At 43.3% G+C, this 46,851-nt stretch carries 38 protein-coding genes and 2 pseudogenes; 12 read left to right on the top strand and 28 right to left on the bottom strand.

Features of this window, described 5'->3' with window-relative positions; genetic code table 11:
* Positions 1-97 precede the first annotated feature (97 nt).
* From ACR65F_RS16650 to ACR65F_RS16640, 3 genes are all read right to left on the bottom strand, one after another.
* Positions 98-259 carry a hypothetical protein gene (locus tag ACR65F_RS16650; RefSeq protein WP_440505101.1) on the bottom strand — a complete coding sequence of 54 codons (162 nt, stop codon included), beginning with the start codon at positions 257-259 and terminating at the stop codon, positions 98-100.
* Positions 260-450: 191 nt separating this feature from the next.
* A complete protein-coding gene (locus ACR65F_RS16645) occupies positions 451-846 on the bottom strand; it encodes a hypothetical protein (RefSeq protein WP_440505100.1) in 396 nt (131 codons plus the stop codon).
* A 93-nt stretch (positions 847-939) separates the two neighbouring features.
* The gene (locus ACR65F_RS16640; RefSeq protein WP_440505099.1) at positions 940-2,094 is read right to left on the bottom strand and encodes a substrate-binding domain-containing protein; all 1,155 of its coding nucleotides are present in this window, start codon (positions 2,092-2,094) and stop codon (positions 940-942) included.
* 624 nt (positions 2,095-2,718) lie between these two features.
* Between ACR65F_RS16640 and ACR65F_RS16635 the strand changes: the two genes are divergently transcribed.
* Both ACR65F_RS16635 and ACR65F_RS16630 read left to right on the top strand, forming a co-directional pair.
* Entirely contained in the window at positions 2,719-2,922 is a 204-nt protein-coding gene (locus ACR65F_RS16635; protein ID WP_440505098.1) for a hypothetical protein, read from the top strand.
* On the top strand, positions 2,915-3,118 hold the full coding sequence (locus tag ACR65F_RS16630) for a hypothetical protein (protein ID WP_440505097.1): 204 nt from the start codon (positions 2,915-2,917) through the stop codon (positions 3,116-3,118). Before ACR65F_RS16635 ends, ACR65F_RS16630 begins: the two co-directional genes overlap by 8 nt.
* A 71-nt stretch (positions 3,119-3,189) precedes the next feature.
* Here the strand turns inward: ACR65F_RS16630 and ACR65F_RS16625 are convergent, their stop codons facing one another.
* Positions 3,190-4,419: a NupC/NupG family nucleoside CNT transporter gene (locus ACR65F_RS16625; RefSeq protein ID WP_440505096.1), complete on the bottom strand. Its 1,230-nt coding sequence runs from the start codon at positions 4,417-4,419 to the stop codon at positions 3,190-3,192.
* Positions 4,420-4,511: 92 nt separating this feature from the next.
* On the opposite strand from ACR65F_RS16625, the gene ACR65F_RS16620 reads away from it, so the two are divergent.
* Complete coding sequence (locus tag ACR65F_RS16620) at positions 4,512-5,585, top strand: LacI family DNA-binding transcriptional regulator (protein ID WP_495160522.1); 1,074 nt, start codon at positions 4,512-4,514, stop codon at positions 5,583-5,585.
* Between the two features lie 20 nt (positions 5,586-5,605).
* On the opposite strand, the gene ACR65F_RS16615 is transcribed toward ACR65F_RS16620, so the two are convergent.
* The 4 genes from ACR65F_RS16615 to rbsK form a co-directional block, all read right to left on the bottom strand.
* Complete coding sequence (locus ACR65F_RS16615; protein ID WP_440505094.1) at positions 5,606-6,895, bottom strand: uracil/xanthine transporter; 1,290 nt, start codon at positions 6,893-6,895, stop codon at positions 5,606-5,608.
* 73 nt (positions 6,896-6,968) lie between these two features.
* The gene (locus ACR65F_RS16610; protein WP_440505093.1) at positions 6,969-7,889 is read right to left on the bottom strand and encodes a nucleoside hydrolase; all 921 of its coding nucleotides are present in this window, start codon (positions 7,887-7,889) and stop codon (positions 6,969-6,971) included.
* Positions 7,886-9,085, bottom strand: a complete 1,200-nt coding sequence (locus ACR65F_RS16605) for a M20 metallopeptidase family protein (protein WP_440505092.1) — start codon at positions 9,083-9,085, stop codon at positions 7,886-7,888. Before ACR65F_RS16605 ends, ACR65F_RS16610 begins: the two co-directional genes overlap by 4 nt.
* Positions 9,086-9,109: 24 nt before the next feature.
* Positions 9,110-10,012, bottom strand: a complete 903-nt coding sequence (rbsK, locus tag ACR65F_RS16600; protein ID WP_440505091.1) for a ribokinase — start codon at positions 10,010-10,012, stop codon at positions 9,110-9,112.
* A 574-nt stretch (positions 10,013-10,586) separates the two neighbouring features.
* Between rbsK and ACR65F_RS16595 the strand changes: the two genes are divergently transcribed.
* On the top strand, positions 10,587-10,730 hold the full coding sequence (locus ACR65F_RS16595) for a hypothetical protein (RefSeq protein WP_440505090.1): 144 nt from the start codon (positions 10,587-10,589) through the stop codon (positions 10,728-10,730).
* 60 nt (positions 10,731-10,790) lie between these two features.
* Positions 10,791-11,366, top strand: a pseudogene (locus ACR65F_RS16590) (manganese efflux pump); the annotation flags it as partial.
* A 70-nt stretch (positions 11,367-11,436) separates the two neighbouring features.
* On the opposite strand, the gene ACR65F_RS16585 reads toward ACR65F_RS16590, so the two are convergent.
* The 4 genes from ACR65F_RS16585 to ACR65F_RS16570 all read right to left on the bottom strand — a co-directional run bounded on the left by ACR65F_RS16585 (position 11,437) and on the right by ACR65F_RS16570 (position 16,886).
* Entirely contained in the window at positions 11,437-12,621 is a 1,185-nt protein-coding gene (locus tag ACR65F_RS16585) for an amidohydrolase (protein WP_440505089.1), read from the bottom strand.
* A 19-nt stretch (positions 12,622-12,640) separates the two neighbouring features.
* Complete coding sequence (locus ACR65F_RS16580) at positions 12,641-14,053, bottom strand: YfcC family protein (protein WP_440505088.1); 1,413 nt, start codon at positions 14,051-14,053, stop codon at positions 12,641-12,643.
* 368 nt (positions 14,054-14,421) lie between these two features.
* Positions 14,422-15,921 carry a BCCT family transporter gene (locus tag ACR65F_RS16575; RefSeq protein ID WP_440505087.1) on the bottom strand — a complete coding sequence of 500 codons (1,500 nt, stop codon included), beginning with the start codon at positions 15,919-15,921 and terminating at the stop codon, positions 14,422-14,424.
* A 170-nt stretch (positions 15,922-16,091) separates the two neighbouring features.
* Positions 16,092-16,886 carry a MurR/RpiR family transcriptional regulator gene (locus tag ACR65F_RS16570; RefSeq protein ID WP_440505086.1) on the bottom strand — a complete coding sequence of 265 codons (795 nt, stop codon included), beginning with the start codon at positions 16,884-16,886 and terminating at the stop codon, positions 16,092-16,094.
* A gap of 149 nt (positions 16,887-17,035) precedes the next feature.
* Here ACR65F_RS16570 and ACR65F_RS16565 point away from each other — a divergent pair, with 149 nt between their 5' ends.
* Both ACR65F_RS16565 and ACR65F_RS16560 read left to right on the top strand, forming a co-directional pair.
* Positions 17,036-18,586 (top strand): maltose/glucose-specific PTS transporter subunit IIC, encoded by a 1,551-nt coding sequence (locus ACR65F_RS16565; protein ID WP_440505085.1) that lies wholly within the window; start codon positions 17,036-17,038, stop codon positions 18,584-18,586.
* 12 nt (positions 18,587-18,598) lie between these two features.
* Positions 18,599-19,285, top strand: a complete 687-nt coding sequence (locus ACR65F_RS16560) for an N-acetylmannosamine-6-phosphate 2-epimerase (RefSeq protein WP_440505084.1) — start codon at positions 18,599-18,601, stop codon at positions 19,283-19,285.
* Between the two features lie 101 nt (positions 19,286-19,386).
* On the opposite strand, the gene ACR65F_RS16555 is transcribed toward ACR65F_RS16560, so the two are convergent.
* A complete protein-coding gene (locus ACR65F_RS16555; RefSeq protein WP_440505083.1) occupies positions 19,387-20,700 on the bottom strand; it encodes an S-layer homology domain-containing protein in 1,314 nt (437 codons plus the stop codon).
* Between the two features lie 555 nt (positions 20,701-21,255).
* On the opposite strand from ACR65F_RS16555, the gene ACR65F_RS16550 reads away from it, so the two are divergent.
* The gene (locus tag ACR65F_RS16550) at positions 21,256-21,564 is read left to right on the top strand and encodes an SHOCT domain-containing protein (protein ID WP_440505082.1); all 309 of its coding nucleotides are present in this window, start codon (positions 21,256-21,258) and stop codon (positions 21,562-21,564) included.
* Positions 21,565-21,926: 362 nt separating this feature from the next.
* A pseudogene (locus ACR65F_RS16545) lies at positions 21,927-22,128 on the top strand (transposase); the annotation flags it as partial.
* A gap of 482 nt (positions 22,129-22,610) precedes the next feature.
* On the opposite strand, the gene ACR65F_RS16540 reads toward ACR65F_RS16545, so the two are convergent.
* The 12 genes from ACR65F_RS16540 to helD form a co-directional block, all read right to left on the bottom strand.
* Positions 22,611-23,426 (bottom strand): STAS domain-containing protein, encoded by an 816-nt coding sequence (locus ACR65F_RS16540; protein ID WP_440505081.1) that lies wholly within the window; start codon positions 23,424-23,426, stop codon positions 22,611-22,613.
* A 157-nt stretch (positions 23,427-23,583) separates the two neighbouring features.
* Positions 23,584-25,179: an ABC transporter permease gene (locus ACR65F_RS16535; protein WP_440505080.1), complete on the bottom strand. Its 1,596-nt coding sequence runs from the start codon at positions 25,177-25,179 to the stop codon at positions 23,584-23,586.
* Entirely contained in the window at positions 25,179-26,087 is a 909-nt protein-coding gene (locus ACR65F_RS16530) for an ABC transporter ATP-binding protein (RefSeq protein ID WP_440505079.1), read from the bottom strand. Before ACR65F_RS16530 ends, ACR65F_RS16535 begins: the two co-directional genes overlap by 1 nt.
* A 10-nt stretch (positions 26,088-26,097) precedes the next feature.
* The gene (locus ACR65F_RS16525) at positions 26,098-26,721 is read right to left on the bottom strand and encodes a TetR/AcrR family transcriptional regulator (RefSeq protein ID WP_440505078.1); all 624 of its coding nucleotides are present in this window, start codon (positions 26,719-26,721) and stop codon (positions 26,098-26,100) included.
* Between the two features lie 150 nt (positions 26,722-26,871).
* The gene (locus tag ACR65F_RS16520) at positions 26,872-27,699 is read right to left on the bottom strand and encodes a TspO-related membrane protein (RefSeq protein ID WP_440505077.1); all 828 of its coding nucleotides are present in this window, start codon (positions 27,697-27,699) and stop codon (positions 26,872-26,874) included.
* A 70-nt stretch (positions 27,700-27,769) separates the two neighbouring features.
* On the bottom strand, positions 27,770-29,245 hold the full coding sequence (locus ACR65F_RS16515) for a PH domain-containing protein (RefSeq protein ID WP_440505076.1): 1,476 nt from the start codon (positions 29,243-29,245) through the stop codon (positions 27,770-27,772).
* Positions 29,242-29,739, bottom strand: coding sequence for a PH domain-containing protein (locus ACR65F_RS16510; protein ID WP_440505075.1), 498 nt, complete (start codon positions 29,737-29,739; stop codon positions 29,242-29,244). Before ACR65F_RS16510 ends, ACR65F_RS16515 begins: the two co-directional genes overlap by 4 nt.
* A gap of 385 nt (positions 29,740-30,124) precedes the next feature.
* Complete coding sequence (locus tag ACR65F_RS16505; protein ID WP_440505074.1) at positions 30,125-32,881, bottom strand: phosphodiester glycosidase family protein; 2,757 nt, start codon at positions 32,879-32,881, stop codon at positions 30,125-30,127.
* 136 nt (positions 32,882-33,017) lie between these two features.
* Positions 33,018-34,475 carry an O-antigen ligase family protein gene (locus ACR65F_RS16500; RefSeq protein ID WP_440505073.1) on the bottom strand — a complete coding sequence of 486 codons (1,458 nt, stop codon included), beginning with the start codon at positions 34,473-34,475 and terminating at the stop codon, positions 33,018-33,020.
* 152 nt (positions 34,476-34,627) lie between these two features.
* A complete protein-coding gene (locus ACR65F_RS16495; RefSeq protein ID WP_440505072.1) occupies positions 34,628-36,331 on the bottom strand; it encodes a DUF4855 domain-containing protein in 1,704 nt (567 codons plus the stop codon).
* A 116-nt stretch (positions 36,332-36,447) separates the two neighbouring features.
* Positions 36,448-38,106: a DUF4855 domain-containing protein gene (locus ACR65F_RS16490; protein WP_440505071.1), complete on the bottom strand. Its 1,659-nt coding sequence runs from the start codon at positions 38,104-38,106 to the stop codon at positions 36,448-36,450.
* Between the two features lie 230 nt (positions 38,107-38,336).
* Entirely contained in the window at positions 38,337-40,562 is a 2,226-nt protein-coding gene (gene helD / locus ACR65F_RS16485) for an RNA polymerase recycling motor HelD (protein ID WP_440505070.1), read from the bottom strand.
* A gap of 460 nt (positions 40,563-41,022) precedes the next feature.
* Between helD and ACR65F_RS16480 the strand changes: the two genes are divergently transcribed.
* Positions 41,023-42,003 (top strand): nuclease-related domain-containing protein, encoded by a 981-nt coding sequence (locus tag ACR65F_RS16480; RefSeq protein ID WP_440505069.1) that lies wholly within the window; start codon positions 41,023-41,025, stop codon positions 42,001-42,003.
* A gap of 63 nt (positions 42,004-42,066) precedes the next feature.
* A complete protein-coding gene (locus tag ACR65F_RS16475) occupies positions 42,067-42,270 on the top strand; it encodes a hypothetical protein (protein WP_440505068.1) in 204 nt (67 codons plus the stop codon).
* 250 nt (positions 42,271-42,520) lie between these two features.
* On the opposite strand, the gene ACR65F_RS16470 is transcribed toward ACR65F_RS16475, so the two are convergent.
* The 3 genes from ACR65F_RS16470 to ACR65F_RS16460 are packed head-to-tail and all read right to left on the bottom strand — an operon-like array spanning position 42,521 to position 45,526.
* Positions 42,521-43,423, bottom strand: coding sequence for a glycine betaine ABC transporter substrate-binding protein (locus tag ACR65F_RS16470; protein WP_440505067.1), 903 nt, complete (start codon positions 43,421-43,423; stop codon positions 42,521-42,523).
* Positions 43,420-44,271 carry an ABC transporter permease gene (locus tag ACR65F_RS16465; RefSeq protein ID WP_039042469.1) on the bottom strand — a complete coding sequence of 284 codons (852 nt, stop codon included), beginning with the start codon at positions 44,269-44,271 and terminating at the stop codon, positions 43,420-43,422. The genes ACR65F_RS16470 and ACR65F_RS16465 overlap by 4 nt, the downstream gene beginning before the upstream one ends.
* Positions 44,264-45,526, bottom strand: a complete 1,263-nt coding sequence (locus ACR65F_RS16460; RefSeq protein ID WP_440505066.1) for a quaternary amine ABC transporter ATP-binding protein — start codon at positions 45,524-45,526, stop codon at positions 44,264-44,266. The genes ACR65F_RS16465 and ACR65F_RS16460 overlap by 8 nt, the downstream gene beginning before the upstream one ends.
* Positions 45,527-45,723: 197 nt before the next feature.
* On the opposite strand from ACR65F_RS16460, the gene ACR65F_RS16455 reads away from it, so the two are divergent.
* Positions 45,724-46,266 carry a GbsR/MarR family transcriptional regulator gene (locus ACR65F_RS16455; RefSeq protein WP_440505065.1) on the top strand — a complete coding sequence of 181 codons (543 nt, stop codon included), beginning with the start codon at positions 45,724-45,726 and terminating at the stop codon, positions 46,264-46,266.
* Positions 46,267-46,851 lie beyond the last annotated feature (585 nt).

Below are 46,851 nucleotides of genomic sequence, written 5' to 3'. Positions count from 1 at the left end.
AACACCTTTAAATTACAGTGTTAAAGCAGCCTAATCAAGGTGTTTTATAGTTGTCTCAAATCACTATGTCAGTCTAGGCGTAGACAGGGTTTTTAGATTAAGCCTTTACTGGCTCTTCATCCGCCACGTTCGGACGGTTGCTTTCATCCAAGAAGAAGCTAGCTATGAATCCGACGACTAGCAGAATCGCAGCAAGATAGAATCCAGACGCGAGACTGCCTGTATTGTCTGCAAGAAAGCCTGTGATATAGGGTGCCAAAATGGAGGCTGACATCCTAAAAGAAATAGACCGTCTCTCCCCATTACTAGAGGAAAGACGGTCTTTTATGAGTTTAATGGCTTATTGAAAAGTAAGGAACGTGTAGATTTTCCCCAGTTATGGCAAGATGATTTCTAGTTCAGACAATGAAAAACGAAACGTTTCGATGAAATAGTTTTGTTTTTTCTACATCATTCATCTATGTCTAATGGCAATACTGAATCATTCTCTATGTATCTGGAATAATTCCAACTTTTATTGGATACATCCGTACAAGCTCGATCCACACATTTAAATATATAGGATTGCTTTTTGGTTACGACAATCACTTCATAGTTATCCATGGATGTCGGGTCCACTCCATTAAATCGGTTTACCCCCTGTTTGATGGCGTAGACAGTTTCCTTGGATGCAATGTCCTGATACTGTTTGTTCCCCAGCACCATCATGGTCATTTCCCCTAAAATCACTTGGTCCTCAAAGTTAGGCGATTGCGCGCGGGTAGTATAGCGGTCGACGGCCAAATACAAGACAGATACGGTGCTTGCAAATAATAGAAGGGAGAGTATGAGCGTTGACTTTTTCATTGGATAGCAACTCCTTTTTTGACAGGTTCATAATCGTTTTTCAAGATACTCAAAAGGCACATTGACATTGTGCGGGCCATCGGGTTTCGTTCCTTAGTTCCCTTTTCGTAGCGAAACATAGCCGGATTTCTCTATTAACTGTTGCCCTTCTTCTGATACGATCCAGTCGATGAACTGCTGTACTTTTGGATTATCCGTGCCTGCTGTAACGACATAAAACTCACGTACTAGCGGATATTCACCTGAGCGGATCGAGTCGTTTGTGGGTGCCACACCATCTATATTCAGCAGCTTGATTTTATGCTTTTCCACTAATTCTAACGTTGTGAATCGATGTGAAAATCCAATTGCATTTTTATAATTTCGGTACTCTGCACGCTGCTGAACGTTTCCGTACCCATCTCTAAACTCGTCCTCGGTCGCGGGCTTCGTGAGCGGTGTGCCATCCATAAATTGTTCTAACGCCTTCTGTCCCCTACTGCTCTCTTTCCGCTGATATGCGATGATCGGCATGTCCTTTCCACCTACTTCATCCCAGTTTTCGGTAGTCCCTGCATAGATTTCTCGGATTTGCTGAGTCGTCAAGTTCTGCACCGGATTTTTCTCATTCACAAAAAATACGAATGCTTCTTTGCCAATAGGCGTCACTGTCAGTTCAAGCCCTGCTTTTTTTGCTTTGTTAAAGTGCCATTTCGTAGGTGCAGTAGTAAAAATCATATCCGCCTTACCTTCGATCAAATGCGTAAACGAATAGCCTCCACCATCCCCCATTACGAGACCATCTTTCATATACGAAGGATAGTCCCCTTCAGGATAAACAGCTTCGACAAAAGCTGCATACATGGGATATAGCCAAGTCTCCCCATCCAGTTTCGGCAAAGACTCTTGAAGTTTCAACGATGCAGCTGTTCCAAGTTGAGCAAGTTTAGAATCCTCTCTAAATGGCTGGTAAAACGTCGAATTTACTTCTTCGTTCACTGTCGGAATGCTTTCAGTGTATGCTTCCCGAAGTGGAACGTATCCTGTAATCGCCAGCGCAATACTGGCAATTCCGATGAAGGTGAAGATCCTCTTTCGCGTCGTGAAGTATTTGTATAAGGATAAGGAGACAGCCAAATATACAACTGTCGGGAATACAATAATAAAAGGAATGGGATAGGCCGTTCCATTCATCATCGCAATGATGAAGGCAATAAAAGTTAGAACTACGAGTACAACAAGAAGCATTGCTGATAATAAAGCCGCCACTGAATTTTCTCCTTTAAAATGAAATTTTTATCGTTGTTGGAGTTTTTTATTGCATCATTACTTTTCCACTATTGGAATGGATTAATTGAACGCTTTAAATATTGGAAAAATCGCGGACACAATGAGGGACGCACCTGTCAAAATACTAAATATGACAATTCTCCGTTTTGTTTTAAAAAAATTGTAAATTAGTAGCGTCGCTAACAAAAACAATATTGTCGGTATGACGATGATCAGTGGGATATAATGAAAATCTCCTTGCAGCATAGCAATTACTACGGCAAAAAACGTAATGATCCCCAATGGGACTAATATAATTAACGATCTCACCAAATTCATTGAATGCTCACCTTCCAAGTCGGATCATTAAGTGTATTATTACACCTTTCGTTACTTGCGTCAATAGGCTGATATTCATTTATGCAGAGTAGTTACATTTTTCATCATAAGGCATAGTTCAAGTGAGTTAAGTAATTGATTGGTGCCGCTTCGCGCGTTGAGGGATGAGCTTGTGCACGCTGACTTTACGGAATCGGCAATATGGAGTGGATTATCGGCATTATCGAGCCAAGTATCGGCAGAGTCATGGCTTGAATCGGCACTTACGAGGAAAGAATCGGCAAGATGGATGAATTAATCGGCATCGAGGCACAATTCAACTGCTTTAAGAGACTAATTGGTAGTGCTTCGCTTCTTTTAGTAGGGCTATGCACGCTGGCTTTACCGAATCGGCAAGATGTAGTGGATTATCGGCATTATCGAGCGAAGTATCGGCAAGTTCACGGCTTGAATCGGCACTTACGAGCAAAGTATCGGCAAGATGGGTGAATTAATCGGCATCGAGGCACAATTCAACTGCTTTAAGGGACTAATTGGTAGTGCTTCGCTTCTTTTAGTAGGGCTATGCACGCTGCCTTTACCGAATCGGCAATATGGAGTGGATTATCGGCATTATCGAGCGAAGTATCGGCAAGTTCATGGCTTGAATCGGCACTTACGAGGAAAGAATCGGCAAGATGGATGAATTAATCGGCATCGAGGCACAATTCAACACAAAAAAGCACTCGCGGCTGCGAGTGCTTTTTCATAATTCATTTACATAAACATACCAGCGATTGTACCGCTCATAAGGTTTGCGAGCGTACCTGCGATTACTGCTTTGAAGCCGAGTTTCGCAACAACTGCACGTTGGTTTTCAGCAAATGCTGTCATGCTAGCGATCAGAATTCCGAGCGATCCGATGTTGGCAAAACCACATAAAGAGAACGTGAGAATTGCGACGGTTTTATCCGACAACGCTTCAATCATTGGTTGGAATGATGTGAACGCAACCATCTCGTTCAAGATCACTTTTTGACCGAGCAAGTTACCTGCAGTCAACGCTTCTGACCAAGGAACACCCATTGCGAACGCAAGTGGTGAGAATATGTAACCGAAGATTTGCTGAAGTGAAATGTTCGGATATCCGAACCAGCCACCGATGCCTCCAAGAATTCCGTTAGCCATTGCAAGAAGTGAGATGAACGCGATGAGCATAGCGATAATAAGTCCCGCCATTTTCAAACCTTCAGCTGCACCCTTTGTGACTGCGTCGATTGCGCCCGGCTTCACTCCGCCTTCGCCGATCAACTCTTTCGGCTCGTCGTCAACTACGTTTTTAGGAACTTCCGTTTCAGGAATTAAAATTTTCGCGAACACGAGTCCTGCTGGAGCTGCCATGAAACTTGCAGATAGCAAGTAGTTAATCGGGATTCCAAGTGCTGCATATGCAAGCATTGTTCCTCCCGCAACCGAAGCTAGTCCACCAACCATAACTGCGAACAATTCTGAACGTGTTAGTGTTTTAATGTATGGCTTAATAATAACCGGAGCTTCTTGAAGTCCCAAGAAGATATTAGAGGCTGCGGTAAGCGATTCCGGCTTACTTGTGCCTAGAATTTTCGCCAATCCTCCACCTACGATTCGGACGAAGAATTGCATGATGCCGAAGTGGTACAAAAGAGAGATAAGCGCAGTGACGAAAATCGCCATAACTGCAACCCGGATCCCGAAGATGAACCCCGTAGGAGCTGATGAATCCGCTAGACTTCCAAATACGAAAGCGAGTCCTTCGTTTCCATAATGGATAACATTTTGGATACCGCCAGAAAACTTTTCAATTACTGCTCGTCCTCCGGAAGATTTCAGAACGAGATAACCAAAGAAGATTTGCATGGCAACCCCAATTACTACAACGCGGTAATTGATTTTGCGTTTGTTGTCTGAGAGCAAAAAAGCAACGAAAAGGATGACGAGGCATCCAAGTAAGCCAGTTAGGATATTCATTAGTGTCTCCTCTTATAAATGGATTGTGATACGGTGTGTAATCGGTTTCATATAATTTACCACAGGTTCATTAGGAGCGTCAATAACAAATTGTGACATACTATTTAACGCACCTTGAACTGTTTCGCAATTATTGGTATATTTATGTAAACGTTCACATAATAGGAGAGAATCAGATGCCCACAATTAAAGATGTCAGCAAATTAGCAGGTGTTTCTGTAGCAACCGTTTCTCGCTATTTAAACAAGAATGGTTATGTCAGCAAAGAAGCAGCAGAGACTATCGCTGAAGTTATTGAAAAGCTTAACTACCGTCCGAATAATATCGCGAGAAGTCTCGCAGGCATGAAAACCGCTACGATTGGGTTGATGGTTCCTGATATTCTAAATCCTTTCTTCCCTGAACTTGCCCGTTCAATTGAAGATGCGGCAAACGAATATGGTTACACCGTCATGTTATGTAATACGGATAACGACTCCGCTAAAGAACAAAAATACATTGATACCCTCATCCAGAAGCAAGTCGATGGGATCATCATTTCTTCCTATACGATCAAGCCCGAGCACTTAACAGGCTTGCAGAAACAATCCATCCCTGTAGTCCTCATGGATAACGTTTTCTCCAGCGATTCCATCGTCTCGCTCACCGTTGAAAATCGACAAGGTGGCGAACTGGCAGTCCAGCATTTATTGGAACGGGGATGCTCAAAGATCGCCCACATTTGCGGCCCATTATCGATCACTTCTTCGCGTGATCGGACCGCAGGCTTTGAGCATGCTTGCAGAGGAACAGATTGGTTCACACCTAGCTTAATCGGCTATAGCGATTTCACGGTAAAAGGCGGCTACACAGCCATGATGGACTTACTTGCGCTACATCCGAATTTAGATGGAGTGTTTGCCAGTAATGATTTAATGGCGGCTGGAGCGCTGAAAGCGTTGCAAGAAACTGACCATAAGGTACCTCAAGACGTGAAAGTGATCGGATTTGACGGAATTGGACTGGAGATGTTGAATCCAGAGCTTTCGACAATTGCACAGCCTATTTACAAACTAGGTAAAACAGCAATGGACTCCTTGATTGGATTGATCAGAAAAGAAAGTGACATCATGACCGATCAGGTTTTTCCAGTTACTCTCCATGCCAAACAATCAACAATGAACTGACATGAAAAAGGAGCTCCCCATTAAACGGAGAGCTCCTTTTTCTTGTTCCGGGCTATGAATTCCATGATGACGGACAGTAATACACCGACTAGCAAGCCGTTACTGATCAGCGGTTGCAGCATGACCGGAAACGAACTGAACGTTTCAGGCGGCGCATTTAATAGACTAAGGCCAACTAACATTGGAATTGTAAGCCTATATAGCGAGACCGTTTCGATCTGGAGCTTACGGATATTCCTTATTGCCGTACTGAATAGCTGTAGGTATGCGACAAACAATACCGCGTCCCCTATTGGTGCAGGCATCGTAGAGAAAAAGCCACCGAGTGCAGGCACGAGTCCGAGAACGACAAACAGGATACTTCCGAGGATGAATGGCCCTTTCTGCAGAATCTTTGTACTTTGCAAAAATCCGATAGAGGACGAATAAGGACCTAGTGGAATTAATCCAAACAAACCAGCAACAATCGTACCCGCTCCTGTCACATAATAAGAAGCTTTGTAACGACCAGTTGACGTTTTGTTGTCATACAGTTCCTCCACTGTCGAAATCGCGACAAGGGAGTTTGCCATGTTAATGAGCCCTGCGATGAAAGCAGTGACGACAATTCCGACATGCAGTTTTAATCCACCAAGTGGTAGCAGTTGAAAAATCACACCGCCACTAGTCGATGGGGATTCACTCCCAAAGAGCAACACGTACGCGATCCATCCGCCTAGCATTCCGAAAAGTATCGAAAAATTGGCGATGCTTCCCTTTCCTTTCAGCGACATGACAAGCACCACCATGACGATTACACCCGACAGAGCGGCGACAGGTAAATTGATGGCACCACCCTCTCCAATTCCCATCATCCCTTTAAAGAAGTACAAGATGAGCTGGACAGACAGCAGGAACAAGTAAATCACTAGAACTACGGGATTAAATATTTTCTGTAATATTTCTATAAATCCAATTGCTCCAAGAAGGATTGTCACTACGCCTGCAAGTAGCATCCCGACTGCCAAACTTCCGCCTAGTTCTACGTAGCTGAGTCCCATTGCAGGAGCAGACGCACACAAGCTTAAGACAAGTCCCCACCAAATTCCACCATGACCTTCGAGTAGCGGATAACGGTGACCAATCATCGCTTGTAATAGACTCATCACACCTATCGTGACGAATGAGGTACGGATTAGTCCAGCTGTTTCCGCTTCTGTCAGACCAAATGCGGTACCGATTGAAAGCGGGACGACCACTGTATTGACAACCATAAAAAAGAGCCACTGAACGCCAGCAACTGAAAAGGCGGGTGCGGATAAACGCGACATAGAACCTCCTGCTTTCTGTTGAAAAATTGAATGAAAAAAGTCTGACAAACCAATGTCAGACTCCAATAAGCTGTTACTTACTCAATGTATCGACAAGTGTTTGGATGAATCGCGCTTCATCCACCTCTAAACAAACGTCCACATTCGGTTCCTTTTTGTAATAATTTTTGAAGTCACAAACCGTTTGTCCATCACATAGTTCACTCTTCGTTTCAACATCCACGAAGTATTTCTCAGTTTTCACTAATGTACGATCAAGCGCAACGCCAACCGCTAATGGGTCATGCATCGAGCACGCTTCCTTACCGTTTCTCTTAAGGTAGTGATTCATGTAATGAACTGTAGACTCCTCAACGAAGTCACGTGCAGGCCCTGGTTGAATCGCTTCGACGTCTTTTTTCGTCAGCAATGTCCCCGCTGTCACATCAAGTCCAACTAACGTAATCGGAATTCCAGAGTGGAAGACGATTTTCGCAGCTTCTGGATCGATGTAAATGTTGTACTCTGCAGTTGCTGTGATATTACCTGGATGGTCGACAGCTCCGCCCATGAGGACAAGTTCTTTCAACCATTCTTTTAGACGTGGCTCTTTACGAAGTGCCAGGGCCATGTTTGTCAGTGGTGCAAGCAAAATCACAGTGATTTCACCTGGATATTTCTTGGCTTGTTCGATGATGAAATCCGGTGCAAAACCTTCATCGCGGATTTCCACTTCCATGTCTTTTAACGCGCCACCGATTCCGTCGTTTCCGTGTACACTCACTTCAAAGAACGGTTCGCGCAATAGTGGACGATTTGCACCTTGGACCACTTTCAAGTCATCGCGGCCTAGGAGTGTCGTCACTTTACGTGTGTTAATAGTCGCTTGCTGTAGAGAGGTATTCCCGTTCACCGTCGTAATGCCGAGGATGTCCGCCATTCCACTTTTTTCTGCAAGCAAAATCCCGATTGCGTCGTCAATTCCAGTATCTACGTCAATGATCACTTTTTTCATGCTTGTCCCACCTTTTCCGATTCTAGTAATTCTGTAATGCAATGTAAGCCTGTCGCCACGCCATATTTCAACGCATCTAAATTCACATGATACTTTGCGTTATGCCAAGGGAAGTTCTCTTTTTCGGATGAACCCGTTCCCCAATACATGAAGACGGACGGTACTTCACTTGCGACAACCGAGAAATCGTCGCCACTCATATATGGGTGTTCGTTAACAACGACAGACTGTTCTCCAAATGTTGAAGTGACCGATTTCGTTAATACATCCGTCAGTTCAGTATCATTCCAGCTCGCTGGATAACCTTTGCTGTAGTTGTATTCATACGATCCACCCCAGAATTCTGTGATAGAACGGAGCAACACTTCAAGTTGGGATGCGATTTTATCTTGAGTTTCGGTTTTAATGGTACGAACTGTTCCCGAGATTTCTACGCGACCGCAAAGTACATTCGAAGTCGTACCCCCGTTAATTGTTCCGAACGTGATGACCCCGTTATCGAGCGGAGATGTTTGACGTGACACGATATTTTGCACACCTGTAACAAATTGACCTGCCATCGCAATTGCGTCAATTCCTTGTTGTGGTGCTGCAGCGTGCCCGCCTTTACCAATTAGCGTAATGTACACGCGATCCGTGTTCGCAAGCATGTATCCTGGTTTCATCTCGAAGACGCCCGGCTCAAGGAATGGATTCGTATGTAAACAAATCGCCGCGTCGACTTTAGGATTCTCGAGAATTCCCTCATCGATCATCGGTTGCGCCCCACCCGGTTGCGCTTCTTCCGTTGGTTGGAACATGATTTTAACCGTTCCGTTCCACTCGTCTTTGCGCTCTTTGAGGATTGTTAAAATGGCAAGACCGATTGTTGTGTGGGCATCGTGTCCACACGCATGCATGACACCTTTATTTTTCGAGCTATAGTCAAGTGCTGTATCTTCTTCAATTGGTAATGCATCGATGTCACAACGCATTAAAATTGTCTTTCCAGGTTTCGCTCCAGTAATTTCCGCACATACGCCTGTTTTCGCCATCGCTCTGTGTGTAATACCGATGCGATCCAATTCTTGTTGAATGAAGATTTGAGTATTCGTTTCTTCTTTACTCAATTCTGGGTGCATGTGTAGGTGTTTATAAGTGTCTCGGAGATACCCGTCGAGGCGTTCTTCGATCCATTGGACAGAAATCGTTTCCATCGTATCGTCTCCTTTTAGTGTGAATTAATCCAAGTCAGCGACGTGTGGCATACCGTCTTGCGCACCGAATTTTGTTACGGCACGAGCAGCCACTTTTGTTGCAAATGCGATCATTTCAGGAAGCGACTTTTCTTCCGCAATACCTAATGCAAGAGCTCCGTTGAATGAATCACCAGCACCTGTCGTATCGACGACTTCCACTTTTTCAGCGGGTGTGATGACAAGTTTGCCTTCTTTTAGATACGCACTTCCCTGATCGCCGAGTGTGACGATTAGAGTTTGGTTATACGTAGCTTCCCACTCTTCCATGAGTTTTGCGAGTTCGTCATTTGTTGTGAAAGTATGCTCAGCAAGTAACGCAAATTCCGTTTCATTCGGTGTCAAATAATCGACGAGTTGCAGCAATTCTGCTGGTAGTGTTTGTGCAGGTGCTGGGTTCAGGATTGTTTTGACATTATGTTTATTGGCGATTTCTAAAACTTTCTGAACCGTTTCAAGGGGGATTTCGAGTTGCGTTAACAACACGTCCGATTGAGCGATTAGTTGCTCCATTTCTGGAGTGATTTTCTCTGGAGTCAATGTGAAGTTGGCACCAGGGACAACAACGATACAGTTATCATGATTGACGTGAAAAATGTCCGCGATGCCAGTTTTGACGTCTTCGACTTGGTCGATGAACGCGGTGTTCACTTGGTTTTGATCCATTTGTTCTAATAGGCTTTTGCCGAATTCGTCTTGGCCAACTGCCCCAATCATCGTCACATCGCCACCTAGGCGTGCAATGCTGACGGCTTGATTGGCTCCTTTGCCACCGGGAAGGTAGTTAACTTCATTGCCTAAAATTGTTTCTCCAATTTCGGGTAAACGATCTGTTGAAATAATAATATCCATATTTAAACTGCCGACAACGACAATACGTTTCTTCAATTCATCACCTGTTTTCAAGTAGTAGTAGACAGGAATTTCATTTCCATGTGTAACCGATTACACATTTATAGAATAGCATAGTAGGTTTGGTTGGGGCAATGGTTTTCCGTAACTAGTGCGCAGATTTTTTGAGTAATCAATTAAATTGGGCCGTTTGTGAGTTCTCCGACACATCTTGGCGGTTGTCCGACATTGCGAGGGATTTCTCCTTCACTCAACTGAGTTTCTCAATCACTCACAAACATTTCTCCGACACTTAGCGGAATTTCTCGATAAACGCACACAATTCAAGTGCATTAAGGGACTAATTGGTAGCGCTTCGCTTGTTGAGGGATGGGCTATCCCGCTGGGAGAAGTAGCTCTAGCTTTGTCCGACACATCTCGGCGGTTGTCCGACATTGCGAGGGATTTCTCCTTCACTCAAGTGAGTTTCTCGTTCACTCACGAGCATTTCTCCGACACTTAGCAGAATTTCTCGATAACCGCACACAACTCACCCTGTTTTAAGGGATTAATTGGCATCGCTTCGCTTATTGAGAGATGGACTATCCCGCTGGGAAGTTGAATCGGAAAGATGTCGACACTTATCGGAACTTTGACGGGGAGAATCGGCAACATGGAGACTGGAATCGGCATTATCATGCGAACAATCGGCATCATGAGCAAATTTATCGGCAACGAGACACAATTCAACCATAAGAATTGCCCCGCCATCTAATGCAGACGCCCCTTCCTCGCAAGCCAAGCTGCATATACTGCAGGGTACACCGAGGAGGCAAGGACTATGCAGTGGATTATGATACTTTTCCTTGGCATCGCTGCCAACTTAGATAATTTAGGGATTGGATTGGCTTATGGGATTCAAAAAACGAAGATCCCCCTTCGATCGAATGTCACCATTGCGCTCGTGTCGATGATTATTACGTATTTTGCAATGGTCACGGGTGACAGGTTGTCGACCTATATTTCAGTCTGGACTGCTGATCTCATAGGTGGGTTGTTGCTAAGTAGTATCGGTATTTGGATGTTGCTCCAGCCAAAACCTGTACAACCGAATCCATTTGAAAATCCCACTGTCGCGGATATTGACGGTGACCGGATTATTTCCATTCGCGAAGCGCTCCCACTTGGCTTTTTGTTGTCGGCAAATTGTTTGGCGGCGGGATTCGGAATGGGCGTTAGTGGCAGCTCCATGCTTGGCACGATTTCCTCGGTTGGTTTCTTTTCATTCATCACAATTGGCGCAAGCCATCGATTCGGATCACTTCTTGCGCGTACGTGGATTGGCAAGTATCCAGCTGGCATTGCAGGTGGATTGCTCATCGCGATTGGTTTAGTCGAAATCCTTTTTTAACGCTGCACCCCGCAGACAAAAAGCTCGTACCCCTTTCATTGACAAGGGTACGAGCTTTTATGGCGTTCACTTATGATTGTTCATTCAACACGTCTTCAAATACTAGACCAATGAACGTCTTACCGATATATTCCATTGAACGTTCATCTACATCGAACATAGGGTGATGATGTGGATAGACAGCTTGAATTTCAGGATTTCTTCCACCAGCAATGAAGAATGACCCTTTCACTGCTTTCTGATAGTAGGCAAAGTCTTCGCTGCCCATCATCGGTGGACCGTAACTCACTTTTTCATCACCAAAAATCTTCGTTGCGACGTCTTTCACTAGTGCGGTCTCTTCAGGATCGTTCCAAATCGAAGGGCAGTCACTAATATATTCTAACTTATACTCTGCACCAGCAGCTTCACACGTCGATTTCACGATTTGCTTCAACGCGCCTTCAATCATTTCACGGACTTCTTCGTTATACGTTCGGACGGTTCCTTTAATGATTGCTTGGTTCGGAATAACATTATGGCCTTCGCCACTATGCAACGAACCGACTGTCACGGCAGCTGCTTGTTGCGGACTAACTCGACGACTTACAATTTGCTGCAAATTGACGACGAGCTGACTTGCTGTAACAAGTGCGTCAACTGTTTCATGGGGAGACGCACCATGACCGCCTTTTCCGATCACTTCAATGGTGAAATCATCTTGCGCTGAAGACGAATATCCTTCCATCACTTGCACCGTGCCAACAGGTTCAGTCGACATGACATGTGCGCCGTAAATGACGTCAACGCCATCCAAACAGCCATCTTTGACCATTAAATCCGCTCCACCTGGTGTCGTTTCTTCTGCGAACTGATGAACAAAAATCACTGTACCCGGGATTTGTTCCCGTACTTCAGACAGCACCTTCGCAACACCGAGTAACGACGCCGTATGTAAATCATGTCCACACGCATGCATCACGCCAGGAACCTTCGATTTGTACGCCACTTCTTTTTCATCTTGGATTGGCAATGCATCAAAATCAGCACGTAACGCTATCGTTCTACCTGGTTTTCCGCCAACTAACGTTCCAACCACACCACGACCGCCGACTCCTTCGCGCACATCGATACCGAGTTTCCGAAGGTATTCTGCGATCATTTTCGGTGTTTCCACCTCTTCGTTCGAAAGTTCCGGATGTTGATGTAACTCGCGGCGAATCGAGACTTGTTCAGGATATAATTCATCTAAACGTTCGAATAATTGAGTTAACAAAATAATTCCTCCTTAGTTGTTACGCAGTCCAGACAAACACGTGCGCAATCGTTACAAATATAGCTCCAAGTACCAATTGGATTAAAATTAATGGCCAAACCCACTTAAACCATTTAGCAAATGAAATCTTGGCCATTGCAAGCGCCGCAAGCAGTAAACCACTTGTCGGAGTAATAATGTTCGTCAAACCGTCACCCATTTGGAAAGCGAGTACAGCCGTTTGTCGACTCACACCTAATAGGTCGGATAGTGGCGTCATGATTGGCATACTGAGTGCAGCTTGACCGCTACCTGATGTCACAACAATATTGAGTAAGCATTGCATAACGTACATGCCAATCGCACCTAAACTTGATGGCAAATGTGAAACTAGCGTCGTGATACCATATAGAATCGTATCAATCGTGTTGCTATCTTGCAAAATGACCAATGCTCCGTAGGCAAATCCAACGACCAATGCTCCGACCACCAATTCCTCGCATCCTTTGACAAACGAAACCGCCGTGCCATTGATGCCCTTGCCATTCACGAGGCCGATGATAATCGCCATAATTAGAAACAGTGCAGAAATTTCGGTAATGTACCACTCGAACTTGATAACCCCGAATCCAAGACCAATCAGCGTTGCGACCAAAATAATAAGTGTCGTAATCTGCTTCCCTGTCAACGTATGTTCTTTGACCAAGTCAATTCGGATGTTACGCTTTTTATCCTCTTCATACACGAGGCTCGCTTCAGGATTTTTACGTACTTTACGTGCATAACGAACGACATAGAGAATCGCAACCAGCATATAAATCAGCCAAAAAACAACGCGCAGTCCCATTCCTGAGAAAATTGGAACTTCAGCAATCCCTTGAGCCACACCAACCGTAAAAGGATTCATAAAGGCGGCCGTAAAACCTGACGCAACCCCTACTAATACCATACCCGTTCCCACGATTGAGTCAAATCCCATCATAATCGCAAGTGGAATCATAATGAGGATGAACGGCAACGATTCTTCAAACATCCCGATTGTCGCTCCAGCTAGTCCGAAGAATAGCATCACAATTGGGATCAGATACATCTCTTTCCCTTCCAGTTTAGACGATATGCTTCCAAATGCCCCTTCAATTGCATTCGATTCCCGGAAGACGTTAAACGCGCCACCTACTATGAAAATGAAAAAAATGATTGGCGCACTTTGCACCATACCCTTATGTACTGCTTCAAACACAGGCAAAATCCCTGCTGGCTCTGCGTCAATTCGATGATAGGACCCATCCACTACATACGAGGTGCCATCATCACTTTCCGCACGATCATATTCCCCCGCAGGGATTAGATACGTCGCGATTGCCATGATGATGATAACTGTAAATAAAATAACGAATGGATGTGGTGCTTCCATTTTCCACTTCTTCTTCGTACTCACTGACTTCTCGGACATCCATTCTTCCCCCCGACGCATTCTATTTAATTGCTAAGCAGGCACTTGTGTAACAACACGCATATGACTATTCTCCTAACATATGTATACTTATGCATAAATAGTTATCGGAATATACTTTTCAATCAAGCTAGCAATTGATTTTATTTACGTTACTACAGTATCTAAAGGCAGTCAATCCTTAATTTTTATCAATTTAAACGAATCTAACAATACTTGTTCTTGAATGAAAATTCATTATATCGAGTTTCGCATCACTATAGGAGTTTAAATGGCCTCTCGTGCTCTCCTTGAGAACGAACTCCGTTACAACGAAAAAACCCCACTTGCCAACTCTCGGCAAATGGGGAATGGATACTTCCTCTTTCCTACTTTACAGTCGATTCTTTTTTCCTGACTTCTTCACTGGCTGACTTATAGAACGACACTGCCATTAAAATGATGATGAACGAAAATGGCAATGCTGAAATAATGACTGTATTTTGCAGTCCTTGGGTGCCGCCAAAGTACACGACGATCGCTGCCACCGCTGCTTGGATAAGTCCCCAAGACATTTTGACAGACTGAGCAGGGTTGGACAGCCCATTTGTCGTAAACATGCCGAGCACAAATGTCGCAGAATCTGCTGATGTAATGAAGAAAATGGCAATGACAACAATCATCAGTATGGACATGATGAACCCGAGCGGATACTGCTCGAGCATGCCAAATGTCATCGTTTCAATCGGCATATCAGATAACGTCGCCAATCCTAAGTTTTCTACATTGAGGGCAGACGCCCCGAAAATGGAGAAGAAGATGAAACAGACGAAAGATGGAACTAGAAGGACACCCAGCAAGAACTCTTTCACAGTACGGCCTTTTGAAATTCGTGCAATGAATGCTCCGACAAATGGGGACCACGAAATCCAGAAAGCCCAATAGAATAATGTCCAGTTGTTGATCCATTCACGGCTACTGGCGTTTTGAGGTGCAGATCGGAAGCTCATTTCCACGATATCTGTCACGTAACCGCCAAACGCATTTGTAAACATGTTGAGAATATAGAGGGTTGGACCTGTGACGAAGAGTAGTAAAAAGAGGGTAAGAGCAAGTCCCATATTAATGTTACTCAAGTATTTGATTCCTCTTCCGATCCCCGACCATGCGGAAATCATGAACAGCACTGTCGTCACAGCGAGGATTAATAGCTGCATCCAAAACTCGTCTGGTGTATTGAAAAGATAGTGGAATCCTCCATTGATTTGAGCGGATCCAAATCCGAGTGAAGCCGCTACACCGATGACCGTTGCTAGTACGGCCAAAACGTCAATAATCTTTCCAAAGACGCCAGTCATTATTTTTTCTCCAAATAGTGGAATCAAAGTGGAACTGATCAATCCTGGATAGTTCTTGTGGAATTTAAAGTAAGCGAGGGTGAGTCCGACGATCGCGTATATCCCCCACGCACTGACTCCCCAATGTAAAAATGTGTATTTTAACGAATCTTTAATCGCCACATCTGTTCCAATCTCTGCGACAGGAGCAGATTTGAAAGCGTATGTTACCGGTTCAGCAGCCGACCAAAAGACGACGCCGATCCCCATTCCTGCACTGAACAGCATCGCAAACCAAGAAAGAAGACTGAATTCAGGCTTCGAATCCGGACTTCCAAGTTTGATATGCCCCAACTTGGAAAATATTAAGTAGAGACAAAATAATACGATTGCTGCGACAAGCCATAAATAATACCATCCGAAGAGGGTGGAAATGCCTGAAGTTATAGTAGTCGTACTGTTTTCTAATGTTTCCGGTGAAATCACACCCCACGCTACGAGTGCCAAGCACCCCGCAAGTGCATACCAGAAAACTGATGTTACTTGTTTCAAAAATACCATCCTCACTGTATTGCTCAATTTTATATGCTTAACGTTTTTACCCCTTATGAATAATTTCAAACCCCTGCACACTAGAAAAGGTATTATGCAGATTATTCCCCCAAGTAAAAACCCAAGTTCCTAATTATAAGGACTTGGGTTTGACAGCATTATCGGTTCATTTATCCAAAACGTTTTAGCGCTTCCAGCGTCTTATTACGTTGCTCCATTAACTGTGCGTCTCCGAGCAGCCGATAGGTCAGGACATCCAAGTAAAACAAACTGGAGATTTGTGTATTGATGAACTTTTCATCATCAACATATACATGATTCGAAACTAGCACAACTTCATCAGCAAGCGCTGTCAACTCTTCGGCATGATTTGTTGTAATCACAATGACCCGTGCTCCACTTCTTTTTGCCTGCCGCGTAGCGTCCAACACGCTTTTGGTTTTACCCGTATAGGAAAAACACATAAAAACGTCCTCTTCATGTAATAACGTACTTTTCATAACCATTCCATGTGCATCGGTGATTGCTGTCGAGTCAATCCCCATCCGCTCAATTCGGCTATTGAATTCTTGGGCAATTAACCCTGAGTTCCCAATACCACAAAACAGGACCCGCTTTGCACTGATTAGATCATTCGCAATTCGCTCCGTTTGTTCTGTGTCCATGAATTGTTGAGTAGACGCAATAATGGACATATAATAATTTGCTACGCGTTCCACTTCTTCGTCCTTAGCATGTTTTTCGGTGCGTGTTGCAAGCAACGCGTACTTCATTTGCTGGAAGCTCGAAAACCGAATTTTTTTGCAAAAACGGGTGATACTAGAAGGCGACACATCGATTTCTTCAGCCAGATCAGTAATCGATTTTTGTGCGATATTTTTTTCACCTAGCAAATGTTCTGCGATTTTACGATCGTTCTCGGTGAACTCTGCATTGTGCTTTTGCAGTCGATTTTTAAAATCCATGGTCCAAATCCTTTCACATCTTGGTCTTTCTATCATCATAGCATATCCTAAAATTGCCAACACCACTTTGAAAATGCAGAATAAGACATTGACAATAGTGAAAGCGTTTGCTATTCTATTAAAAAATATTTCCAGGAGGTATGTTTTTAATGAAAAACTTTTTCGGTAAAGCGCAACAGTTCGGTAAATCCTTCATGTTGCCAATCGCGATCTTACCTGCTGCTGGTTTGCTGCTCGGAATCGGAGGCGCATTATCCAATCCAAATACAATCAGTTCTTATCCGATTTTAGATCAGAACTTCTTACAAGCACTATTTACTATAATGAGCAGTGCGGGAAGTATTGTATTCGCCAATCTCCCTATCATCTTTGCGGTCGGGATTGCAATTGGTCTTGCCCGATCCGATAAAGGGACAGCAGCACTCGCAGCACTTGTCGGTTACTTAGTCATGAACGCGACCATTAACGCAATCTTGATCATTACCGATTCACTCGCTGTCGACAATCTATCTGCTGTCGGACAAGGAACGGCGCTAGGCATTCAAACGCTCGAGATGGGCGTATTCGGTGGTATTGTTGTCGGAATCATGGCCGGCATGTTGCATAATCGATTCAACAAAATCGAGTTGCCTCAGTATTTAGGATTTTTTGGAGGCTCCCGCTTCATACCTATTGTAACGGCATTTTCAGCTATCATACTCGGAGCAATCCTGTATCTCGTATGGCCACTGTTCCAAAACCTGATTGCAGAAGCTGGTAATTTGGTCAATGCGACAGGCGTCATCGGAACATTCTTGTATGGATTCATCCTACGCATGCTCGGACCTTTCGGATTGCACCACATTTTCTACTTACCATTTTGGCAAACAGGCCTGGGCGGTTCACTAGAAATCGGAGGTCAACTTGTTCAAGGAACGCAAAACATTTTCTTTGCACAACTAAGCGATCCGACTACGGAACGATTCTTTGAAGGTACATCCCGCTTCATGTCCGGTCGTTTCATTACGATGATGTTCGGTCTTCTCGGTGCAGCTCTTGCGATTTATCACACAGCTAAGCCAGAACACAAAAAGGTTGTCGGCGGTCTCATGCTATCTGCAGCATTAACGTCGTTCTTGACAGGAATTACAGAACCACTCGAGTTCTCGTTCCTATTCATTGCACCTGCCCTATACGTGGTCCACGCTGTATTTGACGGCTTGGCATTCATGTTGGCAGATATCTTCAATATTACAATCGGCCAGACATTCTCTGGTGGCTTTATCGACTTCATGCTATTTGGAGTCTTGCAGGGTGAGGCCAAGACAAATTGGATGTATGTCATTCCAATCGGAATCGTTTGGTTCTTCCTGTACTACTTCACATTCAAGTTCATGATTCGCAAGTTCAACTTCAAAACACCTGGTCGTGAAGATGAAAAAGCCATTGAACCAGCTGATGGCCAATCGTCTATCGATCCTCAAGCAAGCCGCTCACATACAATCATCGATGCGCTCGGAGGAAAAGATAACATTCTCGACCTCGATAATTGCGCGACGCGGCTACGGGTTACGGTGAAAGATCCTGATCTCGTGAAGAAAGAGGTTTTCCCAGCGACAGGCAGCAAAGGCATTATCATGAACGGTACTGGCGTCCAAGTCGTATATGGTCCTCAAGTTTCTGTCGTGAAGAACGAAGTGGAAGAAATTTTAGAGCAATAAGGAGGAAATCTCATGCATTTACCATCGGACTTGATCGTTTCCTGCCAGGCACTTGAAGATGAGCCGTTACACTCGTCTTTCATCATGAGTAAACTCGCACTCGCTGCGTTTCAAGGTGGAGCAAAAGGGATTCGCGCCAATTCGAAAGAAGATATTTTAGCGATTAAGCAAGAAGTCTCACTGCCTGTAATCGGCATTGTGAAACGGAACTATCCAAAATCGGATGTCTACATTACAGCAACACGTGTTGAGGTTGATGAATTGCTTGCGAGCGGTTGCGAAGTCATTGCGATGGATGCCACTCTTGCAACGCGTCCTGCAGAGTCTCTCCAGGAATTAGTTAACTATGTTCGCGCAACTGCCCCAAATGTCGAACTAATGGCAGACATTGCAACCGTGGAAGAAGCGGTTAATGCGGATCAGCTCGGCTTTGAATATATCGGGACGACGTTACATGGTTACACCGTCAATACTACGGGGCAGAAAGTGTACAACAATGACTTCGCGTTTTTGAAGGATGTGTTGAACGCTGTGTCTGCACCAGTGATTGCAGAAGGCAATATCGCGACACCCGACATGCTGAAGCGTGTGTTTGAACTTGGTGTATACGCTGCGGTTGTCGGCGGTGCGATTACACGCCCCCGTGACATCACCCGAACGTTTGTCAATGAATTGCAAAACGTTCGTACAGATTCTTGATATGCAAAAAAGTCACCCTTTTAGAGGGTGGCTTTTTAAGTTACTGTTGAATTAAGCACAAGGAACCCCCTTCAAGAAATCTCGAAGGGGGTTCCTTTTCTTCATTTCAATTGTAATTTCTCTTGTATTGCTTCCCACATCACGGCATACCCGGCGCTCGTCGGATGTGGACTATCGGTTTCCATCAAATCTTCATATGTTTTGTCAGGATGCTGAGCTAGATATGCATTCAAAGCATCGTAATGCGACACAAACAGATACCCATTTTCACTACTAATCCGTTTCAATAAGTTATTGATACTGTCGGGTGAGAACTGATAATTTGCGATTTCGTTTGTTGAAGGTGGTGGCGCCATGACAACCATGAGCTCCGATCGCTTCTCCACCTCGCTTAGCAACTTACGGATCGTTTGCTCATACTGATCGAGGTCTCCAATAAGACGGTCGTTCGTACCAAGCATGACGAACACAACATCTTCTTTGGATGAAACAAGCTTGTCAATCCGCTCCAACGACCATTTCGCCGTTTTCCCACTAATTCCTGCATTGAAGAAATCCACCGATCCAAATTCCTGCTTTGTAGCATAAGTCCGGAACCCATTTGCCCACGTATCCGCTTTATGCGACGATTCCCGATACGTCGATTTCCCATCTTGTAAAATCACGCGTCCATCTGAAGGAATCATATACCCATCTCCTCCAGCACCAGCGGTAATACTATCGCCGATCAATTTGATGGACTTCACGTTTCCGCTTTTCAACTTACTCGCAAGTTGACTGTAAGACCCAGGCATGGACTTTGTAATTTTGTCCATCTCAGCACGATACACGAATACCGCAAACTCGCCACGCTTCAGCAAATCGTCTGTTCCAAACTGCGTTTCAGACTTTCCTCTAGTTATCCCGTTGGAAACCAATCCCGCAACCGCGTTTATATAGCGACTGTTGACATCACGAAACGAAACGCTTGAAGCATCTCCTTGCAATGCATAAGCCTGCGCATGACTTAGCATAAGCGCCATCTCGCCACGCTTAATAGGCTCGGTGAATCCAAAATAATTATCGCTCTTCCCTCGGATAATCCCTGCGTGTTGCAAAGCACTCACCGCCTGATTAGCACGTGCAGGAACGTCAGAAAATTCCCGAATTGCAGATGGTTTCATCGGCAACCCTAATGCGTTTGCCAATATAACGGCTGCGCTTCCTCGAGTAATCGGTTCCCCCGTACCAAAAAGTGTCGGCGAAATTCCATTTGTATAATTCTTACTCGTTAAGTAATTCACGGATTCTTCGTAAGCAGGCGAGACATCCCGAAAGCCGTCCGCCACCGCCTTCACTGGCGATATGGATGATATAGTTATTATCAGAACGATCAATAACGCCCACTTCTGATAGATTTTCTTTTCTCTCTTCAATTCGTTTCCCCCTGTAGTAATCAGCTTTGCAAATGTTATTGTTTATATCGACTAAAATAATACAATTTGAATAATTATTTGACATGATTATCTTAATAACATTTTTAGAATTCCACTAACTCATCATTCATATACTGCCTGATATCGATGAATTAAAAACTGCCTATATCTAATATGCAGGATCTCGTTTTACATCAACTGGGATATTCAACGATAGACATGTAATTTCCGTCATCATGGGAGTAGATGAGAGTGAAGGCAGTCAAAAAGCTGGGCAGTTCACTCTCATTCGAGAGCTTATTGAGCGACTTGGTGAATAAGTTTATGATTAGTAATCAACTTCGACAATCCAGGTAGATTTAAGCAATCAGGTTTTCCCGCTAGAAAGCAACCTTTTATAGCTCCAGCTTCTTTCATCGCACATTTTCTAATACTATGATGCCTTTTAAAGACGAATAAAACCTTCAGAACAAACAGATATGATTCTTTAGTACTGTATACTTTTTTTCGTTTTCTAGATAAGATAGTCTTATCATGCAGTGGAGGTTGAACTAGATGAGCTGGTCTGTTTTCGGTATCTTTGTCCTGCTAGTCACTTGGGGATTTACAAAGTCTATAAGTATAGGAATCGTATTGCTTCTTACCTGCTTCGCTCTTTATTCAGGTTTTGTCTTTATAAAAAAACATACGAAACAATTTGCACAACCGAACAGTATCCAACAGCCCTCTCGCCAAGAGTTTTTAGCTAGCGAACTGAAGCGGCTCAAGGACTTACGGGAATCTGGTCTACTTACTGAAGAAGAGCTCACTGTTCAAAACAGACTTCTATCTTGCAGCAAACAAAACACCTACATACAATCCTGAATCGGATCTCTATAAAGCAAACCAGCCGTTATTATCCGGCTGGTTTTTCTATATCTTTTAACCCCCTACGAGAGTGACGCAATTTCACATATAAAAAACGGACTCTAAAACGATAGAGTCCTCCAGGCTGTAGACAAAATTCAGAAATCACGGGGTTATCCTATAGTCTTTTCTCTTTTACAACAGGATTCACTATGAAAAGTCGATTTTCGCTGCGAGCGGACGCTTTCCGAGGGGCTTGCTCTCAGCCGCTTCCCTCGCTTTGCTCAGTCCAGGGTCTTCAAGCTTCGCTGATCCCTCAGGAGTCGCCGCTCTCCGCTACAATCAACAATGTCTCTCAATTATCAAATCAGGTGATGGAAATGATGACGAAGAATCAAGTTATGAACGGGAACAGATGGAAATACTTACGATCGAACAATTAGTTCCGCAAGACCAGATCTGGTCTGCAAATTAGAGGCAACAATTGATTTCTCCTTCATTTACCCATTGGTTGCAGATCTATATTCCCTATTCAGGAGATCTATCATAGATCCTGTTGTACTCAATAAAATGTCAATCATTTAATACCCTAATCCCTCTTAGGGTTTTCCTTCGCATACCATTCTTCTCCTTGGCATCGACAAAGACACGTTCAACTGCCTCTTTACATTTCCATAGACTTCTTTGATTTCATATCGGTGTCTCAAGTATTCTGTTTCATTTAATTAGTCTTGCCACTGGACATGGAGCCCCCAATTGCATTCTTTGCCTGAATGATGTGAATGTGTCCTAGGACATTCAGTTGATTGAAGTGCAGGACGGCGACTCCTGGGGATCAGCGCAGCGCGAAGACCCCGCAGTAGCGAAGCGACGAGGAGGCTGAGGGCAAGCCCCCGGAAAGCGCCCGTCCGGAACGGAGATCAACGGCCTGTTATCCTTCATTTTCAGAGTCAACGATGCCAAAAGACAAAAGGGATGGAAATCAAATTGATTCCCATCCCTTTTGTCTAAAGTCTAACGAACTCTAAAAACGATAGAGTCCGCATTTTCATAAATCTATAAAGTCACAGCAAGCTTTCCAATGCCTGTTTAACCGTCGCATAATACTTCGTTCCTGCAAAACTCATACCTGAATTGACAATCTTCTGTGCAAGTTCAGGTCGAAGTCCCGTCGTAATGACATCAATACCCATCAAGCTCAAGGCATCTTCAATTTGCTGAAGTGATCGAACGACCTGATCATCCACTGTAACCAGACCCGAGAAATCGGCAATCGTACACTCTACATCCATTTGTGCAACTTTAGGCAAGACATTATTCATAATAGCAAACGCTCGATCATCAGTGATCTCTCCGATAAACGGTATAATGACAATGCCATCCTGCACTGGGACTATGGGCGCTGATAATCTAGCAAGTTCCTTTTGAGTACTTGTTCGATAGAGTTCAGAAAGCCTCTCAAATGCATAATAGGTTTCATTAAGACTGATATCCAACATTGTATTTACTTGTTTATTAACAAGGGCAAACTCTTTTAAAGAGAGCTCCAGCTTTTCACTCATTTCAACAAGTACGTCTCCGAATACGATTCGTGTAGGAGGATATCGATCGACAATGACAGAGATTTTACCACCGTTTTTTGTCTGCATGGCAGCATTGCTACGACTCCATGTCATAAGTGCTTCGGGAATTTCAAGATGCTCACTTCGTAGCGATTCTCCGAGTGACTGCCAAAGTTCCTTGTACATAAGCAATGCCTGTTGCTGTTCAACTTGTGGAACCTCAACTGGCAGCTTTTCGCAAACCCGCTCAACGATTGTCGCCGCTAGTTCATCTGTATGATCCGTTATATAGTGAATGAATTTGTCAAATGGTTTCATGTCTAATCACACCCCATTAATTTCCTACTGTCAGTATACAGGATTTAGTGAAACGTGACCATCAATGACACAATGGGTTTTATTAAAATTATAATTTCTCTATGATTCCATCCTTAAATTCTACTCGCCTTTCTTTAAGTCTCATTAGAACGCGCCTCTATAAGATATCCCTTCTTCGATAACCAAACAATCCAATGACAACTAACACTGCAGCTATAGCTAACAAACCACCTTCCGCCATCCAATTCACTGATTCACTCGGCCACTCTGACACCCAACCGAATGGGGAGAGTCTTGCTGCCCAATCCGGCACTTGAAACAAGCTCCCGAGATACAACGTGACAAACGAATAGACGATATATAGCCAGACAAGTGAGCTCCATCGAGGTGCGATACCGATTAGTAAGGAACTCACCCCGATCATCACTGCGATCGCGGGCAGTTGGACAGCGCTCGCCCCGAATACCGTTGCAATCGTTAGCGGTTCAGCCATAACACTCCTGCCCGCTAGCCACAACCCAGTCGCTGCAAGAGAATTCATCACAACTCCATTCATGACTGCTACGAATACATATCCCCCCATTAGTTGTGTCCTCGATACGCGACGACCTAGCACACTATCGACTCGGCCTTTCTTCTCTTCACCGACTAATTTGTGCAGCGCTAGAATTCCAGGAATGGTGGCAATGAATGCCATGACGAGCATCAGCATAGGTAAAAACTGTTCAGCGACAGGTCTATCTGAGTTACCAGTAAGCATATTCGCTAGTAATTCGTTTCCATCGAAAAACGATTCCAAATCACCGAGGACGGAACCGTATGAGAGTCCAAGGATGAGCATTCCGATTGCCCAAATGCTAATTCCCGTCCGTTGCAACCGCAACACGAGCGCAAGTGGAGTTTTGAGGAAAGCAGAAGCATGTGCCCTACCAGGCTTCTGGTGGATGAATCCTGAGCCCAGGTCTCGTTTACCTTGCAAAATACCAGCTATACTCCCTAACACCACACCACTAACAACCAGAAACACGATCGGCCATCCATTGTCCTCACTAAATGGTTGAACAGAAGTTACCCAACCGAATGGAGACAACCAAATCATTACTGATTCTGTAACATTCCCTGATGATTGGATCACATACGAACCTACAAGAACGATCATCGCAAGACTCGTCGCCCCTCGTGCACTTTCAGCCAACTGCGCACAAACTACAGCAACTCCAGCAAAAAAGAGCCCAGTTCCACCAAGAGTCACCCCATATAATAACGCTCCGGAACTCCCCATACCCTCTATTCCCAAACTCGTTAGACCTATCCAAAGAACAATTGCGAGGACTGCATTTACGCCCAACAACACAGTCATTGCGGCACTAAGTGGAGAGCTTCTTCCTATGGAAAGGGATCGAATCATTTCCGTCATCCCGGCTTCCTCTTCAGCCCTCGTAAACCGGACGGCAAGCAAGATATTCATCAATGCAACGGCAACAGCCGTCAGCAACAGCATCTGATGCGTCGTCATAGCACCGAGTGTATAATGCTCCAGATTCCCTGGTCCGACCATCGCCGTCATCGCAGGATTCCGCATCGTTTCAGCCATCACATCCCGCTGCTCCTGCGTCGGATACAACTCCTGAAACGCAAGCGGAACAGCATGCGTCACAACGGAAATGCTCACAACCCAAATAAATAATCGGACGAAATCACGTCTTATGATGAACCTGGTCAGTCGACCGTTTCCTGCCATCGAACGTCCCATTAAGAGTCACCTGCTTCGGCTCTTCCAGTAACGTCTCCGTAATGCTGCATGAACAAATCCTCGAGTGTAGGTGGTGCACTCTCCAATCTCCGGATTCCGTGCTTACTCAAATACGTCATAACAGCATCGAGTTTATCCCCATCCACTTGAAACTTCCAACCATCTCCAGCCTTCACCAGCTCATGGACTCCTGGTATCTGACCAATATCGGTAACAGGTGAATTCAACTCCACATAAAGGTTCGAACGCGTCAAATGACGCAATTCTGCTAGCGTTCCTGTTTCCACCATCACCCCTGAACGAATAATCCCGACTCGATCACACAATCTCTCCACTTCAGAAAGAATGTGACTTGAAAGCAGAACACTTTTGCCGGCTGCCTTCACTTCTTCCACACACTGTTGAAAAACGCGTTCCATCAAAGGATCCAATCCCGACGTCGGCTCATCGAGGATGAACAGCTCCGCATCCGATGCAAATGCAGCAACAAGCGCAACCTTCTGCCGATTCCCCTTCGAATACGTCCGACACTTTTTAGATGTGTCCAAGTCAAATTTCACGATCAGTTCTTCACGGCGTTTTGCATTCACTTCGCCTTGTAGACTAGCAAACAAGTCAATGACTTCGCCGCCCGTCAAATTCGGCCACAAATTCACATCCCCCGGGACATAAGCAATTTTCCGATGAATCTCTACTGCATCTGACCAAACATCCTGCCCGAAAATCGTCGCTGTCCCTGCATCCCGTTTCAACAGCCCCAGCAATACCCGAATCGTCGTAGACTTCCCGGCTCCATTCGGTCCGATGAATCCAAACACTTCGCCCTTTTTCACTTCAAAATCCACACCATCAAGCGCCTTAAACTTTCCAAACGTCTTCGTCAACCCTTTAACATCTAAAATTGGCATCCCCACACCCCTATTTATAATAGATTCTCTTCAGCACATCTAAAAATGCGTAAAACTCATGCCAATACGAATCCACTTCCAATTCCACAAATGTCTGCCCATCCAACTTTGCAAGTAGCTCCTTACCATATCCTTCAATCGACCAACTAATGAGTTTCATCACATCATCTGCAGGTATATCATCTCGAAACTTAGACAAGTCAATTCCGCTGAACAAACTCGTCAGCCCGTCCTGTTGCATCTTTTCCAATCGTTCGCCAAGCGCCTTCGGAATTCTCGACTCTTTCTCTAAAACCACTTGACCGACGAAATGAAACAAATCCGGATGCAATCGATATACATCCATCTTCAGCTTGGCAGAACCTTTCATCCGTTCAATGAAATCCGGTTCTGACACATCAATATATTGAACATACAATTCTTCCATCACATTAAGTGCACGGTCGACCAAATACTCATAAAGTGCTTGTTTCGTTTCAAAGTAGTGAAACAGCATTCCCTTCCCAATGCGAGCTTCTTTCACAATTCGATTCGTCGATGCCTGTTCATACAGATGCTCCGCAAACTCATGTATTGCCGCATCTATAATTCTTTTTTTCTTAGATTCATCAAGCGTTTCAAATGCCTTTACCATGAGTCCACCTCTTTAGACCACTCCGGTCGATTTTATGATAAAAAATTAGACCACATCGGTCGAAGTAAGAATACCATACTTCGACCAGTGTGGTCAATTAATAATCTGAATAATACATCGCACAACTTCCTCCCTTAACAGGAAGTTCAATCACCTAAACGTATGAATGCGTCCACTGTGATTCGTTCGTTTACGTCGTTTCACAACTACCCACAAACTTAGTAGAGTCAGCAAGATAATACAAATAGAAACGGTCAATATAATTCCAGGATAGGCTTCGTTCCACCCTTCAGGCGAAACGTGTTTGTTATAAATTCCGACATATGCCCAAACGAGGACAAATCCGTAAGAAGCAACCCAATTTTTGAGCAGCGTCGCAATTCCTATTACTGTTCCAACGAGTAGAATGATGACTGTCCATGTCTGATCTGACAATCCGAACCCGTTCCAATCTATGGACACGAAATACGCCGTGATATTCGCGATTGTGGCAACTGTAATCCATCCAAAATACACACTGAATGGCAGTCGAATGAAAAATTTCTCTTTAAACGACAGATCGGCTTTCACCGTCATGCCGTTGATAATGATTAGGCTCACCAAAATGATGAGCATTAAAACGATGGAAGTCCCAAGCTTTCCATAATGCCACGCTACTATCCACAATGCGTTCGCGACTGATGAAATCGAGAAATAGACCGCGATTTTCTTCATGAGTTGCGTCACTTCTGAACGTTCACCAGATCTGAAAAATCCAAGTTGGTAAATGACATGAAACGCAAGTAGCACGTAAATTAGTCCCCAAATTGCAAACGTATAACCCGCTGGTGCAAACAGATTGCTATAGGAATCCGACACTTCCCCAGTCGTCATCCCGTTCAACGGAAGCGCATTCGCCAAGTAGTTCATCACAATCATTAATAGATATGTCACGAGCACCACTAGGCTCATCTTCCCGAACTTTTTTCGTCTTCCCATTCCTACACCCCTTTTTTAGACAGACGTCTCTAATTAGTCTATTCCTGAAGTCGTCCCGATTAAACCGATTTCACTTCAGCTGCACATTTTTTGTCCGTTCTGCATACCACTTTACAAATTGCTGGGCTTCTTCTATCGGCATATCTGGAAGTGTCTCATGGCGCACCGGTTTAGCACGATTAATAAGACCTATCGTCGCAAGACCAAACCATTGCTGAAGTTTCGTCCGCTTCACTGATACTTCAATGATTTTGTCGCGTCGTGTCAGAAACGTCGTTTTTTCAAATGTCCCCTGACTTAGTTGAACGAATCGCCCTTTCACCGCATAGGAAGTGTTCCAATAGCCGAGTACTCGGCTTAGTATGAGTAGGACAAGAAGTGTGATTGAAACAATTGCCCACCCAATAGGCAACTTGAATACTTCTGGTCTAAAAAAGGTGAGCGGGATCGTTAAAATCAGCCAGAACCAATAGGGCTTGATGAGACGAGCCAACAATGATTTCCGTGGCAACCGTTCCGTATCTGGCACTACTTGATAGTCAGGTAGCAACTCTGCAATCATTGCATACGCCCGCTTCACCGGCAAAAACGGATACAGCGAACTGACTTCATCCTCATCATCTCCAAGATTCCCAGCACTTATCAGCTTCACTTCTGCGAGACCAAGAATTCTTTTCATGAAGGACTGCGTAATTTCTACTGCCTGCACACGTTTCTTCCCGATTGAAAATGCGGTTTCATCCAAAACACCTTTTGAAATATAGATCCTTTCTTCGTCTGAAGCAATTTCATAGTTTCCATATTTCACAAACGTCCATATGACTCCGATCGTCACAGCAAGTACAATTAGCCCCACCACTATTCCAGCGATAATCCAGCCCGATGTCAGGACAGACGCAATCCACCCCTCCACATAGTCCTCTACCTCGAACAGTTGATCAACCTTAGAAAAGAGAGATGCCCCTAGCACTAGGATGATCAAAAAGCTGAACGATGTGAACGAAGCTTTAATGGTATCTTTCCGAGTCGGAGTGAAATGGACGACGCGCTCTGAAGTCACAGCAACTTTTTCAGTTTCAGATTCGGTTGTCGGGTTCCCTAATTGCATGAACTCTTTTACTAGAGATTCCAATCGATCCGCTTCCAAGCGTGTCAAAGCGTCGAACTTCACATTCGAGTTCATCCCAGACGTACCAGTTTCAAAAGTTATGGAAGTCATCCCGAACAGCTTATGTAAAAACGAGGTATGGCGCTGCACATTTTGGATTTTATCAAAATAGACCGTCCGCTCCGTTTTCTCGAAAATCCCTGTTTTCAGGTGAAACGCAAGTTCGTCAACCGCATACTTTCGGGTGATCCATTTCAGAATACTGGCGATGATTGTAAGGGCTACTGATACTAACAGAAGTATACGACCCAATCGGGCTATCCAAGAGTCTGAACCGAAGTTGACTACCACGACAAACGCAAGAATTGCATAGCTTTTCAAAAATGCGGCGAATTCGAACAGGATGGATAACGGATGATATCGCCTCATTTTCATCATTCATCCACTTCCCTGATTTTTGCGTAGCGGGCAATCTGATTTCTCACTTCAATCGCTAATTCTTTCGGCAACGCAGGTATTCCATGACTCGATCCCATCGTTTCGATTTCCAATGAATATAAGCCGAAGCGCCTCAAAATCGGTCCCTGGTTCATCGAAACTGCCTGGATCTTCGCCATCGGAATGAGCTCATAACTTTCATAAAACGCACCTGATTTTATCTGCAGAAATTCATCGTTAACTCCATAACGAAAATGCTTATGGAAATAGACTGGCCTCAATCCAATAGACCAGATCGCTGAAACCAAGGTTAGTGCTGCGAGTCCATACACCACCCAATGAGTCCATTGCCACCAAGAAAAGTACAAGCTGGTTGCGTATAAAATCCCCCAAATTGCTAGCATAATCACATGGCTGATGGTCGATCCCCACCTTAGTGCGGGCACCGCTTCAACAGCTAAACAGTGCGTCGGTGCTTGTATATCATCCTTCAATACGGTTCCCCCTATCTTAGTCCTTTTCCCTATTACACCAAATTTCGACAGAGGTTTCAAAGGAATCGATGGTAGTTTGAGGAATTTGTTAGGGGTTGGGTTGGGTTGTGTTTAGAGTTTTGACGAGGGGGCTGAGTTGTGTCTTTGGGGCTATTGTGTGTCTCGTGGCTGAATAATTCACTTATGCGACCGGTTGTTTGCCGGATCAGGCCGATTCATCTTTCTTCAAATAAATTCCCTTTTAATATATATAAAAAGCCTGTAAAGAGATACATCTCTTTACAGGCTTTTATAGCGTCAACCATGCTTAGCAGCTTTCTTCATATGAAATGAAGGATTTTCTACTCTATCAGTGTACCATAATCTTCTGTAATCTCAAACACTATTAATTACTATTTAATAGAGTTCTATAAAGGAATACAGAGAAATCTGAACGGCTAATATTTTGAGCCGGGCCATACTTTCCTTGCCCAATCCCACTAGTGATCTTATTAAAAGCAAGAGAATTTATCGCGGAATGCGCAAACGAACCTTTAGTATCATTGAAATAATCTTTTGATCCAGATGGCAATTTAAAACCACGCTGCAAAATGGCCGCCATCTCAGCCCTTGTTAACTTGCCATTAGGGTCAAACCTCTTACCTTTGTCTTTTCCGTTAATGATTCCTGCATTTGCAGCTGCTGCTACTTCTTTATAAAAGCCCATAGTTGGTTTCATGTCCTCGAACCCAGGATCGGTAACATTGTCAACTGATAATTCTAGTGCTCTGGTTAAAAGGATTGCAGCTTGCTGACGAGTTAGTTCGTCATAAGGACCAAATTTACCGTTTGAATAGCCAGCGATGATTCCATCTGCTACGAGTGCACTTATTTCTTTCTCCGCACGGAAATCTAGACTTGTATCTTTAAATAATGCTTCTTGATAGTCTGCATCAAATACTGACTTCACATCATCAATTAAAATAGTACCCGCTGTTTTCACTTCCCCAGCAGGCTGGGCAATATAAATTTGCTCAAGTGTTAGTTGACCAATAGCTGCTGATGGTATTTTAGCCGTTACAAAGTTCCATCCAACCCATTTCAAACCACGTTCAGGTGTAAAATTAATGGTATGTTCAGTTCCAGCGGAATCTTTAACTTTTGCACGCAGCCACGACTTACTGCCATCTCCATATACACGAGCTGTAATCATTGCTGGGTTTTCACCTAAAACCATAGGTGAAGTTGCATTTATATAGGCTGCTGATGTACCTGTTTCTCCTATAAAGTTGTATTTAACCTTAGCTGCTGCTGCACCTTCATATGGATAATCTTTTTGGTCTGTCAACTGTAACTTAGCAGAACCATTTACAGCTGAGACATTCCATCCAGTCAGCGTATCCATTCTATCAACAATAGTTGTGGAGGAATTCCCAACGGTTACAGGGACTTTCACAGTTTTCCCTCCGAGTGTAGCTGTGATAGAACCTGATCCGCTTTCAGCTGTAAATTTACCTGAAGATGTAATCGTACCAACTTTACCTTCCACCCCCCATTTAATAAGGGATGTATCGTAAATAACTGAGCGATTTTTATTATCGAATGCTTTTAACGTCAATACTTTTGTTTCGCCTTTTTTCAAGACCAAGTTGCTCTCGGAGATTTCAATTTTAGAAATCACATCTACAACTTCTAATGAGATTTGTGCAGAACCCGTTTTAGATTGTACTTGAAGGGTATCTGTTCCAGAAGTTCCGGCAGTAAAGTTTAGTCCATTTGTTTCTGTCGCACCGCTTTTCGAATTTAACATAAAATCACTTTTTGTAAATTCTATAGGATTGTAGTATTGGTCCATTACATAATCTATGGCTACAGAACCTTTTGTTCCCTTAAGATAAACCCCTTGTTTCTCAAGATGAGCACCAATGTCGGTTGCTTTACCTTCCGGTGCGGTTGAAACTGCGAGTAAGGCAGTCGACACTCGCCTTTCTGATTTATCAGATGGTCGGTTGTAAAGCGAAACTTGCTGATCTCCAGGTTTACGGACCGCCATTGTAGTTGAACCGCCCCCGTCAAGATTCAGCGCTTGATGAGCACCGATTGAAACTAAGTATTCTGCTAGTTGCTTCATATTCATTCCTTTACTGTAGCCTTCTTGTCGACCATCTACAGTAACCATAAATACTTTCGTACCTGTTTTGTCAATAGCAATAGCAGTTCGTGGTGCAATTTCCTTTGCCCTCGGACTTGTTACATCCATACCAACATTTACTTGACCGTCTTTTACGAGTTCAGGTCCTGAAGTTAACATGAATGACGCATCCTGCCATGGTTCATCAATTGACGTAGTAATTTCAATTTCAGCGCCGACAGGAATCGTTTTCAAGTTCTTTTCAGCCTCTCCGTGTGCAGAGAGAACGAAGCCGTTTTCAGGGATAAACGAAGGCTCTTTGTCACCTCGCCCCCTAACTTTTTTCACAGTACCTTTCACGGTTTCCCCAAAGTTCAAATCCGTGCCACCCACGACATTATCAAGTACTACCTCAACCCCAAGGTCATTTGTTTCAGTTGTTGGTTTAGGATAAAGTGGAGTGTATAAAATCATATTATCTGTAGATCGATATTTGTCCGTGCTTGTAATCGCAATTTCCTTACCCGCGTATGTAAAATGGATATCTAGATTGTAAGGAGCGATTCTTCCTTTTCCTGTTTTATCCACTCCGAATGCGATTGGCTGATTTACAAACTGGTCTTCACCAGTGGCAATTATTCCAGCATTAATTAATTGATTTCGATAAGAAATTAAGTACATTGGTAAATAACCTTGGTCAGATCCCCAGAAGAAAGAACCGTTAATCGCACCTGCCACTTTTTGACCCGGCGCATTATATGCTTTAGCTTGGTCCGTTGTACGAAGAAGGTTGTTTAATGGCTTTGGATAGGAGACATCAACAGTAGTATATGGATCATTTAAATCCACAGTAAGCTTTCGCATGGCTTGGTCTTTACCAAATTTCACTTCGTTAACGTAGTCATAATCCACGCCTTTTGAAATTTTTTCGTTCTGACTTTCGGCATCGGCAATAGTTGTTGGTAAAATCAGCATGGCTCCTACAAAAGCTGCCACGAATTTCGCAGATCGTGTTTTTGTCTTTAAAGTCATTTCAATCCTCCGCATTCTTTGTATTACTATCATTATAAAAGAGTTAAACTTAAATGTCCTATGAATCTATGTTTTTCGTTCTAAATGACTAAAAAAACCGTTTGTTGGAAAGTTACTCCAAACAAACGGTTTTGTCTTATTTTTCTTTCTCTTCTAATGGTTTTAAACATGCCAGGAAACCTGCCAAAATAATATAGAAATACATTGTAAATGTTTTGTCTTCCCAAATATTGTAGATAAACCCACACCAGTAAATCCCAATAATTCCTGCAAGCAAGGGAATTGCGAGTGGATTGACTCGGCGGTTCTTCCAAAACAGTACTAAAATACTAAGCAAGAATATAGCAAACAATATAACGCCCGCTACTCCAGTTTGAGCGATGATTTGAATGTACTGGTTGTCTGAGTATATATTGACATCAATATCATAATCCTTATATATAGGTGAGTTGAATGACTTCGCTCCTGAATCTCCAAATGTTGCGAAGCCTGATCCTATGATTGGATAATCCTCAAATACTTCAAAACCTTTATAAACAACGTACAAGCGACCAGTCGTTAAACTCTTTTCGAATGTGCTCGAATTAAACGTTTCTTTAATCCGGGTTTTTTCAACCGCAAATCCACCTTCATCTTCAGCTGGACCCGTTCGTTCAATTTCACCAACTTGGGTATTGTTTTTTACCCATTGCGCACTATACGTCGCTGGCATAGCAATGAGAACAAAACCGAGCGCGATTACAGCTGCAATTTTCAATACGAATTTCCAGTTGAATGTTAATAAGAAGTAGACACCTAAGCCAATCGCGAATGCAATCCAGGTACCTCGACTGAATGTTAAAATCCAAACTCCAGCCGTTACAACTAAAACAACGGTTAGAAAGATGCGTACTGCCGAACTTTTCGACACTTTTCTCAAGTAGTAAGTTAAGAGTGCTGTAATTGTTAAATACACAGCTAGCACGTTCGGATTATTAAGGAGTCCATAAATTCGACTGCTGTTATTGGGAGATAATTGACGATTCACCCACAGCTCCGGCATCCACTGTGAACGGACTGAGATTTTCTCAACAAGTCCTTGAATAAGTACTAGTAAAACGACCGCTACAGTCATATACATGAAATTCAACATATCGCGTTTTGTAATTTCAAGTCGTTTCACGATATACAGGAGTAAAAATGTGATGGCAAATGCTCGGATTTGAAAAACAATCGCGTTCAAACCTATATCATTAAGGAGTGCAGATATTGTTCCAACTAAAAGAAATCCAAGAAACGCCCATTCGTATATTGCGAATTTAAATATGGAGGAGATATTTTGCCTTGAATCCCATAAGACTCGTATAAATATGAAGACAATAATTACATCCCCCAATAATTTAAGAGCGGGATTCACAGTAATTAAGAACGACCTTAACGGATAATAAAGAAGTAAAAATAAGATTCCTTGTTTAGGCAAAAAAAGTGCTGCTACTGCTAGAAGAAGAGTAATTGCGTAAGTCAGCATTGTATTTGGCAGAAGCAAGGTTATTGCTAATAGAAGTGCTCCTGTAATAGGGAGGACGAAATCTATCTTTTTAGATGTTAGATTCATGAGCTAAACCCTTTCTATTCTTCATTCGGCATTCATTATAGCACAGCTGCATCTAGAAGATTAACTATTTTTCAATTCTTGTAAGAGACGCAACAACTATCAAAAAGTTTCAAAAAAGGCTCTGCATATTTTTAACTATGCAGAGCCTTCTTTTACTTCGGGTTAAAAAATGTCGTGTTCAATTGTCTATACCACTGCTTATAAACAGGATGATCAACTGTATTCATTCTCTCTACCATATTGACACCTTGGTAAAACATCATACTTTTTTCATCAAGACCGTAACGTTTCGCAAAGTCCATATATAAGTCGAATGCTTCTACACCCTCATTTGAAGCAACATGCCCAAGACCATACGAATCAATTTCAATCGTTATACCAGTCCCATAAATTTGAGCGTTTATGAACGCCTTGTGCAGACGTTCTTCTTTATCTCGAATGCTAGTTCGGAATGCATTTGGTTGTAAAAACGCTCCGTCAAATCCATACTCTTGCCACTTATAAAAGTTTGTAGAAAGTGCATGTGGCGAATAAATAAAGTATTTTCCATGAGGTTTTAGCATGCTTGAAATTGACGATATAATAATTTCATCATCACTCGTTCTAACAGTTTCACTCAACCAGTAAAACCCTTTAAGTTGAATATTATCGTACCCTTCACGATCGAATCGCTTCAAGGTCTCTTTAACGTACCAACTAGCAAGGTCATAACGCGGATACAGTCCATCTCCAAGATCTCTTCCATCCAAAGAAATAATGGGTTCACCACGTTTAGGATAAGGAATCGCAATATACGTGTCTACCTTACGACCACTTTCTCCGGCTGCTGTATTCAAATTTCTAAGAGCTCCATCCTGTGCAAACGTCCTATCCATGTAATTTTTCCAATCCTCATAATTTGCATGGTTAGAACTACTGTCCGTGAAATTGTTACCTTCTTCGTTATATCGTAAACTCAATATAACAAAGGTATCAAACATATCCCTTTTAATGCCGTCACCTATATCACTCGTTAAGTAGTGACTGAAAAAGTCAGGCGTAAAAGATTTCTTCTCCTTGATCCCATTGTAAATCAGCACCCCACTATTCAATCCAGTTTTATCTGCAGAGCCAATACTCTGAGAATACTCAACAAACTTATTACTTTTTGGATGGATTGTCCCACCTGGAATAGACTTCACAACTTCAAGTGCATCTTCAACTGAAGCTTCCTCTGCAATAGTCTCCCCTTGACTCTTCACTTCATATGCAACAGGCTTTGAATATACACGCGCTATGAATGCGCTGAACTGCGCCCTTGTGACCAATTCTTTCGGTCGAAAAGTTCCGTCTTTATATCCTGTCGTAACATCAAAATATGCAATTGCATCAATGAATGAGTAATAAGAACTCGAAGGCGGAATGTCCAAAAACTCTGAGTATCCTTTACCTTTAAAGTCGTAAGCTGTTGCAAGCATTTTTGACATTTCATCACGAGTTAACGGTTTGTACGGCTCAAAGCTGTTTTCATTCAAACTCAACCACTCATTAGTAACAGCAGTCATAATTTGATCGTATCCGGGAGAGTTCTCATTGACATCATCGACATTCATAGAGTTCTGAAATGTTGGTGAAGCTTCTAGTGTCCTAGTCATCATGATGGCAGCGTCTTTTCTGGTAATAAACTCACCCGCTCTAAATGTACCATCCGTATACCCTTTAATGACACCATGAGAAGAGATAAAACCAATATCTTCATACGCCCAATATGTATGTGGAACGTCTTTGAAAAAAGCAGCTTTTACATGTAAAGAATTAGGCATGAACAGCAGACAACACACTGTTAATAACGAAAACAGTGTTACAATTTTTTTCATTCTTCATAAAACCTCCATTAGTAATACAAGGCTAATTTATGATCTCACCTTCTATCAATCTATTATACTTGTACAATTCAAAAAAACCATAATTGTTTTTTTATACTTTTGACTATTTAATTCATAAAATCCCCAAGATCCTTGTAAGCTTGTTTATAAGCTTCAGATTTCCATTGATTCATTCTATATACCATGTCCGTTCCCTGATAAAGTAAAGAACTCTTTTCTTTCAATCCGTACCTCTGTGCAAACTCTAAGTACGTTTGAAAGTTCTTCAAACCTGCATCCATCTGGTGCGTGGAGTACGTATCAATTTCTAATGTAATACCACTACCTTTAATTTGAGCCTCTAAGAAAGCTTTGTGTAAACGCGATTCTGGATTTCCTAGCTGTAACCGGAACGTATTGGGTTGCAAATACGCGCCATCAAACCCATAGTATTTCCAGTTTTCATAGTTTGTTGAACGAGCATGCGGGGAATATATAAATCGCTTACCTTTTTTATGAATAGCCGCTGCTGTATCTGTAACAAGCTGCTCGTCTTCAGCATGAATGACCGTTTCATTAATCCAATAAAATCCTTTGAAATTCAAATTAGAAAAGTTCTCTTTCTTCCATTTACTTTCCACATTGCTCATGTACCAGTTAACCAATTGCTTCCTAGCTGATAATGTGTTGGCAACACTTTTACCAGTTAAGTCCAAGATAGTACCAGTTCGTTTCGGATAAGGAATGCCTACATAAACGGACGTGGTTAGCTTTTCGTTAACAGCAGCTTCATTTAATGGTTTAAGCGGTCCAGTAGAAGAAAATAGTTTTTCGGAATACCATTTCCAATCACTGTAGTTCGCTTTATTCTTTGCTGTCTCTTGAAATTCACCGCCGGGATACAACCTTCCCATTACTATAAATGTATCAAAATATCCACGTGAACCATCTGTTAAATACGGTTTGTAGAATTGTGCATTGAATGATGGCTTTTCATGGCCGCTATAAATAATAACTCCATTATTTATGCCTGTATTCTTCATTGCAGACGGTTGCTGTTCATATTTCATTAACGAATTACTATTAGGATGAATAGTTGTGTCCTCAAATTTCATCGCATATGAAATCGCCTCGTCCTCTGTCGTAAATGTAGAAGCTACTTTTCCGCCTTTTTTTACAGTGTAAGAAAGAGGACGATCGTACACTCTTTTCAAAAACGTTGAAAACTGTGCACGATTTACAGAAATATTGGGTTTAAACGTTTTATCTGCATATCCAGTCGTAATATCATTTTCAGCAAGTGCATCAATATATTTATAATATGGATTTTTAGGAGATATATCTTTGAACGAAGACTTGTTCTTTCCTTTGTAGTTATACGCTACAACAATTGCTTTAGCCATTTCATCCCTTGTTAACGGTGCATTTGGCTGGAACCGATTGCCAGATACAGACAGCATACCTTTATTAGCGACTGTCATCATTTCTTGATAACCGCCCATTGATGCTTTCAAATCGGATGGACGAACTCTGGGTGATGAGGCCACAGGAAGATTCATCGCTCGAACAATCATTACAGATGCATCTTTTCTAGACAAAATAGTTGTTGGTTTAAATTGTCCATTGGAATATCCTTTAATTACTCGTTTATCTGTTAAAAAGCGAATTTCATCATGTGCCCAATGCGTTTTAGGAACATCACTGAATGTCACTCCTCGTGCTTGCATCGGTAACATAACAACTAACAAGGTACTTAGACATATAGATAAAATCTTTGTTTTAGTCATTTTTCTCCTCCTGTAGGTATCTTCCAATAAGACTATACTATCATTTCCAAAACAATCCAACAATGTATTATTACAAACTAATGTCAACTTACAAGGAATTTCGTCCCTTCATATGGATTGCATTTTTCTGCTCCACCACACTTGGATTACAAAGTTACTCTGAGTTTCAACACCCTCGTACCTATTAATATTGAAAAACCCCTTACAAGACTCGCTTGTAGGGGGCAAAATCATTTATCAAAGATGTCATTTGCTGCTTCGCCCAGCACATGCAACTCGTGCATCGGACGCGTCATTGCCACATACAGCAACTTGCGGTCAATTGGCGAGTCTCGAAATGGATCGTCAAATGCCGCCACTATGACCGCATCGAATTCCAATCCTTTCGATAAAACACTTGGCACGATAAGCATACAGGAATCATCGATATCGCTTTGATCGTCCAGTAACTGTACTGATAGGCCATCATCAGACAACACATCAAAAAGTCGCTTCGCTTCAGCATTCGTCTTACAAATCATCGCAACAGAGCGATGGCCACGCTCCGCTATCTCTTCATAAATCTGGCGCACTCGTCCAACATCCAGCTCATTCATTTCGTAAAACACAGGGTCGATTCCATGACGAACGACCGGCTCAACAAGTGGCAAATCCTCCTCCATTTGTGCGAGCACCATGTTCGCTAGATTCATGATTTCAATCGTTGTCCGATAACTCTTCTGAAGCGTCGTATACGTAGCGGTCGGCAACATTTTCCGCACCGGATCCCACGACGTCAGCGCCCGATAACTATGAATTCCTTGCGCCAAATCGCCAACTAGCGTGAACAATTCCGTCTCGAGACCGACGTGTAAGGCCGCCAGCTGATACTCGCTGTAATCCTGCGCTTCATCAATGAAAACGACACGCATCTTCCATTCACTTTCGAGTCCCTTCAGCTGCACATGTAAATCGTAAAGCGCCGCCAAGTCCTCAGTTTCCCACGTGTTTTTCAAATGTGCTTCTTGGAATGAATCCTTAAACGCTTCCGACCATTCCGGCGCTAGTTCTGCCTGTAAGTCGGAATCCTTCAACAGACTTCGATACAATTGCTTGACGTTGAACTTTTTAAATCGCTTCATATAAGAAGCAACCTTCAGCTTCCCTTCTTTCTCTATCTTCGGAAGTCGTTCGTCACGCTCGTCCATTACTCGCGTGATCCGAGCCCGACGCTTTACATCATCACGAATGCCATATAACGCTTTATCAAGCGCTGCTTCATATTTATCCGACAATAGTTGGTAGAGCTGTTTGCGCTTTCGAGTCACTTCCGATTTCATGATCAGCTTTATTCGCTCAAGTCGCTTTTCAATCGGCAAATATCCGAAGTCTTCCAAGAATAATTTCCGCAATCGTTTCGCACCCATAATTCGATAATTGTCGATGAAAACATCTTCGAATAGCGCCACTGTTTGCTGTTCGAGTTTTTGCACGTACTTTGCCACAATCGACCGATACTCCTCGGATCCTTTCATCCTAGCAATAGCTATCGTGGCCTCATCCAACGAATCCGATGATGCCAATCTCTCAAGTTTCGCATTCGTATAAGTCAGTTTTAACTTCAAACCTGTGGCATTCAAAACATATTCTTCAAACGTAGTCTGGCAAATACTGCCCACACCGAGCTCAGGAAGCACGTCTCCGATATAGTCCATGAACAACTTGCTTGGCGCGAGAATCATTAGTTTTTCAGCGGGGAAATCCGTTCCTTTTGTATAAAGGAAGTAGGAAATTCGGTGCAATGCAATCGTGGTTTTCCCACTACCAGCAGCACCTTGTACAATGATCGGCTTCCTTAAACTTGCGCGGATGATATCATTTTGTTCCGACTGAATCGTCGAGATGATTTCCGTCAATCGCACATCCGCTTTACCCGCGAGCGCTTCCTGCAATAACTCATCGTTCGTCGTCAGGTCAATGTCACGGACATCGAGCAATTCGCCATCTTCAATCTGATATTGTCGCTTTGAATGCAGATGACCGCTGACTTCTTCACCCCGGACATCATATGTCAATTCACCTAAACGTCCGTCATAATACACATTTGCGACAGGGGAACGCCAGTCGACAATGATTGGTTCTTGCGTCTCCTGATGAAACACCGAAGTCTTACCAATGTAGAGAAATTGGTCCTTTTCATCATCAGGTTGGAAATGAATACGCGCAAAATACGGCTTCTTCTGGATGGCTTCAAACGTCTCTTTCTGGGACCTCGCCATTTCGAAAAACCGTGTGTTCGTGAGGATGTTAATGTAACTCATACTGGAATCCAAATAATCCAAATCCGCCATCGCGTGACGAATTTGTTCTTGAGAGGCGTCGACATCACGCTGCGACTCTTCCAAAAGCCTTCGCATGTAATGTACCGTGTAGTCCAGACGCTCAGCCTCAAACTCAAAATCAGGGTGTCTCTGCATGTACAGATCCTCCGCTTTCCTAGAATTTGTCCTGTCGTTTCCGGATGGTGATATGATACTGGGGAAATTTGAAACAGAAGATGATTGTACCACTCAAAGTTGTGGAGCGCAAGATGATTTAACAGAAAATTCTGTAGTGCGGATTTTGTGCTTAGCATGATAAATCAGGTAGTTTGATATTGCCCATTTCTAGACAAGCGAAGCGCTACCAATTAGCTCCTTAATCATGCTGAATTGTGTATCGTTTCCGATTAATTCATCCTTGTTGCCGATTCCACATGCCACAGTTCCGATTCATCGTTAGATATTACCGATTCCCGCCGCTTTATTGCCGATAACGACCACACTATTACCGAAAGTGGGATTTGCACATAGTAAAACGAAGCTAGTTTTCTACATTCAAGCTCAATTTATAAATACCTGAAAAGTATGATATTATGGATTAGAAAGTAGAAAGGAAGTGAATGCAATCATTCTTAAAGAACGAACTCCACCAATTCTCATCGAGGGATTGGAGGCTGCAATACGAAGAATTCCACACCATCACTCCGCCATCCCCAAAATCCAAGCTAAACTCGCATCAATGAAAGCTGGATTCGGCGGTGAAGAAGAATTAGACCGTGTACTTCGCGATTACCAGTTCCCTGCGAATACATTGATTTTAAACGACCTCTCTCTTTCCTCACGTACTTTTTTCCAAATCGACTCCTTACTACTAACACCTGAATTCGCAGTAATTTGCGAAGTGAAAAATATTGCTGGAGAATTATCCGTAAAGGAAAACCCTCCACAATTGTTGCGTATAGCTGATGATGGAAAAATTAGTGGCTTTATTAGCCCACTTGCACAGGTTGAAAATACTTGTTCACTTTTTAAAGATTGGTTGCTCTGCAGAGACATAGATATCCCGGTTTATGGATGCGTTGTTCTTGCCTATGCTAAGCAGCGCATCACAGCACCAACGACGAAGATTCCGATATTGTTTCCTCGTCTCGTTCCAAACTATGTAAGAAGCTTGCTCACTGGCAAATCGATATTGTCAAATGAGGATCTACTCCAACTTACAAAGAGTTTAATGGATGGACACAAAGAATACGTGCCTGACTCTATTTGTTCCATGTTCACCATTAGCCCAGACACTGTTTATAGTGGGGTTGCTTGCCCAACATGTGAGCGACTGGGAATGAGGAAACACGGGAGAGGATGGTACTGTACTGCATGTAAAACTCGCTCAAATGATGCACACATCCAAGCAATCAGAGATTGGTTTATACTATTTGACGAACCTCTTACTAATACCAGTTGTCGATCTTTCTTAGGAATAAAAAATCCGCGTACTACCTTAAATCTTATAACTAGCATGGGATTAACTCCTATTGGCAATAATCGCGGGCGCACATATACCTTACAATTGCGCAAGCAAAGTATGAAGCACACGTAACTTGTGTGCTTTTTTCATGTGAAGATAACTCCATTTTGACGGAGTAGACCTTGTGAATAAGATATGCCTCATAAAACAACCGCAGCGCTACCAATTAATCCCTTATTCATGTTGAATTGTGTCTCGTTTCCGATTAATTCCCTCATAGTTCTGTTTCTTGGCGTGAACTTGCCGATTTCGCCGATTATCGTTCCGATTCATAGCTTGGAATTGCCGATTGCTGCCGTCATTTTGCCGATTCCTCCATGGACCTGTTGTAGCCCTTAAAAACAAGCATAGCGCAACCAATTAACCCCTTATTCACGTTGAATTGTGTCTCGTTTCCGATTAATTTCCCCATTGTTCCGATTCTTGGCGTGAACTTGCCGATTTCGCCGATTATCGTTCCGATTCATGGCTCGGAATTACCGTTTGCTGCCGTCATATTGCCGATTCCTCTAGCAACTACACCTGCTCAACACAAAAAACCCCGCTAGCCAATCACATCAGCTAGCGGGGTCTCCTATCCTATTCCATCTTACTTTTTCAAGTCTTCAATCGAATCGATGTCCATATATTCTGGAACCGTCAATCCAATCTTCACTCCTGTCATGCTTGTACCCAAATCTTCGAACTTGCCATCATATTTTTCAGCATATGTTTTGTGTGTGACCGGCAACCAGCCTGCGAGCAATGCATCCGCACTTCCGTCTGCAACCGCCGTCCACATTGGTCCCGCTTCAACTTGGGACATTTTCACTTTATATCCCTGTTCTTCTAATACTTTTGCCATTACGTTTGTGCTTGCAATCTCACTATCCCATGCGACATAAGCTAAGTTGAACTCTTCTCCATCGACTTTGTCGACACCTTCTGTCCATTCTGCTACTTTGTCTTTGTTGTCTTTAATCCAGTTTTCTGCAGCAACCTCGGGATCTTCCCCATCGATAACCGCAATCATTACTTCACCCATATCTTCTTCATCCCACTTGAAGTTTTGAAGAATTTGGTGTGCTTCTGGGCAGTCTTTTTCCAATCCTAGGCGACCGATTGTATGGATTTCTTCCTCACCGCCGTAAGAGCCTTTAGGATCGTCCAAATATTTCAGGTCATATTTCGTAAACATCCAGTGGGGAGTCCATCCCGTGATAATAATCGGTTCCTCTTTGTCATACGCTTTCTTCAAAGCAGCTGTCATCGCAGCGCCCGACCCCGTCGTCAATTCCCACTTGTCGAGCCCATAATCGCTAATAGCGCGATCTGTTGCTTCCATGATGCCAGCTCCTGGGTCAATCCCTGTGATCTTATAATCCACCATCTCGCCAGCGGTTTTATCTGAACCTCCTGAAGCATTGTCCTTATCATCATCCCCGCATGCTGCAAGGCCCAATGCTAAAAGTGAAACTGCGCTAATTCCTGCCAACTTTTTCGTCCAATTCATGATTCTTTTCCCCCTTGTTTAGATCGTCCTGCGTGTTGCGTTATACGGTCCAGAATGATGGCAACGAGTACAATTGCAACACCCGTTTCAACACCTACACCTGTTTTCAATTGCGTCACGGCTTGATACACTTTCGTTCCCAGTCCTGGTGCACCAACCATTGATGCGATAACAACCATTGATAGTGAAAGCATGATGCTTTGGTTCACACCCGCCATAATGTTCGGCTTTGCGAGTGGAATTTGCACTTTCAATAAGCGCTGCCATGTCGTTGAACCAAATGCTTCTGTTGCTTCAATCAAATCTTTTGGGACTTGCTCAATGCCGAGCATCGTCAACCGGATTGTCGGCGGCATCGCAAAGATAATCGATGCGACAAGTCCTGGTACGACACCGATATTGAAGAAGAAGATTGCCGGGATTAAGTACACGAACGCCGGCATCGTCTGCATCAAGTCGAGAATCGGTGTAATAATTCTACGCGCCATCAACTGCTGCGACATCCAAATACCAATCGGCACACCAATAATTATGGCGATTGCGACCGAGGTCAGAACGAGAGCGAGCATTTGAAGCATCGGATACCAATAGCCTAAGTAGTCAATGAAGAGAAAGCCGATCAGTGTAAATAGAGCAATCTTCTTCGTCGAGAACCACCATGCTAGCAATGCAAAAATCACTGCTAGTAAAATCGATGGTGGGAAATCCATGATGTCGACAAACGTTTCAACTGTCGCTTCAAGACCAGTAGCAATGCCGTCGAACACGGGTCCGAAGACGTCTACCAGCCAGTCAACACCCGTATCGATCCAATCCGCAAACGGTAAGCGTGGTAATAACTCATTCATGTTCCGTCACCTCCGCTACAACCTGATTGGAATCTGAAATCTCGCCATTTTCGTTGATGAACTGATTGTCACCAGCAAGTGCACCAATCATTGCACCTCGAATGATAATGCCTTTCAAACGATTCTTTTCGTCGACCACCGCAACAGGAATCGTTGCCGTCGAAACGATATCAAATAGATCCGTGAGAACGCTTTCACCCGTTGTCGTAATGACGTCTTTAATCAACACATCCTCGATTTTACGGTTCTTCTCTGCAGCAACAACCGCGTCTTGAGCAGTCAGCGCACCCATTAGACGGCCGCCTTTATCTACCACATAAATCGAAGAAATTCGTAGACTTTCCATTAAACGAAGCGCAACACGTGGCCCTCTATCAATCTGGACTGTATCCGCATGCTTCATAATGTGATTCGCCGTCAGCACTTTCGACAAGTCAACGTCTTCGACGAAACGCTCGACATAGTCATTCGAAGGATTCATCAAAATCTCTTCTGGTGTACCGATTTGCACGATCTCTCCATCTTTCATAAGTGCGATTCGATCACCAATACGGAGTGCTTCATCCAAATCATGGGTGATAAAAATGATTGTCTTGCCCATATCTTCATGCAACTGAAGCAATTCGTCCTGCATATCTTTACGAATCAATGGATCGAGTGCACTGAACGCCTCATCCATCAGTAAAATGTCAGGATCATTTGCGAGCGCACGAGCAAGCCCGACACGCTGCTGCATACCACCACTCAGCTGCCCCGGATATTGAGATTCATAGCCTGACAGACCAACGAGGTGCAAGGATTCGATTGCTTTGTTCTTGCGTTCTTCCTTTGCCACCCCTTGAATTTCAAGGCCATACTCTGTATTCTCTAAGATCGTTTTGTGTGGAAATAGCGCGAAGTTTTGAAACACCATGCCAATCTTTTTCCGACGGACATTGCGAAGTTGTTCTTTGTTCATCTTCACGATATCTTCCCCGTCCAACAAAATCTGACCTGCCGTCGGGTCAATCAAACGATTGAGTAATCGAACAAGTGTGGACTTTCCACTTCCAGATAGTCCCATGATGACAAATATCTCCCCATCCAGCACTTCAAATGTGGCATTATTCACACCAACTGTTGCACCGGTTTCTTTCAATATCTCTTTCTTCGTCTTACCTTCTTTAAGAAGTTGAGCCGCGCGTTTGCTCGATTTTCCGAAGATTTTCGACGCGTTTTTCACTTCAATTTTCTTCTTTAACATTGCCTCTTCCATGCGAACCCTCCGATTCATACTTTCGATGTTTCATAGTATAGCTGTAATCTGTTTGTAATACAAATTATTTACTTTACAAATTGTACGTACAGTTTTTTCTGTACGTATTGATTGCTTTTCATTTTCATCTGTTCTAAGCTATACTGAAGTGTTCAAAGACTGATGAAAATAGTTCATCACAAGGAGGATCATCCACGATGGATGCGTACGAAAAACTAGAAAAATCCCGTAAACGAATCACCGAATCGATTGCTCAAAATATCCATCTCTACGGACTTCCGCCTTCAGCTGGGAGACAATTCGGTATGATGTTTTTTGAAAATCGTCCACTTACCTTAGATGACATGTCCGCAGAACTCGGAATGAGTAAAACGAGTATGAGTACATCCATCCGCTCGCTTTCAGAAGCCAAACTGGTCGATCGGGTATGGGAACGTGGTGTCCGGAAAGACTTATATGAAGTGAAAGACGATTGGTACCAGATTTTCGTCGACATGTTCACCGTCAAATGGAGAAGAGCCGTCTCGTTACATACGGCCGCAATCCGAAAATCACTGGCTGAATTGAAAGAACTTAAAAAAGCTGACGACATGACTGATGAACTCCTCGCAGTTATCGAGACAGATATTGAAAAACTACTGTACATCCGTGAATATTACGACTGGCTAGATCGGCTCATCGATGCGTTCGAAGACCATAAGATATTCGACCTTGTCCCTAGATTAGAAGAAGAAGCATAATAAAAACGACATCTCCTTAAATAGCGAGATGTCGTTTTTGTTTGGGCTAACAGTCACTATAGTGGCCACATATGGATCAGCTAAGTTCGAGTTAGGTGTAGGCAAACGAATTGTTGCAAATCAACCCTCTTATCAGCGTTGAATTTTGTCCCGATTCCGATTAATTCTCTGATGTTGCCGATTGTCTCCATCCAAGTGCCGATTCTTTTCTACATGTTTCCGATTCTGCACATGATAATGCCGATTTCCGTAATTTTCTTTCCGATTCCTCACCTCGCAGTGAATTAGCCCATCCCTAAACAAGCGAAGTGCTACCAATTAATCCCTTAACGGCGCTGAATTGTGTCCCGATTCCGATTAATTCTCTGATGTTGCCGATTGTTCTCTACATGTTGCTGATTCTGCACATGATAATGCCGATTTCCGCAATTATCTTTCCGATTCTCCCCCGGCTAGTGCCAATTATTGCGAACATTCACCGCAAACAAAAAAACCCAACCGCATTTCCTGATATGCTCCCCATAAGGTAGACAGATTAAAAAATAAAATCTGTTGACCTAAGGGGAGTATTTTTTATGGCCAGAA

The organism is Sporosarcina sp. SAFN-010 (assembly GCF_059415065.1).
Note: the sequence above shows the minus strand (reverse complement) of the source record. Positions and strands in the feature narration are given on the sequence as shown.

What these genes read in the sequence shown, in the direction of transcription:
- ACR65F_RS16645 (WP_440505100.1), bottom strand. Translation starts at nt 846, where the DNA reads ATGAAAAAGTCAACGCTCATACTCTCCCTTCTATTATTTGCAAGCACC.
- ACR65F_RS16635 (WP_440505098.1), top strand. Translation starts at nt 2,719, where the DNA reads ATGGATGAATTAATCGGCATCGAGGCACAATTCAACTGCTTTAAGAGA.
- ACR65F_RS16630 (WP_440505097.1), top strand. Translation starts at nt 2,915, where the DNA reads ATGGGTGAATTAATCGGCATCGAGGCACAATTCAACTGCTTTAAGGGA.
- ACR65F_RS16625 (WP_440505096.1), bottom strand. Translation starts at nt 4,419, where the DNA reads ATGAATATCCTAACTGGCTTACTTGGATGCCTCGTCATCCTTTTCGTT.
- ACR65F_RS16615 (WP_440505094.1), bottom strand. Translation starts at nt 6,895, where the DNA reads ATGTCGCGTTTATCCGCACCCGCCTTTTCAGTTGCTGGCGTTCAGTGG.
- ACR65F_RS16610 (WP_440505093.1), bottom strand. Translation starts at nt 7,889, where the DNA reads ATGAAAAAAGTGATCATTGACGTAGATACTGGAATTGACGACGCAATC.
- ACR65F_RS16605 (WP_440505092.1), bottom strand. Translation starts at nt 9,085, where the DNA reads ATGGAAACGATTTCTGTCCAATGGATCGAAGAACGCCTCGACGGGTAT.
- ACR65F_RS16595 (WP_440505090.1), top strand. Translation starts at nt 10,587, where the DNA reads ATGTCGACACTTATCGGAACTTTGACGGGGAGAATCGGCAACATGGAG.
- ACR65F_RS16580 (WP_440505088.1), bottom strand. Translation starts at nt 14,053, where the DNA reads ATGTCCGAGAAGTCAGTGAGTACGAAGAAGAAGTGGAAAATGGAAGCA.
- ACR65F_RS16570 (WP_440505086.1), bottom strand. Translation starts at nt 16,886, where the DNA reads ATGGATTTTAAAAATCGACTGCAAAAGCACAATGCAGAGTTCACCGAG.
- ACR65F_RS16565 (WP_440505085.1), top strand. Translation starts at nt 17,036, where the DNA reads ATGAAAAACTTTTTCGGTAAAGCGCAACAGTTCGGTAAATCCTTCATG.
- ACR65F_RS16560 (WP_440505084.1), top strand. Translation starts at nt 18,599, where the DNA reads ATGCATTTACCATCGGACTTGATCGTTTCCTGCCAGGCACTTGAAGAT.
- ACR65F_RS16550 (WP_440505082.1), top strand. Translation starts at nt 21,256, where the DNA reads ATGAGCTGGTCTGTTTTCGGTATCTTTGTCCTGCTAGTCACTTGGGGA.
- ACR65F_RS16540 (WP_440505081.1), bottom strand. Translation starts at nt 23,426, where the DNA reads ATGAAACCATTTGACAAATTCATTCACTATATAACGGATCATACAGAT.
- ACR65F_RS16535 (WP_440505080.1), bottom strand. Translation starts at nt 25,179, where the DNA reads ATGGGACGTTCGATGGCAGGAAACGGTCGACTGACCAGGTTCATCATA.
- ACR65F_RS16530 (WP_440505079.1), bottom strand. Translation starts at nt 26,087, where the DNA reads ATGCCAATTTTAGATGTTAAAGGGTTGACGAAGACGTTTGGAAAGTTT.
- ACR65F_RS16525 (WP_440505078.1), bottom strand. Translation starts at nt 26,721, where the DNA reads ATGGTAAAGGCATTTGAAACGCTTGATGAATCTAAGAAAAAAAGAATT.
- ACR65F_RS16520 (WP_440505077.1), bottom strand. Translation starts at nt 27,699, where the DNA reads ATGGGAAGACGAAAAAAGTTCGGGAAGATGAGCCTAGTGGTGCTCGTG.
- ACR65F_RS16515 (WP_440505076.1), bottom strand. Translation starts at nt 29,245, where the DNA reads ATGATGAAAATGAGGCGATATCATCCGTTATCCATCCTGTTCGAATTC.
- ACR65F_RS16505 (WP_440505074.1), bottom strand. Translation starts at nt 32,881, where the DNA reads ATGACTTTAAAGACAAAAACACGATCTGCGAAATTCGTGGCAGCTTTT.
- ACR65F_RS16500 (WP_440505073.1), bottom strand. Translation starts at nt 34,475, where the DNA reads ATGAATCTAACATCTAAAAAGATAGATTTCGTCCTCCCTATTACAGGA.
- ACR65F_RS16495 (WP_440505072.1), bottom strand. Translation starts at nt 36,331, where the DNA reads ATGAAAAAAATTGTAACACTGTTTTCGTTATTAACAGTGTGTTGTCTG.
- ACR65F_RS16490 (WP_440505071.1), bottom strand. Translation starts at nt 38,106, where the DNA reads ATGACTAAAACAAAGATTTTATCTATATGTCTAAGTACCTTGTTAGTT.
- helD (WP_440505070.1), bottom strand. Translation starts at nt 40,562, where the DNA reads ATGCAGAGACACCCTGATTTTGAGTTTGAGGCTGAGCGTCTGGACTAC.
- ACR65F_RS16475 (WP_440505068.1), top strand. Translation starts at nt 42,067, where the DNA reads ATGCCTCATAAAACAACCGCAGCGCTACCAATTAATCCCTTATTCATG.
- ACR65F_RS16470 (WP_440505067.1), bottom strand. Translation starts at nt 43,423, where the DNA reads ATGAATTGGACGAAAAAGTTGGCAGGAATTAGCGCAGTTTCACTTTTA.
- ACR65F_RS16465 (WP_039042469.1), bottom strand. Translation starts at nt 44,271, where the DNA reads ATGAATGAGTTATTACCACGCTTACCGTTTGCGGATTGGATCGATACG.
- ACR65F_RS16460 (WP_440505066.1), bottom strand. Translation starts at nt 45,526, where the DNA reads ATGGAAGAGGCAATGTTAAAGAAGAAAATTGAAGTGAAAAACGCGTCG.
- ACR65F_RS16455 (WP_440505065.1), top strand. Translation starts at nt 45,724, where the DNA reads ATGGATGCGTACGAAAAACTAGAAAAATCCCGTAAACGAATCACCGAA.